The sequence below is a fragment of the Pseudarthrobacter sp. RHLT1-30-1 genome (assembly GCF_059383415.1).
Genome location: NZ_JBWZCG010000021.1, coordinates 1 through 55,117, shown reverse-complemented (window position 1 = coordinate 55,117; position 55,117 = coordinate 1). Strand labels below are relative to the sequence as shown.

General features: G+C 68.0%; 56 protein-coding genes (1 of these 56 cut by a window edge). 31 read left to right on the top strand and 25 right to left on the bottom strand.

The genetic code is table 11. The features are described from left to right. From AC50YM_RS14960 to AC50YM_RS14950, 3 genes are all read left to right on the top strand, one after another. Nucleotides 1-102, top strand: the 3' end of a protein-coding gene (locus AC50YM_RS14960; protein WP_223917407.1) for a non-heme iron oxygenase ferredoxin subunit. It extends 258 nt beyond the left edge of the window; the window shows 102 of its 360 coding nt (coding positions 259-360); the start codon falls outside the window, past its left edge; it ends in the stop codon at nt 100-102. 93 nt (nt 103-195) lie between these two features. Continuing rightward, on the top strand, nt 196-993 hold the full coding sequence (sufC, locus tag AC50YM_RS14955; RefSeq protein ID WP_494957741.1) for a Fe-S cluster assembly ATPase SufC: 798 nt from the start codon (nt 196-198) through the stop codon (nt 991-993). 13 nt (nt 994-1,006) lie between these two features. Next, nucleotides 1,007-1,339, top strand: a complete 333-nt coding sequence (locus AC50YM_RS14950; protein WP_459317961.1) for a metal-sulfur cluster assembly factor — start codon at nt 1,007-1,009, stop codon at nt 1,337-1,339. A 176-nt stretch (nt 1,340-1,515) separates the two neighbouring features. Here the strand turns inward: AC50YM_RS14950 and ypfJ are convergent, their stop codons facing one another. Next, nucleotides 1,516-2,403 (bottom strand): KPN_02809 family neutral zinc metallopeptidase, encoded by an 888-nt coding sequence (gene ypfJ, locus AC50YM_RS14945; protein WP_494957740.1) that lies wholly within the window; start codon nt 2,401-2,403, stop codon nt 1,516-1,518. 58 nt (nt 2,404-2,461) lie between these two features. On the opposite strand from ypfJ, the gene AC50YM_RS14940 reads away from it, so the two are divergent. Both AC50YM_RS14940 and AC50YM_RS14935 read left to right on the top strand, forming a co-directional pair. Then, nucleotides 2,462-3,949 (top strand): AMP-binding protein, encoded by a 1,488-nt coding sequence (locus AC50YM_RS14940; RefSeq protein ID WP_494957739.1) that lies wholly within the window; start codon nt 2,462-2,464, stop codon nt 3,947-3,949. Next, the gene (locus tag AC50YM_RS14935; protein WP_494957738.1) at nt 3,942-5,192 is read left to right on the top strand and encodes a thiolase family protein; all 1,251 of its coding nucleotides are present in this window, start codon (nt 3,942-3,944) and stop codon (nt 5,190-5,192) included. The genes AC50YM_RS14940 and AC50YM_RS14935 overlap by 8 nt, the downstream gene beginning before the upstream one ends. Nucleotides 5,193-5,475: 283 nt before the next feature. Here AC50YM_RS14935 and AC50YM_RS14930 read toward each other — a convergent pair whose 3' ends face one another. Genes AC50YM_RS14930 through AC50YM_RS14920 form a run of 3 tightly spaced genes read right to left on the bottom strand, consistent with a single transcriptional unit; the run spans nt 5,476 to nt 7,651 of the window. Next, nucleotides 5,476-6,162: an energy-coupling factor transporter transmembrane component T family protein gene (locus AC50YM_RS14930; protein WP_494957737.1), complete on the bottom strand. Its 687-nt coding sequence runs from the start codon at nt 6,160-6,162 to the stop codon at nt 5,476-5,478. Then, on the bottom strand, nt 6,159-6,959 hold the full coding sequence (locus AC50YM_RS14925) for an energy-coupling factor ABC transporter ATP-binding protein (RefSeq protein WP_494957736.1): 801 nt from the start codon (nt 6,957-6,959) through the stop codon (nt 6,159-6,161). The genes AC50YM_RS14930 and AC50YM_RS14925 overlap by 4 nt, the downstream gene beginning before the upstream one ends. Further along, a complete protein-coding gene (locus tag AC50YM_RS14920) occupies nt 6,956-7,651 on the bottom strand; it encodes a biotin transporter BioY (protein ID WP_494957735.1) in 696 nt (231 codons plus the stop codon). The genes AC50YM_RS14925 and AC50YM_RS14920 overlap by 4 nt, the downstream gene beginning before the upstream one ends. A 322-nt stretch (nt 7,652-7,973) precedes the next feature. Here AC50YM_RS14920 and AC50YM_RS14915 point away from each other — a divergent pair, with 322 nt between their 5' ends. Continuing rightward, entirely contained in the window at nt 7,974-9,572 is a 1,599-nt protein-coding gene (locus tag AC50YM_RS14915; RefSeq protein WP_494957734.1) for an ABC-F family ATP-binding cassette domain-containing protein, read from the top strand. Nucleotides 9,573-9,643: 71 nt separating this feature from the next. Here AC50YM_RS14915 and AC50YM_RS14910 read toward each other — a convergent pair whose 3' ends face one another. From AC50YM_RS14910 to AC50YM_RS14895, 4 genes are read right to left on the bottom strand one after another with little or no spacing between them, the layout of a single operon-like run. After that, nucleotides 9,644-10,120 carry a YbaK/EbsC family protein gene (locus AC50YM_RS14910; protein WP_494957733.1) on the bottom strand — a complete coding sequence of 159 codons (477 nt, stop codon included), beginning with the start codon at nt 10,118-10,120 and terminating at the stop codon, nt 9,644-9,646. 3 nt (nt 10,121-10,123) lie between these two features. Then, the gene (locus tag AC50YM_RS14905) at nt 10,124-11,008 is read right to left on the bottom strand and encodes an SURF1 family cytochrome oxidase biogenesis protein (RefSeq protein ID WP_494957732.1); all 885 of its coding nucleotides are present in this window, start codon (nt 11,006-11,008) and stop codon (nt 10,124-10,126) included. Then, the gene (locus AC50YM_RS14900) at nt 11,009-11,257 is read right to left on the bottom strand and encodes a hypothetical protein (RefSeq protein WP_494957731.1); all 249 of its coding nucleotides are present in this window, start codon (nt 11,255-11,257) and stop codon (nt 11,009-11,011) included. After that, the gene (locus AC50YM_RS14895; RefSeq protein ID WP_494957730.1) at nt 11,254-11,718 is read right to left on the bottom strand and encodes a DUF3099 domain-containing protein; all 465 of its coding nucleotides are present in this window, start codon (nt 11,716-11,718) and stop codon (nt 11,254-11,256) included. Before AC50YM_RS14895 ends, AC50YM_RS14900 begins: the two co-directional genes overlap by 4 nt. 179 nt (nt 11,719-11,897) lie before the next feature. Here AC50YM_RS14895 and fabG point away from each other — a divergent pair, with 179 nt between their 5' ends. Then, a complete protein-coding gene (fabG, locus tag AC50YM_RS14890; RefSeq protein WP_494957729.1) occupies nt 11,898-12,623 on the top strand; it encodes a 3-oxoacyl-ACP reductase FabG in 726 nt (241 codons plus the stop codon). 380 nt (nt 12,624-13,003) lie between these two features. Continuing rightward, entirely contained in the window at nt 13,004-13,423 is a 420-nt protein-coding gene (locus AC50YM_RS14885; protein ID WP_494957728.1) for an Hsp20/alpha crystallin family protein, read from the top strand. A 101-nt stretch (nt 13,424-13,524) separates the two neighbouring features. On the opposite strand, the gene AC50YM_RS14880 is transcribed toward AC50YM_RS14885, so the two are convergent. Beyond that, a complete protein-coding gene (locus AC50YM_RS14880) occupies nt 13,525-13,890 on the bottom strand; it encodes a DUF5655 domain-containing protein (protein WP_494957727.1) in 366 nt (121 codons plus the stop codon). Between the two features lie 208 nt (nt 13,891-14,098). Here AC50YM_RS14880 and AC50YM_RS14875 point away from each other — a divergent pair, with 208 nt between their 5' ends. Further along, the gene (locus AC50YM_RS14875) at nt 14,099-14,851 is read left to right on the top strand and encodes an SDR family oxidoreductase (protein ID WP_494957726.1); all 753 of its coding nucleotides are present in this window, start codon (nt 14,099-14,101) and stop codon (nt 14,849-14,851) included. Nucleotides 14,852-14,970: 119 nt separating this feature from the next. On the opposite strand, the gene serB is transcribed toward AC50YM_RS14875, so the two are convergent. After that, nucleotides 14,971-15,879, bottom strand: a complete 909-nt coding sequence (gene serB / locus AC50YM_RS14870) for a phosphoserine phosphatase SerB (RefSeq protein ID WP_494957725.1) — start codon at nt 15,877-15,879, stop codon at nt 14,971-14,973. Between the two features lie 144 nt (nt 15,880-16,023). Between serB and AC50YM_RS14865 the strand changes: the two genes are divergently transcribed. The 5 genes from AC50YM_RS14865 to lplAB all read left to right on the top strand — a co-directional run bounded on the left by AC50YM_RS14865 (nt 16,024) and on the right by lplAB (nt 20,227). Beyond that, the gene (locus tag AC50YM_RS14865; RefSeq protein ID WP_494957724.1) at nt 16,024-16,809 is read left to right on the top strand and encodes an ABC transporter ATP-binding protein; all 786 of its coding nucleotides are present in this window, start codon (nt 16,024-16,026) and stop codon (nt 16,807-16,809) included. A 15-nt stretch (nt 16,810-16,824) separates the two neighbouring features. Next, the gene (locus AC50YM_RS14860) at nt 16,825-17,610 is read left to right on the top strand and encodes a sulfite exporter TauE/SafE family protein (RefSeq protein ID WP_494957723.1); all 786 of its coding nucleotides are present in this window, start codon (nt 16,825-16,827) and stop codon (nt 17,608-17,610) included. 101 nt (nt 17,611-17,711) lie between these two features. Next, complete coding sequence (locus AC50YM_RS14855; RefSeq protein ID WP_494957722.1) at nt 17,712-18,521, top strand: TrmH family RNA methyltransferase; 810 nt, start codon at nt 17,712-17,714, stop codon at nt 18,519-18,521. A gap of 188 nt (nt 18,522-18,709) precedes the next feature. Then, nucleotides 18,710-18,967, top strand: coding sequence for a type B 50S ribosomal protein L31 (locus AC50YM_RS14850; protein WP_024365679.1), 258 nt, complete (start codon nt 18,710-18,712; stop codon nt 18,965-18,967). Nucleotides 18,968-19,090: 123 nt separating this feature from the next. Beyond that, the gene (gene lplAB / locus AC50YM_RS14845; protein WP_494957721.1) at nt 19,091-20,227 is read left to right on the top strand and encodes a lipoate-protein ligase LplAB; all 1,137 of its coding nucleotides are present in this window, start codon (nt 19,091-19,093) and stop codon (nt 20,225-20,227) included. A 76-nt stretch (nt 20,228-20,303) separates the two neighbouring features. On the opposite strand, the gene pepN is transcribed toward lplAB, so the two are convergent. Then, nucleotides 20,304-22,913, bottom strand: a complete 2,610-nt coding sequence (pepN, locus tag AC50YM_RS14840) for an aminopeptidase N (RefSeq protein WP_494957720.1) — start codon at nt 22,911-22,913, stop codon at nt 20,304-20,306. Between the two features lie 4 nt (nt 22,914-22,917). Next, nucleotides 22,918-23,937 carry a YeiH family protein gene (locus AC50YM_RS14835; protein ID WP_494957768.1) on the bottom strand — a complete coding sequence of 340 codons (1,020 nt, stop codon included), beginning with the start codon at nt 23,935-23,937 and terminating at the stop codon, nt 22,918-22,920. A 281-nt stretch (nt 23,938-24,218) separates the two neighbouring features. On the opposite strand from AC50YM_RS14835, the gene AC50YM_RS14830 reads away from it, so the two are divergent. The 3 genes from AC50YM_RS14830 to AC50YM_RS14820 all read left to right on the top strand — a co-directional run bounded on the left by AC50YM_RS14830 (nt 24,219) and on the right by AC50YM_RS14820 (nt 27,625). Then, a complete protein-coding gene (locus AC50YM_RS14830; RefSeq protein ID WP_494957719.1) occupies nt 24,219-25,775 on the top strand; it encodes a circularly permuted type 2 ATP-grasp protein in 1,557 nt (518 codons plus the stop codon). A gap of 75 nt (nt 25,776-25,850) precedes the next feature. Further along, a complete protein-coding gene (locus tag AC50YM_RS14825; protein ID WP_494891754.1) occupies nt 25,851-26,777 on the top strand; it encodes an alpha-E domain-containing protein in 927 nt (308 codons plus the stop codon). Then, on the top strand, nt 26,774-27,625 hold the full coding sequence (locus AC50YM_RS14820) for a transglutaminase family protein (RefSeq protein ID WP_494957718.1): 852 nt from the start codon (nt 26,774-26,776) through the stop codon (nt 27,623-27,625). The genes AC50YM_RS14825 and AC50YM_RS14820 overlap by 4 nt, the downstream gene beginning before the upstream one ends. Before the next feature lie 94 nt (nt 27,626-27,719). Here the strand turns inward: AC50YM_RS14820 and AC50YM_RS14815 are convergent, their stop codons facing one another. Beyond that, nucleotides 27,720-28,220, bottom strand: a complete 501-nt coding sequence (locus AC50YM_RS14815; RefSeq protein ID WP_494957717.1) for a pyridoxamine 5'-phosphate oxidase family protein — start codon at nt 28,218-28,220, stop codon at nt 27,720-27,722. A 178-nt stretch (nt 28,221-28,398) separates the two neighbouring features. On the opposite strand from AC50YM_RS14815, the gene AC50YM_RS14810 reads away from it, so the two are divergent. Further along, entirely contained in the window at nt 28,399-30,090 is a 1,692-nt protein-coding gene (locus tag AC50YM_RS14810; RefSeq protein WP_494957716.1) for a GAF domain-containing sensor histidine kinase, read from the top strand. 86 nt (nt 30,091-30,176) lie between these two features. On the opposite strand, the gene AC50YM_RS14805 is transcribed toward AC50YM_RS14810, so the two are convergent. After that, nucleotides 30,177-30,905: a response regulator gene (locus tag AC50YM_RS14805; protein ID WP_494957715.1), complete on the bottom strand. Its 729-nt coding sequence runs from the start codon at nt 30,903-30,905 to the stop codon at nt 30,177-30,179. A gap of 357 nt (nt 30,906-31,262) precedes the next feature. On the opposite strand from AC50YM_RS14805, the gene AC50YM_RS14800 reads away from it, so the two are divergent. After that, nucleotides 31,263-31,718, top strand: coding sequence for a universal stress protein (locus AC50YM_RS14800; RefSeq protein ID WP_494957714.1), 456 nt, complete (start codon nt 31,263-31,265; stop codon nt 31,716-31,718). A gap of 1 nt (nt 31,719) precedes the next feature. Here the strand turns inward: AC50YM_RS14800 and AC50YM_RS14795 are convergent, their stop codons facing one another. From AC50YM_RS14795 to glgC, 3 genes are all read right to left on the bottom strand, one after another. Beyond that, nucleotides 31,720-32,190: a pyridoxamine 5'-phosphate oxidase family protein gene (locus AC50YM_RS14795; RefSeq protein ID WP_494957713.1), complete on the bottom strand. Its 471-nt coding sequence runs from the start codon at nt 32,188-32,190 to the stop codon at nt 31,720-31,722. Between the two features lie 90 nt (nt 32,191-32,280). Beyond that, nucleotides 32,281-33,744, bottom strand: coding sequence for an SDR family NAD(P)-dependent oxidoreductase (locus AC50YM_RS14790; RefSeq protein ID WP_494957712.1), 1,464 nt, complete (start codon nt 33,742-33,744; stop codon nt 32,281-32,283). 72 nt (nt 33,745-33,816) lie between these two features. Beyond that, nucleotides 33,817-35,232: a glucose-1-phosphate adenylyltransferase gene (gene glgC / locus AC50YM_RS14785; protein ID WP_494957767.1), complete on the bottom strand. Its 1,416-nt coding sequence runs from the start codon at nt 35,230-35,232 to the stop codon at nt 33,817-33,819. 96 nt (nt 35,233-35,328) lie between these two features. On the opposite strand from glgC, the gene glgA reads away from it, so the two are divergent. Beyond that, nucleotides 35,329-36,534, top strand: coding sequence for a glycogen synthase (gene glgA, locus AC50YM_RS14780; RefSeq protein WP_494957711.1), 1,206 nt, complete (start codon nt 35,329-35,331; stop codon nt 36,532-36,534). Between the two features lie 123 nt (nt 36,535-36,657). Here the strand turns inward: glgA and AC50YM_RS14775 are convergent, their stop codons facing one another. After that, nucleotides 36,658-38,826 (bottom strand): acyl-CoA dehydrogenase family protein, encoded by a 2,169-nt coding sequence (locus AC50YM_RS14775; protein ID WP_494957710.1) that lies wholly within the window; start codon nt 38,824-38,826, stop codon nt 36,658-36,660. Then, complete coding sequence (locus tag AC50YM_RS14770) at nt 38,823-39,632, bottom strand: TetR family transcriptional regulator (RefSeq protein ID WP_494957766.1); 810 nt, start codon at nt 39,630-39,632, stop codon at nt 38,823-38,825. Before AC50YM_RS14770 ends, AC50YM_RS14775 begins: the two co-directional genes overlap by 4 nt. A 67-nt stretch (nt 39,633-39,699) precedes the next feature. On the opposite strand from AC50YM_RS14770, the gene AC50YM_RS14765 reads away from it, so the two are divergent. The 3 genes from AC50YM_RS14765 to AC50YM_RS14755 are packed head-to-tail and all read left to right on the top strand — an operon-like array spanning nt 39,700 to nt 43,355. Beyond that, nucleotides 39,700-41,094, top strand: coding sequence for an acetyl-CoA C-acetyltransferase (locus AC50YM_RS14765; RefSeq protein WP_494957709.1), 1,395 nt, complete (start codon nt 39,700-39,702; stop codon nt 41,092-41,094). Nucleotides 41,095-41,103: 9 nt separating this feature from the next. Beyond that, nucleotides 41,104-42,444 (top strand): 3-oxoacyl-ACP reductase, encoded by a 1,341-nt coding sequence (locus AC50YM_RS14760; protein WP_494957708.1) that lies wholly within the window; start codon nt 41,104-41,106, stop codon nt 42,442-42,444. After that, entirely contained in the window at nt 42,441-43,355 is a 915-nt protein-coding gene (locus AC50YM_RS14755; RefSeq protein ID WP_494957707.1) for a MaoC/PaaZ C-terminal domain-containing protein, read from the top strand. The genes AC50YM_RS14760 and AC50YM_RS14755 overlap by 4 nt, the downstream gene beginning before the upstream one ends. On the opposite strand, the gene AC50YM_RS14750 is transcribed toward AC50YM_RS14755, so the two are convergent. The 4 genes from AC50YM_RS14750 to AC50YM_RS14735 all read right to left on the bottom strand — a co-directional run bounded on the left by AC50YM_RS14750 (nt 43,352) and on the right by AC50YM_RS14735 (nt 46,795). After that, on the bottom strand, nt 43,352-44,482 hold the full coding sequence (locus AC50YM_RS14750) for an FUSC family protein (RefSeq protein ID WP_494957706.1): 1,131 nt from the start codon (nt 44,480-44,482) through the stop codon (nt 43,352-43,354). The genes AC50YM_RS14755 and AC50YM_RS14750 overlap by 4 nt on opposite strands. 67 nt (nt 44,483-44,549) lie before the next feature. Next, nucleotides 44,550-45,614: a glutathione S-transferase family protein gene (locus tag AC50YM_RS14745; protein WP_494957705.1), complete on the bottom strand. Its 1,065-nt coding sequence runs from the start codon at nt 45,612-45,614 to the stop codon at nt 44,550-44,552. 9 nt (nt 45,615-45,623) lie between these two features. Further along, the gene (locus AC50YM_RS14740; protein WP_494957704.1) at nt 45,624-46,412 is read right to left on the bottom strand and encodes a M50 family metallopeptidase; all 789 of its coding nucleotides are present in this window, start codon (nt 46,410-46,412) and stop codon (nt 45,624-45,626) included. Further along, the gene (locus AC50YM_RS14735; protein ID WP_494957703.1) at nt 46,409-46,795 is read right to left on the bottom strand and encodes a TraR/DksA family transcriptional regulator; all 387 of its coding nucleotides are present in this window, start codon (nt 46,793-46,795) and stop codon (nt 46,409-46,411) included. The genes AC50YM_RS14740 and AC50YM_RS14735 overlap by 4 nt, the downstream gene beginning before the upstream one ends. A 209-nt stretch (nt 46,796-47,004) precedes the next feature. On the opposite strand from AC50YM_RS14735, the gene AC50YM_RS14730 reads away from it, so the two are divergent. From AC50YM_RS14730 to AC50YM_RS14705, 6 genes are all read left to right on the top strand, one after another. Next, nucleotides 47,005-47,541, top strand: a complete 537-nt coding sequence (locus tag AC50YM_RS14730; protein WP_494957702.1) for a hemerythrin domain-containing protein — start codon at nt 47,005-47,007, stop codon at nt 47,539-47,541. A gap of 9 nt (nt 47,542-47,550) precedes the next feature. After that, on the top strand, nt 47,551-49,719 hold the full coding sequence (gene malQ, locus AC50YM_RS14725; protein WP_494957701.1) for a 4-alpha-glucanotransferase: 2,169 nt from the start codon (nt 47,551-47,553) through the stop codon (nt 49,717-49,719). A 73-nt stretch (nt 49,720-49,792) separates the two neighbouring features. Further along, complete coding sequence (locus AC50YM_RS14720; protein ID WP_494957700.1) at nt 49,793-49,978, top strand: alkaline phosphatase family protein; 186 nt, start codon at nt 49,793-49,795, stop codon at nt 49,976-49,978. Further along, entirely contained in the window at nt 49,975-50,529 is a 555-nt protein-coding gene (locus AC50YM_RS14715) for an SRPBCC domain-containing protein (RefSeq protein ID WP_494957699.1), read from the top strand. The genes AC50YM_RS14720 and AC50YM_RS14715 overlap by 4 nt, the downstream gene beginning before the upstream one ends. 200 nt (nt 50,530-50,729) lie before the next feature. Next, a complete protein-coding gene (locus AC50YM_RS14710) occupies nt 50,730-51,224 on the top strand; it encodes a GNAT family N-acetyltransferase (RefSeq protein ID WP_494957698.1) in 495 nt (164 codons plus the stop codon). 183 nt (nt 51,225-51,407) lie between these two features. After that, complete coding sequence (locus AC50YM_RS14705) at nt 51,408-52,250, top strand: hypothetical protein (protein ID WP_494957697.1); 843 nt, start codon at nt 51,408-51,410, stop codon at nt 52,248-52,250. A 261-nt stretch (nt 52,251-52,511) separates the two neighbouring features. Here the strand turns inward: AC50YM_RS14705 and AC50YM_RS14700 are convergent, their stop codons facing one another. Then, nucleotides 52,512-52,667, bottom strand: coding sequence for a hypothetical protein (locus AC50YM_RS14700; RefSeq protein ID WP_494957696.1), 156 nt, complete (start codon nt 52,665-52,667; stop codon nt 52,512-52,514). 81 nt (nt 52,668-52,748) lie between these two features. Then, nucleotides 52,749-53,294: a hypothetical protein gene (locus AC50YM_RS14695; protein WP_494957695.1), complete on the bottom strand. Its 546-nt coding sequence runs from the start codon at nt 53,292-53,294 to the stop codon at nt 52,749-52,751. Nucleotides 53,295-53,430: 136 nt separating this feature from the next. On the opposite strand from AC50YM_RS14695, the gene AC50YM_RS14690 reads away from it, so the two are divergent. Beyond that, nucleotides 53,431-53,667, top strand: a complete 237-nt coding sequence (locus tag AC50YM_RS14690) for a hypothetical protein (protein ID WP_494957694.1) — start codon at nt 53,431-53,433, stop codon at nt 53,665-53,667. A 115-nt stretch (nt 53,668-53,782) separates the two neighbouring features. Next, the gene (locus AC50YM_RS14685) at nt 53,783-54,364 is read left to right on the top strand and encodes a hypothetical protein (protein WP_494957693.1); all 582 of its coding nucleotides are present in this window, start codon (nt 53,783-53,785) and stop codon (nt 54,362-54,364) included. Nucleotides 54,365-55,117 lie beyond the last annotated feature (753 nt).

Here is a 55,117-nt window from a genome sequence, read left to right as displayed (position 1 = left end):
TATGATCCTGTTCCCGTCTTTGCGGTGACCGTCCTGGATGACGAGGTCTACGTGGACTTCACCAACGTCCTGAACGGCGCCGAGGCTCCGAACTTCAGCTGACTGCCCCGGCACTACGCAGCCAGCCCCAAAAAAGACTTATCGACCAGAAACAGCACGGTGCCGGAGGGCACGGTGCAGAGGAGAACACGACACATGTCTACTCTTGAGATCAAGGACCTGCACGTCAGCATTGACACCGAGCAGGGCACCAAAGAAATCCTGAAGGGCGTCAGCCTGACCATCCGGACCGGCGAGACCCACGCCATCATGGGGCCGAACGGTTCCGGCAAGTCCACCCTGGCGTCCACCATCGCGGGGCACCCGCGCTACAACGTCACGTCCGGCACCATCACCCTGGACGGCGAGGACGTCCTCGCGATGACCGTCGACGAGCGCGCCCGCGCCGGCCTGTTCCTGGCCATGCAGTACCCGGTGGAGGTCCCCGGTGTCAGCATGACGAACTTCCTGCGGACCGCCAAGACGGCCATCGACGGCGAAGCCCCCAAGCTGCGCACCTGGACCAAGGACGTCAAGGCCGCGATGGCGCAGCTGCGCATCGACGCCGACTTCACCCAGCGCAACGTCAACGAGGGCTTCTCCGGCGGCGAGAAGAAGCGCGTCGAGATCCTCCAGCTGGAGCTCTTCAAGCCCAAGTTCGCCATCCTGGACGAGACCGACTCCGGCCTCGACGTCGACGCCCTGAAGGTCGTCTCCGAGGGCGTCAACCGCGCCCACGCCGAAGGCAAGATGGGCACCCTGCTCATCACGCACTACACCCGGATCCTGCGCTACATCAAGCCGGAATTCGTGCACGTGTTCGTTGATGGCCAGATTGCTGAAGAGGGCGGCCCGGAGCTCGCCGACCGCCTCGAAGACGAAGGCTATGACCGCTACGCCACCGGCGCCGGGGCAGCCACCATCGCCGCGGCCTCCGCCGCTGCCCAAGCCTAGATAGGACGGCGCCATGACCGAACTCAATGTGGCCCGCACGGGCCTCGAGGATGTCGAAGAGGCACTCAAGGATGTGATCGACCCGGAACTGGGCGTGAACATCGTTGACCTGGGACTGTTGTACGGACTGAAGTACTCCGACGACGACGGCGCCCTGCTGATCGACATGACGCTCACCACGGCTGCCTGCCCCCTCACCGATGTAATCGAGGAGCAGGTCGGAAAGTCCCTCGATGGGGTCGTCGACGAATGGCGGCTGAACTGGGTGTGGATGCCGCCGTGGGGTCCGGAACGGATCACCGAGGACGGCCGCGACCAGATGCGCGCCCTCGGCTTCAACATCTGATCCGCACCACCCCCCGCGGTTAGACGGCGCGGTAAGTAGCTCCTGCGCTGAAACGACGGCGGGCCCACCTTTCACTGGTGGGCCCGCCGTCGTCGTTCCTTCGATTGCTCCGCAACCGCCCTTTAGCCGGCCCATAACGGCAGTTATGGAGCAGCGGACGGGAGTTCCGGACAGGGTTACGGGGTGGCGACGCCGAACGTGTCGCACTGGTTGATGTCACCGGTTGTGTAGCCCTGGTAGAACCACTTCTGCCGCTGCTCACTGGAACCGTGCGTCCAGGACTCGGGCGAGACCCGGCCGGTCGCCGCCTTCTGGATCCGGTCATCGCCAACGGCGGAGGCCGCGGACAGCGCATCCTGCAGGTCCTTCTCGGTGAGCTTATCCAGGTACGGCAGCCCGGTCTTGGGATCCTGCTGGGTGGTGGCGTAGCGGACCCACAACCCGGCGTAGCAGTCAGCCTGGAGCTCCACGCGGACGGCCCCGGATTCCGGTCCCTGCGGATCCTGCTGGGCCTGGTCGAGGTTCCCGAGTACGTTCTGGATGTGGTGGCCGAACTCGTGGGCCACCACGTACTCCTGCGCCAGCGGTCCGCCGGAGGAGCCGAAGCGGTCCACGAGCTCCTGGAAGAAGCCCGGGTCAAAGTACGCGGTGGTGTCCGCGGGGCAGTAGAAAGGACCCACTTCCGACGTCGCGGCGCCGCAGCCGGTGTTGGTGCCGCCCGTGAAGATCACGGTTTCCGGCTGGGGATACTGCCTGTCGTACTGCGCGAGGTAGGCCGGCCAGAACGCGTTGAGGCTGTTCACCGTGCCCACAATCCGGCAGTCCAGCCGGGCGTCCGCGTCGGCGCCGCTGCTGCAGGCCGGGGCCGTGCCCTGGCCCTGCGCGCCGGGATCCTGCGTGGTGCCGCCCAGCCCTTCCAGCAGGCTCGGGTTGATGCCGAAGAGGGCCGCGATCAGCAGGATAATACCGCCGCCGATCCCGCCGCCGACCTTGGCGCCGCGGCCCATGCCGCGCCGGTCCTGAACCTGCGATGGGTCCAGCTGGACGTTGTCATTGAAACTCATGAAGTCACAATATCGCTTACCGGCGCCGCCGCGGCCCCCTGCCGGTAAAGTTGATCTGATGCCTTTCCTCGACAGACTCCAGCGCTGGGCCGATGACCGCCCCGACGCGACCGCCGTCGTCGTGGCCGGGCAACGCCTGAGCTGGGAAGAACTGCGGGACAACGCCGCCGGCCTCGCCTCCGGCGCGCCCGCCGTGACCGTGCTCGCCGGGGAGAATTCGCTGCACTTCGCCGCTGCCTTCGCAGCCGCCGTCGCGGGGGAGGGGCAATGCGCCGTGCTGGACCCGACGTGGCCGCGGGAGCTGCAGGACCGGATCCGGGCCCGGATCCGGGATACGCTACCGGCCGCGGGCCCCGCCACCGGACCTGCCGCGGGCGCCGCCGCCGGACCTGCCGCGGGCGCCGCCGCCGGACCTGCCGCGGGCGCCGCCGCGGCAGGAGGGCCCGGGCCGGAACTCGTCGACGGGCCGCCCGGTTCCCCGTTCCTGGTCGGCCTGACCTCCGGTACCACCGCCGTCCCCAAAGCCTTCACGCGCTCGCGCCGGTCCTGGCGCCAGTCGTTCGATGCCTCCGTCGAATTCTTTGGCCTGCAAACTGACGACCGGACCTTGGCGCCCGGGCCCCTCGCGGCCAGCCTGAACCTCTACGCCCTTGCCGAATGCCTGTACGCCGGTTCGGAATTCCACACCCTGGCCCAGTTCGACGTCGGCGACGCCCATTCCGCGGTCAGCCATGACGGCATCACCCGGCTGGTCCTCGTCCCCACGGCGCTCCGGCTCCTCAGCGAACGGGGATTGAGCGGCGGGATCGACGCCTCGGGCATCCGCAGCATCATCTGCGCCGGCTCCAAACTGGACGCCCGGACACTGGAAGCTGCCCGCCGCTGGGCACCCAACGCCACCATCTACGAGTACTACGGTGCCTCCGAGCTCAGCTTCGTCTCCGGCGCCGGGCTCCCGCCCGGGAAGCCGCCGGAAGAACGCGGAACCGGGATCGGGAAACCGTTCGCCGGCGTCGAGATCCGCATCCTTGATAGTGACGGGGTCCGGCTTCCGGACGGGACCGACGGCAACATCTGCGTGCGCAGTGGCATGGTCAGCGACGGATACCTCTGGGGCGACGACGGGCAGGCGCTGCAAAGCTTCGACGGCTGGCACACCGTGGGGGACCAGGGTTACCTCGATAATGGCACCCTGCACATGCTTGGCCGCCGCTCGGACATGATCATCACCGCGGGCACAAACGTCTACCCGCATGAGATCGAGCTGGCCCTGGCCTCCGTCCCCGGCGTGGCGGCGGCCGTCGCAGCAGGCCTTCAGGACGACCTCCGCGGCCAGAAGGTCGTGGCGGGAATTGTCCCCTCGCACGGCGGCGTAACCGCCACGCAGCTAAAGGCAGGCATCGAGGAGGTGCTGGCCCGCAACAAACGGCCGCTGGAATACTTCGCCTTGGCCGCGCTGCCCCTCACGGACCGCGGCAAGCCCAGCCGGGAACTCCTGCTCGACTGGATCACCCGCAACGACCCCCGGATCCGGCGCCTTGGCTGAGCCGTCGACCCAGCGGCTTCCCGACGACCGGCAGCCGGTCATCATCTCAGCCCGCCGGACACCGATCTGCCGCGCCAACGGGGCGCTGAAGTCCCTGCCCGCGCACGAACTCCTCGCCCCGGTGCTCCGCGCGCTGCTGGGCTCACCGTTTGGCGCACGGCTCAGCGTTGGCGGCGCGCCCCCCAATGGCGCCGGCGTCCCGCCGGCGGCCGTGACCGACGTGGTCATCGGCAACGCCGTCGGCGGCGGCGGGAATGTGGCGCGGCTCGCCGCCCTCGAAGCAGGGCTTCCGGTCACCGTTCCCGGCCTCACCGTAGACCGCCAGTGCGGCTCCGGACTGGACGCGATTGCGCTGGCGTCCCGCCTCGTGGCAGCCGCCGGCGGCGGCCTGTACCTGGCCGGCGGGGTGGAGAGCATCAGCACGGCCCCGCTGCGGGCCCGCCCGAACGCCGACGGTGCTCCGGAGTTCTACGCCCGGGCCCAGTTCGCACCGCTGGGCCTGGGCGATCCGGACATGGGGGCCGCCGCCGAAAACGTGGCCACCCACTTCGGCATCAGCCGGGTGCGGCAGGACGTGCTGGCGCTGCGCAGCCACAGGCGGGCGTTGGCGTCCGCGGCCGCGGGGATATTCGACGCCGAGATCGTGGCCCTCACCGGCGTGTCCGGCCCGGACGGTGCCCGCACCGTCCGCTCTGACAACGGGCCCCGCCGCGGCCTTACCCCGGCTGTCCTCGCGCGCTTCCCGCCGGCGTTCGCCGCGGGCGGCACAGTGACAGCGGGAAACTCCTGCTTCGACGCGGACGGTGCCGCCGCCGTTGTGATCACCTCGGTGGCGTGCGCGCGCGAGCTGGGGGCTAGGGACGGCCTGCTGGTGCGGGGTACGGACACGGCCGGGGTGGACCCGCAGCTGCTCGGCATCGGGGCCGCCGTCGCGGCGGAACACCTGCTGGCACGGTGTGGCGTCTCGCCCGCCGGGCTGGGGCTGGTGGAGTTCAACGAGGCTTTCGCGTCCCAGACCCTCGCCTGCCTGGACCGCCTCGGCATCCCCGCGGACCGCGCCAACCTTGACGGCGGCGCCCTGGCCCTGGGGCACGCCTACGGGGCCTCCGGCGCGGTGCTTGTCACCCGGCTGCTGGCCCAGGCCCGCCGCAGCCCGGTCGAGGGGCAGCTGGCGCTGGCTCTGATCAGTATCGCCGGCGGAATGGGAACCGCCGCGCTGCTGGAATACCGGAGCCTGTCCTAGTACTTAGTACTTAGTACCTAGTACTTAGTACCTAGTACCCAGTCCCTGGCTACGGGTCACCGGGGCCGATCGTGTCCCCCGAGTCCTGCCACCCGGGGGACATGCCCAGTCCTGGGCGCCACCGCTGGACATCGTGGGATTATGTCCCGTGCTGCGGGCCAGGGGAGGGCATGTCCCGCGGGACGCCGGGCCCAGTGTTCCCTGCCGCCCCGAGCCACCGGGGGACATGTCCAGCCCTGGGCGCACCCGGTGTACATAGCGGGCTTATGTCCAGTGCTCCAGGTCAGGGGAGGGCATGTCCCGCGGGGTCGCCGGGCGCTGCGGGGTCGGAAGGCTGGGCCTGCTCCCCGGTTTCGGCCTCACCCAGGCCGCGGGCGGCGAGGGCGTCGCCGGTCTGCCGGGCGAAAGCCACCGTGGTGATGAAGACCGGGAGGATCAGGGCCCGGGGGTTGCGCTCCAGGCCGCGGGCCCGGGCGGAATCCCGGACGTCGCTGTAGGCACCCGCAATAAACGGGATGCTGCGCAGCATGATGGCGATCGTCAGGGCGAAGCGCTCCGGGTCCGCGCCGAAACGCCGGAACGGCTGCGCCAGGGACGCCACGCCGTCCAGCAACCGCTGCACCGGGGTAGTGGCGGTGAGGATCGACGCCGCCACAATACAGACCAGCACGTTAAGCACAATCCGGGCAGCCGTGGGCCCGCCAAGCTGCCACCACTGGAACAGCCCGATCATTGCAAGGACCGGCAGCACCGGCCGGACCGCCCGGAACAGCCGCCGGACGCCCGCCCCGCTGAGCAGGAACAGGACGCACAAAACCGCCAGGACGGCGGCCGCCACGGCCCAGTCCACAACCAGGAACGACGCCATGCCGCAGCCCACGACCAGCAGGAACTTCAGCCAGAGCGGCGCGCGGTGCAGCACGGAGTTGCCCGGCGCATAGTTGGCCAGCAGGAAGCCGTGGCCGCTCACGGCCGCCCCGGTTGCGGCTGCTCAGACCCCGGCCGGGCGAAGGAAGGCGAGAATCGGGCACCGGAAGCCGAGACTCCCTCCCGGGCAGGCGGGAGAACCGCGCCGCACAGCGCCCGGTAGTGGGCGACGGCTGCTGCCGGCGCGCCGTCGAACACCACGGTGCCGGAATCGACCACGAGGACCCGGTCCAGGTCCAGGGCGAGTTCGAGGTCGTGGGTGGAGAGGATGACCTGCTGGCTGAGCCCGGCCAGGGTCCGGCGGAGCAGCTCCCGGTTCCGCAGATCCAGCAGCGTGGACGGCTCGTCCAGGACCAGCACCTCGGGGTCCACCGCGAGGACAGCCGCGAGGGCGAGGAGCTGGCGCTCCCCGCCGGAAAGCTCGTAGATGCTTTGGTCCGCAAGTGGCAGCAGTCCGAAGCGGTCCAGCGTTGCCTCCGCCTGCCGGCGGCGTTCCCCGGCGTTCCGGACCGAGCGCCGAAGGGACAGTTCGACGTCCTCCCGACCGGTCGGCATCACCAGCTGGGACAGCGGATCCGTGAAGACGAAGCCGACCCGCCGGCGGACCTCCCGGACTGCCCGGACAGTGTCCCATCCGTCCACCGTGACGGTCCCGCTGCTTGGCGCCACGAGTCCGTTGAGGAGCCGCAGCAGCGTGGACTTGCCGGAGCCGTTCGCGCCGATGACGCCGATCCGCTGTTCGGTCAGCCGCAGGGTCTGTTCCGCCAGCAGGGTTTTGGGTGCCGGGCGGCCGTCGACCGCCACACGCACCGCAACCCGGTCCAGCACGATGGTGCTCACGGCCGGTGGTCCACCTTGGCGGTGGAAAGCCGCGGGGCGGCCACAGCAGCGACCGTACCGCCGGTCCGGACCCGGCGGATCAGCAGATCCGGGAACGCCTTGTGCAGCGCCAGGGCGATGGTCACCGCGAGGATGTTCTTGATCACATCTCCGGGGTAGTAGGCCAGGTCTGCGATGAAGGCCTTCGGGAAGTCCAGCTTCGCGTTAACCATCATGCCAAGGATGCCAAGGCTGTGTACAAAGATGATGCTGCTCACCATCGCGGCGGCGAAAAGCAGGACAGCGCGCAGCCTGCCGGGACGGCCAGCGGCGCGGCGGAGCACGACGACAGTCAGCCAGCCCACCGCCGTCGCGGCGAAGACAAAACCGATGATGTAGCCCGCCGAGGGTCCGGCGAGGACACCCAGACCGCTGCGTCCGCCGCTGAAGATCGGCAGCCCGGCGAGTCCAAGAAGAACGTAAAGCCCAACGGCGGCGAACGCCCTGCCCGGGCCCAGGGCAAGGCCGGTGAGCATCACGGCGAGGGTCTGGAGGGTGATGGGGACACCCAGCCCGCCCACCGGAATGGCGGCGATCAGGGCTGATCCGGCCACCAGCGCGGCGAAGACCGCGATCAGTCCCAGGTCGGTGGCGTTCCAGCGGTTCCGCGGGCGGGAGGTGATGGCGGCAACGCTGCCGTCGGTCTGCGTCATGGGTAGTTCCTATCGCGAGTGGGTTGAATCTGCATCTGGTTTCGACTTTACGAGCCCGGCGGCGGGGGTTTTTTGTAGGTGGTCTACTAACCGGAGGCCCGCCAGCTGGAGGGCAGCTCCAACGGCGCCCGGCGACGCCCGGCAGCGGAGCCCCGCCACCGCCGTCGCCCGGCATTTGCCGCAAATGGCGGGCCTCCTGTCAATGGACGTGAGCGGGGCCGGTAGACTTGGGGAGGCCGTGCTCTCGGCCGCACTGCCCCGGCCCCCTGCAGATTCCACCGTTGTGCCGCGGCGTTCCCTGTTGTGAAAGGCCTTAGCTGCATTGATTACCGTCCAGGATCTCGAACTGCGCGCCGGCGCCCGCCTCCTTATGGACCAGGTGAGCTTCCGGATCGACAAGGGAGACAAGATCGGCCTTGTGGGCCGTAACGGTGCAGGCAAGACCACGCTGACCCGGGTGCTCGCGGGCGAAGGCCAGCCCGCCGGGGGCAAGGTCATCCGCAGCGGCGAGATCGGCTACCTCCCGCAGGATCCGCGGACCCCGGACATGGAACAGCTGGCCCGTGACCGCATCCTTTCCGCCCGCGGCCTGGACATCGCCGTTAACAAGCTCAAGCAGACCCATGAGGACATGGCCAGCGAGGACGCGGAGGTCCAGCGCAAGGCGATGAACCGCTATGACCGGCTGGAATCCGAGTTCCTGGCCGCCGGCGGCTACGCGGCCGAGGCCGAGGCCGCCGCGATCTGCTCCAACCTGGCCCTTCCGGACCGGCTGCTGAACCAGCCGCTCAAGACCCTGTCCGGCGGCCAGCGCCGTCGTGTGGAGCTCGCCCGGATCCTGTACTCGGACGCCGAGACGATGCTCCTCGATGAGCCCACCAACCACCTCGACGCGGATTCCATCACCTGGCTCCGCGAGTTCCTGAAGAACCACCAGGGCGGCCTGATCGTGATCAGCCACGACACCGAGCTACTTGAAGCCACCGTCAACAAGGTGTTCCTGCTGGATCCGAACCGCGCCAAGGTCGACTTCTACAACATGGACTGGAAGCGCTACCTGCAGCAGCGCGAAACGGACGAGCGCGCCCGCAAGCGTGAGCGCGCCAACGCGGAGAAGAAGGCCCAGGTCCTTTTCGACCAGGCCAACAAGATGCGCGCCAAGGCCACGAAGGCCGTCGCCGCACAGAACATGGCCAAGCGTGCCGAGCGTCTGCTGGGCGGTCTTGAAGCCGTCCGCGCGACCGACCGCGTGGCAGCCCTGCGCTTCCCGGATCCGTCGCCCTGCGGCAAGACCCCGCTCACTGCTGACGGCCTCAGCAAGTCCTTTGGCTCGCTGGAGATCTTCACCGACGTGGACCTAGCCATCGACCGCGGCTCCAAGGTCGTCATCCTGGGCCTCAACGGTGCCGGCAAGACGACCCTGCTGCGCATGCTGGCCGGGGTCGACAAGCCGGACACCGGCGAAGTCGTAGCGGGCCACGGCCTGAAGGTGGGCTACTACGCCCAGGAGCACGAGACGCTCGACGTCGAACGCACCGTCCTGCAGAACATGCGCTCCTCCGCCCCGGACATGAACGACGCCGAGGTCCGAAACATCCTGGGCTCGTTCCTGTTCTCCGGCGACGACGTCGACAAGCCGGCCGGTGTGCTCTCCGGCGGTGAGAAAACCCGGCTTGCCCTGGCCACCATCGTGGCCTCGAGCGCGAACGTGTTGCTCCTCGACGAGCCCACCAACAACCTCGACCCGGCCAGCCGCGCCGAAATCCTCGGGGCGCTGAGCAACTACACCGGCGCCGTTGTGCTGGTGAGCCACGACGAGGGCGCCGTCGCGGCCCTCAACCCCGAGCGTGTTGTGCTGCTGCCAGACGGCATCGAGGACCACTGGAACGAAGACTACCTGGACCTCATTACGCTCGCGTAGTGGGCACCAACTGACTGGCATTTCTGGGCCGTTTTCAGCCCTCAAAACGGCCCTACTGCTAGTCAGTTGGGCTAGCGGACGGGCATGACTTCCGCGGCGGTGATCCTGAGCAGCTCTTCGTAGCTGATGGAGAACATGGAGTGGTGGTCGCCTGCCCCGGCCCAGAGGACTGCATGTTCCTGCAGTGTCTCGTCCAGCAGGGTCCTGATTTTCTCCGGATGTCCGACCGGTGCCACGCCACCGACTTCCTGTCCGGTGTGTTCCAGCACGAACCCTGCGGAGGCGCGGCGGATCTGGCCGCTGCCCAGCCGTGCCGCGACCTTCCGGACATCAACCCTGGCGGCGCCGCTGGCAAGGATCAGCAGCGGCGCGCCGCCGACGTCGAACACGAGGCTGTTGGTGATGGCCGCGACGTCGCAGCCCAGCTCCACGGCCGCGGCGGCCGCGGTCGGGACTTTCGCATCGAACACCGTCACGGTGTCCTCGGCGCCGAGCGCCGCCAGCGCCTGCTTCACCCGGGCCACGGGCTCTGGAATCAGCCGGGCCACCCCTCAGAACCCCTGGGCGTCCAGAATGGCGTCTTCCTCGTCCTCTGCGGTCGCGTTCTTCCGCTTGTGCGCGACGGGACGGCGGCGCGCCACCGGTCCGCTGGAGTGCATCACGACGCACTCAGCCTCCGCGGCCTGGCTTTCGGCGTCCTCGGCGTCAATGGCCGCGTTCCGGGCCTGCTGACGTGCGGCGTACCCGAAACCGATGAACATCAGCACCCCGAAGGCGAACCACTGCAGCGAGTAGGAAAGGTGGGTGCCCTCCTCAGTGGCCGGCTTGGGGAACGGGAAAGGCATCTCGGACACTGACGGGCTCTCGGACGCCAGCTGGCCGTACGCGCCGGTCAGCAGGGGATAGCCCAGCTGGCGGGAATAGGCCGCAAGGTCGATCGAGGCCAACTGGCCGTCGGGGGCACCGCGCTGGAGCTCCGGCTCGGACGGCTTGAGGCGGCCGACGACGGTCACCGGGCCCTGCGGGGGAGCGGGAACCGAGTCCGGCCGACCCGGGTTGTTGTTGCCGATCGGCAGCCAGCCGCGGTCGATCACCACCGTCTCACCGGTTGCCACCTTGAACGGGACCACGACCTCGTAGCCGGGCTGGCCGTTCAGCGGGCGGTTGCGGACGATCCGCTGCCCGGCGACGTCGTAACTGCCCTTCAGTTCCACCTGGGTCCACTCGTTTTCCGCGGCCAGTGAACGGAACTGGTCCTTGACCTCGGCGAAGGGGACGGGCGCGGCGGAATAATTCGAAGTGACGCGGTTGATCTCGGCGAGGGTCTCGGCACGGCGGTCCATCTGCCAGCGGCCCAGCCCGACGCACGCGGCGGCAAAAATCGCGGCCAGCAGCAGATACCCCAGCCACTTGCTGGAGAAAAGAAAACGGTACATTCAGCTTGCCTTGCTTGTCGGGTCCAGTGCCACGGTGTCTTTCCAGAGCCCGCGGGTCTGCAGGTAGTCCTCGAGCCAGGCCCGATGCTCCCCGCAGGCCAGCCAGATCTTGCGCCGTTCCGGGGTGTGGATCTTGGGGTTGTTCCAGAGCAGCTGCCATTCGGCGCCGCTCCGGCACGCCTTGCGGGAGCAGACGGCCTCCGCCGGTCCGGCTTCGCCGCTGTTCCCGGCGAGGTCAAAAATATTCACGATGCCGCCCGTCCGTGGTTGTCGTCGATCTTGGGGTGTCCGCCGGGGGCGCCGCGGCCAGCGTCGGGCGAGTCCTCGTCATCGACAATTTCGCCCTGTAGCAGCGTCAACGACGGGTCGTCCGTCACCGGGCCGGCAGGTTCAGCCGCCGCGCCGGTGCCCGGCGCATCCAGTTGCGCCAGCGGCGCGTAATCCAGGAGCGAGGCGGAATGGACCTCCGCCGTGTCGCCGCCGTTCGCGATGATGACGGCAACCCAGGGCAGGAACACGGCCCCGAGGACCGGGAGGAGCTTGAACCAGCCGTCGACCACAAAAATCAGGATCAGGCAGACCATGCGGATACCCATCGCCACGGCGTACTTGATCATCCGCTGGCGCATCTCCTCAGAGTGTGCGGCGGCGGCGTCCGTAATGCTGTGAACCTCGGATTCACCGGACGGTACACCCGGGTTCCCGGGCACAGGTACACCGGGTCGGTTTTTGAGTGTCAAGGCTGTCAGATCACGCTCCCAAGGCTTACTGCAATTCTCTCACCAACGGCAGTGCCGCCCAAACGGGGCGGCACCGGGCGCTAAGATCGGAGGCAGGAAAATCCCGCCCCCAGCGCGGCGCCCGCCCGCCGCAGAATTCCGGAGTCCCCATGTCTGAAACAGCAACCGCCGGCCGCAGTGTCCTGATCACCGGTGGAAACCGCGGAATCGGCCTCGCCATCGCCGAAGCCTTCCTCGCCAACGGCGACAAGGTGGCGGTGACCTACCGCAGCGAATCAGCCCTTCCCGAGGGCATCCTCGGCGTCAAGGCCGACGTCACGGACGAAGCCTCCGTCGACGCGGCATTCGCTCAAGTCGAGGCCGCCCACGGTGCCGTCGAGGTGCTGGTGGCGAACGCCGGCATCACCAAGGACACGCTCCTGATGCGCATGAGCGAGGACGATTTTACCTCGGTGATCGACACCAACCTCACCGGGGCGTTCCGCGTGATCAAGCGTGCGTCCAAGGGCATGATCCGGGCCCGCAAGGGCCGCGTGGTCCTGATTTCCTCCGTCTCCGGCCTCTATGGGGCGCCCGGCCAGATCAATTACTCGGCGTCCAAGGCCGGCCTCGTGGGCATCGCCCGCTCGTTGACCCGCGAGTTGGGAGCCCGCGGCATCACCGCGAACGTAGTCGCCCCCGGCTTCATCAACACGGACATGACCGCCGAACTGCCCGAGGCAACCCAGAAGGACTACCTGTCCAGGGTTCCCGCCGCCCGCTTCGCCGAGGCCTCCGAGGTCGCCAACGTGGTCCGCTGGATCGCAAGCGACGAGGCCGCCTACATTTCCGGTGCCGTCATCCCCGTCGACGGCGGCCTCGGCATGGGCCACTAGGCGCAAGATTGGGCGGAACCGGTGATGCCGGGGACGCTGGTCATGCCGGTGTTGCCGACCGGGCTCTGATGGCCCGCAACTAGTCCCCGGTCAGCTGGGAATTCAGCTCCGCAATCCGGGCCCCGCACCAGGCCAAGGCCCGCAGGCATTCATCCCTAAGGGCCAGTAGCTCCCGCGGCGGGTCTGCCCCGGCCGCGGCACCCTTGAAGTCCTCCAGCCACCGACAAAATTGCCAACCGGATGTTGGGCCCCACAACATGGTCATTCCCGCCCCGCCACGATAGGACTTTCAGCCCTGAGCACCGGGCGCTGCCGGGTGTCTAATGGGGCTACAGCCCCTGCCCACACCATGGCAGGGGCATGGAATCAGGAGGACAATCGTGGCTGAACTGAACAAGTGGGTCCCGTCGGATGTGCTGGAGCCGATCAAGCGTTTCCTCGACGGTGACCTGGCAATGACGCCGTCCATCAAAGTCGAGCAGTTTGTGGACGGCACCACCCTGGTGGTGCGCGCTGAGGTTCCGGGGATTGATCCCGACAAGGACGTTGACGTCTCCGTCAGCCAAGGAATGCTGCACATCAAGGCGGAGCGGGAGGAGAAGTCCGAGCATAAGGGCAAGGACGGGTACCGCTCGGAGTTCCGCTATGGCTCGTTCTCGCGCAGCATCGCGCTGCCCCGGGGCGCCCGGGAAGAGGACATCACCGCAACGTACAGGGACGGCGTCCTTGAAGTGCGGGCCCCTGCCCCGGTCTCGACGCCCGACGCGGCGGCCAAGAAGATCAGGATCGACCACCCGTAGCACCCGGGACATCGGCTGCCGCGTGGCGGCGGCCCGGGCGGCGGGGCGGGCGGACACCATCGTTCCGCCCGCCCCGGCCTGTGACTAAATATTTGACAGTTTCAGCCGGCAGCGGAGCGGGCCTCCCGCAGCCAGCCCACGACTTCCGCGTCCAGTTCCGCTTCACTGTTCAGCTCCAGGTGGTGCATCCACACCCCGGGCGACGGATGCGCTACCTCCTTGAACCGGGCAGAGTCGACCCGCCGGGGCAGTGCGATCGACAGCACGGCGGGCACCTCCGACGAAACGTACCGGCCGGGCCACCAGAGGTACGCGAAGCCACGATGCTCCCGGAAAGCGACCTGGCTCTTCGTTGCCCGGATGTCGGGCGGGGTGGGCACCGCCAGTATCCGCTCCACGGCACGGTACAGTTCCAGGCCGCGGGGGGAGCCACCGAAGACCTGCTCAGGCGTTGATTCCCCGCTCACGCCACGCGGCATGGAAGCCCCTGGAGTGCTGCTCCCCGGCTGCTGTCGTGCGGTCCTTCCATGCGGGCGAGCCTACGCCTGGGGGCCGCGCCCTCACTAGCCTGCCGCAGCTTCTTTGTGGAACTCAAACAACGGAAAACACCTGCGCCGCTGGCATGATGGACTGCAGACCCACCGTTTTTTGGACGTTTGGAACAAAGGAGCTCATATGGGACTGCTGGACAACAAGACCGCAATAGTGACCGGTTCATCGAGGGGCATCGGCGCTGACGTCGCCAAGTTCCTCGCCGCCGAGGGCGCCGCCGTCGTCGTCAACTACCGCCAGAAGGCGCCGCGCGCCAACAAGGTCGTCGCGGAGATCGAGGCGGCAGGCGGCCGTGCTGCCGCCGTCGGCGCCGACCTCACCACCCAGGAAGGCGTCCAGGCCCTGGCCAGCGCCGCGATGGAGAACTTCGGCTCGCTCGATGTCCTGGTCCTGAACGCCTCCGGGGGGATGGAGTCGGGGATGGCGGAGGACTATGCCCTCAAACTCAACCGCGACGCCCAGCTGAACATGCTCAACGCTGCCGTGCCGCTGATGCCCGAGGGCAGCCGCGTGGTCTTCATCACGAGCCACCAGGCCCACTTCATCAACACCGTGCCCACCATGGCCAACTACGAGCCGGTGGCACGCAGCAAGCGCGCCGGTGAGGACGCCCTCCGCGAACTCGTTCCGGCCCTGGCCGAGAAGGGCATTTCGCTGGTTGTCGTCTCCGGCGACATGATCGAGGGCACCGTCACGGCCACGCTGTTGGACCGCTCCAACCCGGGCGCCATCGAGGCCCGCCGCGCCGAGGCCGGAAAGCTGTATTCGGTCAAGGAGTTCGCCGCGGAGATTGCCAAGATGGTCACGGCCGATGTTCCCAGCGGCCACACCGAATACGTCGGCGGCGCCGACTACTTCGACAAGGGCATCAAGTAACACATCCGGTCTGCGGAAAAATGTTGCCGGCTGCGACAGCCTGAATAGAACACATCGGGATTAAGCACTGAAGGCCGGGGCGGCGTCCGCCCCGGCCTTCAGTGTGTTCCGGTCCAGTCTCAGACGCCGGCAATGTGCCGGACGGCGTCGAGGTACGGTAAGTTCACTGCGGCATCGGCGGCCGCGCGGACAGCCGGCTTCGCGTTGAACGCGACGCCGATCCCCGCTGCACTGAGCATGTCCAGGTCGTTGGCGCCGTCGCCCACGGCAATTGTGTGCTCCAGCGGGATGCCCTCCGTGGCTGCCCATTCGCGCAGATATTTCTCCTTCGCCGCCCGGTCAATGACCTCTCCGATCACCTTTCCGGTCAGCGCACCGTCAATGATTTCGAGTTCGTTGGCGACCCAGTAGTCAAGCCCCAGGCCCTCCGCGATCGGCCGGAGAATCTGGTTGAAGCCGCCGGAGATCACGGCCACCACATGCCCGGCGGCCCGGAAGGCTGCCACCAGCGTCTCCGCCCCGAGGCTCAGGGTGACCTCGGCGCGGACGGAATCCACGACGTCGGCCGGCAGCCCGGCGAGCACCGCCACCCGCGCGTGCAGGCTCTGCGCGAAGTCCAGCTCTCCGCGCATGGCGGCCTCAGTCACGGCCGCGACTTCATCGCGTTTACCGGCATGGGCGGCCAGGAGCTCGATGACTTCCTGCTGGATCAGGGTCGAATCCACGTCCAGGATGAGGAATTTCCGCCGCGCATTGCGCAGGGAGTCGGGGACAATCGCCGTGTCCACGCCGGCCGGGCCGTGATCTGCCGCCGTCCGCCGCAGTTCGGCCAGCGCCGCCGGGCCGTGGACCGGGTCGGCGCCAGGGTCCAGGCTGCCGTCCGCTGTGTAGACCTCGTAGCGCGCGTCTCCCGTCCGGGTTTCGGCGTCCAGCGCCATGCCGGCTCCGGCGAGCAGCGACCGGAGCTGCTGCACCTCGGGCAGGGTCAGTTTCCGGGCATAGCTCACTGCGGTCACGTTCAGGCTCATGCCTGCAATCCTAGCGATTCCGCGGAGCGGGACCCGAATGCGTTGCGGTCCGGTGACGCGGCGGCAGTCGGGGAGCGCTCGCCCGGCCGGGCCTCCGCGTTCCGGTTATCAGTCGTCCGCTGTTTTGTCCTAGTGTCTACTCCTATGAGTGATGTTCTTGAAATGGCCGCCGTCAGCGTTGTACGTGGGGCAAAAACGCTCCTTAACAAGGTCGACTGGCAGGTCAGGGAAGGCGAGCGTTGGGTGATCCTGGGCCCCAACGGTGCCGGCAAGACCACGCTGCTGCAGATCGCCGCCGCACGGATCCACCCCACATCCGGGATGGCGGGCATCCTCGAGGAGATCCTCGGCGCCGTCGACGTCTTTGAACTCCGGCCGCGGATCGGCCTGTCCTCGGCCGCGCTTGCCAACCAGATCCCGGAACACGAGAAGGTCCTCAACGTCGTCGTGACGGCCGCGTACGGTGTCACCGGACGCTGGCGCGAGGGCTATGAGAAGGACGACGAACGCCGCGCCTTCGCCCTGCTGAACGAGTGGGGCATGGGACCGCTGCTCAACCGGCCGTTCGCCTCGCTGTCCGAGGGGGAGCGCAAGCGCGTCCAGATCGCCCGGGCCCTGATGACGGATCCCGAACTGCTGCTCCTCGACGAACCCGGCGCCGGGCTGGACCTGGCCGGCCGCGAGGATCTCGTTTTCCGGCTCAGTGAACTGGCCCGCGATGAGGACGCGCCGGCCATCGTGCTGGTCACCCACCACCTCGAAGAGGTGCCGCCGGGCTTCACGCACGCCATGCTGCTGCGCGACGGCGCTGTCGTGGCCCAGGGCCCGATCGAAGGTGTCCTCACCGCCGGGAACCTGAGCGAGACCTTCGGGCTGCCGCTGGAAGTCAGCGTCAGCGCCGGCCGGTACACTGCCACCGCGCGCCGCTGAGCCCGCTGACCGCGCGTGGAGTTCCTCAATAGCGTCTTCATTTTTTTCGCCGGTCTGTGGGCCGGCACGATCAACAGTGTTGTCGGGTCCGGGACGCTTGTCACCTTTCCGGTGCTGATCGCCCTCGGCTATGCTCCCGTCACCGCGTCCATAAGCAACGCGATGGGCCTGGTCGCCGGGAACGCCGCCGGAGCCTGGGGCTACCGCAAGGAATTGGCGGGACGCGGCAAGCAGCTGCTCAAGCTGCTGCCCGCTTCACTGCTGGGCGGCATCACCGGGGCCTACCTGCTGCTGCACCTGCCCGAGAAGGTCTTCCACTACGCCGCCCCCGCCCTGATCGTGCTCGCACTGCTGATGGTGGTATTCCAGCCCCGGCTGCAGCAGTGGGTCCGGGACCGGGAGCAGAATCCCGAGCATGCCATCCGCGACCGCGGGCACGGCGTCGTCCTCGTGGCCCTGGTCTACCTGGCCGGTGTGTACGGCGGATACTTCGTCGCAGCCCAGGGCATCCTGCTGGTCGGGATCCTGGGGATCTTCATGACCGGAACCATCCAGAACGCCAACGCCATGAAGAACATCCTGGTGCTGGGCGTGAACGTCGTGGCCGCAGCCTCCTATCTGCTTTTCGCCTTCGGCCGGATCGAGTGGGCGGTCGTGGGACTGATCGCGGTGAGCTCGCTGATCGGCGGCTTCGTCGGGTCCAAGGTCGGCCGGCGGCTGTCTCCCGTCGTCCTGCGCGGTGTCATCTTCGTCCTGGGCCTGGTCGCCCTGGGGTTCATGATCGCCAACCTCTTCAAGTGACCCGTTCCCTTGACCACCGACCAACCCGCACCCGAACCCGAACCCGACCGTCCCGAACCTGACCGTCCCGAACCTGACATCCCCGCTGAAATGACCCCGCCATGACCTTCCACCACCTTGACTCCGCGGACGACCCCCGGGTCTCGGACTACACCCGGCTGACCGACGTGCACCTGCGCAAACTCCGGGAACCCGCCGAGGGCATGTACATTGCCGAGTCCTCCCGGGTGCTCCGCCGCGCCCTCGCGGCGGGACACCGGCCGCGCTCCTTCTTCCTCGCCGAGAAATGGCGGGAGGACCTCGCCGACGTCTTCGCGCAGTACCCGGACGTCCCCGCCTATATCGGTTCCGCCGCGCTCCTCGAGGACATCACCGGATTCCACCTGCACCGTGGCGCCATGGCGGCCATGCAGCGGCCGGACCCGGTGCCGCTGCCCGAGCTGCTCGCCGGGGCCCGCCGCGTGGCCGTGCTGGAGGACATCGTGGACCACACCAACGTCGGTGCGATCTTCCGCTCCGCCGCTGCCCTGGGCGTCGACGCCGTCCTGGTCTCGCCGCGCTGCGGGGACCCGCTTTACCGCCGCAGTGTCCGGGTCAGCATGGGCACCGTCTTCCAGGTGCCCTGGGCCCGGCTGGAGGACTGGCCCGCGGGACTGCAACTGCTCCGCGCGCAGGGCTTCACCCTGGCCGCCCTGGAACTCACCGACGACGCCGTGGACCTCGACGAGCTCGCCGCCCGCCAGCCGGAGAAGCTCGCGCTGGTGCTCGGGACCGAGGGCGCCGGGATGAGCGCCGGCACGCTCGCCGCCGTCGACCTCGCCGTGAAGATCCCGATGCGCGCCGGCGTTGACTCGCTCAATGTCGCCGCGGCGTCCGCCGTCGCCTTCTGGGAGTTGCGCCCCCGGGACTGACCTGCCGCACTGATCCGCTGTCCTGACCTGCTGCCCTGACCTGCTGCCCTGAACCCCGCTGCTGGTCAGGCGGCGGTGGCGCAGACTTTCCGCTATGATTGATAGCTGGCCGTCCGGTACATTCCGTTGGCCATCCCATTCATACCTGGCAACTGGCAAAATCCAGTTGTGCGAACAAAGGTCCAATTATGAAGTCTGATACTCACCCGAAGTACGAAGCTGTTGTTTTCAACGACCTGGCTTCCGGCGTCAAGTTCCTGACCAAGTCCACCGTGTCTTCCAAGAAGACCATCGAGTGGGAAGACGGAAACACCTACCCGGTCATCGACGTCGAAATCTCCTCCGAGTCCCACCCGTTCTACACGGGCAAGCAGCGCATCATGGACTCTGCAGGCCGCGTCGAGCGCTTCAACGCTCGCTTCAAGGGCTTCGGCGGCAAGAAGTAACCTTCTTCCTCCAAGGTCTTGTGGAAAGCCCGCACCGGTGACGGTGCGGGCTTTTTTGCGTCCTGCGCGGAACCGCACCGAACGGCCAGTCCGGCACGACCGCCGCGTGGCAGGATTAAGGCCATGACATCCCTTCACCCGATCCCCGGTTCCGGCAGCGCTGACGACGGCGGTGCGAACGACGGCGGTGCCTACCACGGCAGTGCCCGTCACCACGGCGAGTACAAGGTTCCCGGCGGAAAGCTCGTTGTCGCCGATTTCGACGTCGTCGACGGCGTGCTTGCGAATGTCTCGGTGAGCGGGGACTTCTTCCTGGAGCCGGACGAGGCGCTGCCGGAGATCAACCGTGCCCTCACCGGCCTCCCGGCGGACGCCACGGCGGCGGACATGTCCGCCGCCGTGTCAGCGGCCCTGCCTGCCGGCGCCGTCCTGTTCGGCTTTTCCGCCGGCGCCGTGGCGGTCACCGTCCGGCGCGGCCTCGCGAAGGCCACCGGCTGGGCAGACCACCACTGGAACATCATTGCGCCGTCTGTGCTGCCGACCCACGTAAACGTCGCCCTGGATGAGGTTCTGACCGAGGAGGTCGGCGCGGGGCGCCGCAACCCGACGCTGCGGTTCTGGGACTGGGAGGAACCGTCTGTAGTGATCGGCAGCTTCCAGTCGGTCCGCAACGAACTGGATCCCGCCGGCGTCGAACGTCACGGCATCAGCGTGGTCCGCCGGATCAGCGGCGGCGGAGCGATGTTCATGGAGGCCGGGAACTGCATCACCTACTCGCTGTACCTGCCGCAGACCCTGGTGGACGGCATCAGCTTCGCCGACTCCTACGGCTTCCTGGACGCCTGGGTGATGGCAGCCCTCGAGAAGCTCGGGATCAGCGCGTTTTACGTGCCGCTCAACGACATCGCCACGGAGCAAGGCAAGATCGGCGGCGCTGCGCAGAAGCGGCTCGCGAACGGCGGCATGCTGCACCACGTGACCATGAGCTACGACATCGACGCGGACAAGATGGTCCAGGTGCTGCGGATCGGCAAGGAGAAGCTCTCTGACAAGGGCACGCGGAGCGCCAAGAAGCGGGTGGATCCGCTCCGGCGGCAGACCGGCCTGCCCCGGGCCGAGATCGTCGAGGCCATGATGGAGGTCTTCGCGGAACGCTATGCCGCGACGCCGTCGGAGCTGACCGAGGCTGAGCTCGCCGCCGCGCAGCATCGGGTCGAGGCCAAGTTCGGCACCCCGGAGTGGCTGCACCGGGTCCCCTAACATCCTCACACCCCGTCGATTGCTCCGCAACTGCCGTTTAGCGCCGTCAAAAGGGCGGTGACGGAGCAACCGATGGTCAGGTCGCCGGGAGCGTCTGGGCCCTCAGGGCGCGGAGCAGGTGGCTGCGCTGTTCGATGATGATACGGCGCAGCGCCCCCGGTGCCTCCGGGTGCCCGGCCAGCCAGTCATCCGTGCGGACGATCACGGCGTGCGCCTCGGGGCGGCTGCCGTCCAGGTCCTCCCAGTACGGGAACAGGCCCCGCACGATCCGGCTGGCGATTTCGATGCTGCGCCCGGCCCAGACGTCTTCCAGGCAGTCAAAATAGCGGTTGATGAATCCACGCTGCAGCGGTGCCGGGCCGGTGCTGAACCCGGCGATCGTGGCGCTCAGCAGTTCGTTGGAGAGCGAGGCCCCGTGCACCGCCTCGCGCCAGGCAGCCTCCTTGACGGCCGCATCGGGGCGGGCCGCGAGGGCGGTGGCATGCCCGGATTTGCCGGCTGCGGTGTTGTCCCGGGCAAGTTCCCCGTCGAGCTGCCCGGCCCTGGCGTGCCCGTGGGCGGCCAGGGCGTGCCAGAGGTTCCAGCGGAGCTCTTCATCCACGGACAGGCCCGCCAGGACAGTGCTTCCGTCCAGGATGCCGCGGAGCAGGTCCAGCTGGCCCGCGTCGTAACGGCTGGCCGCGGCGACCGTGCGTGCCCACGCCAGCTGCTGGTCGGAGCCCGGGGCGGCACGCTTTAGTTCGTCCGCGGCGAGGGACATGAAGCCGCGGCGGACCGCGTCCCGCGCGGCCGCGGGCACGTAGCGTTCGATCGCCGTGGACGCGTTGCCCAGGACGTTCAGCAGCACACCGATTCCGGTTTCCGCGGCCGCGAACCGCTGCACCGCCTCCACGTAGAGGTTCGACGGCGTCACGGCGTCACGTGCCGAGTCCCAGAGGGCGGTCCAGCACAGTGCCCTGGCCATCGGATCGCTCAGCGCGCCCAGGGAGGTCCGCACGGTGGCCTCGGAGCGCGCGTCCAGCCGCACCTTGGCGTAGCTCAGGTCATCGTCGTTGACCAGCATCAGCTCCGGCCGCGCCTTCCCGGCCAGGGCCGCGATCCCGGTGCGGGCGCCGCTGATGTCGGTCTCGACGCTGTCGGTGCGGACCAGGGCGCCATCAGCGTCGCGTCCGTACAGGCCGATCCGCAGCCGGTGCGGCCGCGGCTCCTGCCGGCCCGTCGTTGGATCCTCGGCGTCCTGGATCACGGTGACGGAGCCGAACACGCCGTCGTGCTCCTCGATCTCGCTGGTCAGCGTCGAGATGCCTGAAGTCTGCAGCCATTGCCGGGCCCATTCCGAGAGGTCCCGGCCGGACGCGGCGCTGAGCGCTGCCAGCAGGTCCGCGAGCGTGGTGTTGCCGTAGGCGTGGTCCTTGAAGTAACGGCGGGAGCCGGCAACGAAGGCCTCGATGCCCACGTATGCGACGAGCTGCTTGAGTACCGAGGCGCCTTTGGCGTAGGTGATGCCGTCGAAGTTCTGCTTGGCCGCCTCCAGATCGGGGATGTCGGCAACGATCGGGTGCGTCGTCGGCAGCTGGTCCTGGACATAGGCCCAGGCTTTGCGGTTGTTGGCGAAGTTCACCCAGGCCGTGGCCCAGTCGGTGGTGCGGTCCACGCCGAGGGTCCCCATGTAGTCCGCGAAGGATTCCTTGAGCCACAGGTCATCCCACCACTGCATCGTGACGAGGTCCCCGAACCACATGTGGGCCATCTCGTGCAGCAGGGTGTTGGCGCGGGCCTGGTACTGCGAGTCGGCTGCCCGTGAGGTGAAGACGTACTTCTCCGTGAAGGTCACCAGTCCCGGGTTTTCCATGGCACCGAGGTTGTACTCGGGCACAAAGGCTTGCTCGTACTTTCCCCACGGGTACGGGAAGTCGAAGAGTTCGTTGAAGAAGTCCAGGCCATTCCGGGTGAGCTTAAACAGCGCCTCGGGGTCGAAGGACGGGGCTATCGAGGCCCGGCAGTAAAGGGCCAGCGGCACTTCGAGCCGGGTGCCGTCGTCGAGCGTCCCGCTCCAGGAGTCCTCCGCCTTGAAGTATGGGCCGGCCAGTACCGTCGTGATGTAGGTGGACATTGCCTTGGTGGCTGCGAAGTCCCACCGGCTGGTGGCCGGATCACCTGTGAGGGGCGTGCGCCCGGCGTCGGTGCCGTTGGAGGACACCTGCCAGTCCGAGGGGGCCGTGATGTGGAAGGTGAATTCGGCCTTGAGGTCGGGCTGTTCGAAGTTGGCGAAGACCCGGCGGGCGTCGGCGGGCTCGTACTGCGTGTAAAGGTAGCACTGGCGGTCGGCCGGGTCGACGAAGCGGTGCATGCCTTCTCCGGACGTGCTGTACAGCGCGGTGCCGGTGACCGTGACCTGGTTCTCCGCCCGGAGCTGGTCCAGCCGGATCCGGGAACCGTCCACGACGTCGGCGACGGCCAGTGCCTTGCCGTTGAGGAGGACGCTGTGCACCTCGCTGCTGATGAAATCCAGGAACGTGGAGGCCCCGGGCTCGCTGGCGGAGAAGCTGATGGTGCTGCGGCTCGTGTAGCCGGCGACGTCCGGATCCGCCGCCTGCCGGACGTCCAGCGAGACATCGTAGCTGTGGGTGGTGATCAGGGCGGAGCGGGTTGCGGCTTCATCACGGCGCAGGTTCTGGTTGGACACCACGCTATCTAATCATGAGGAAAGCGGCGCCCAGCCCCAGCGCGGCGATCAGCAGCCAGGACGCCAGCGCGGCCAGCAGTGCCCGGGCTCCGGTGTGCAACAGCTGCCCCACCCGGACCGCCGAGCCGAGGCCGAAGAGCGCCATCCCCAGCAGGAGGTCCTGGAGTACCGCGGCGGCGTCGAGGACGCCGGGGGCCAACCAGCCCGTCGTGCGCAGGGCTGCCAGCGCAACGAAGCCGAGCACAAACAGGGGCACGATGGGCGGCCGCTTCAGTCCGGCACCGGAGTCGGTGGTGCTGCGGTGGTGCAGCCCGCCGGCGGCGACCAGCGGCGCCAGCAGGATCACCCGGGTGAGCTTGACGACGACGGCGACCGCCAGCGCCGATGCCCCTGCCGTCTGGGCGGTGGCCACCACCTGTCCGACGTCATGCACGGAGGCGCCCGCCCAGGCGCCAAAGACCTCGGGGCTGAGTCCCAGCGGTTTGATGAGCAGCGGCAGCACGCCGATGGCCAGGGTGCCGCACAGGGTCACAAGTGCCACCGGGAGCACGGTGTCGTGCTGCCGGATCCGGCGCACCGCGGCCATCGCCCCGATTGCCGAGGCCCCGCAGATGGAAAATCCGGTGGCAACCAGCAGCGCCACCGGCGGCGGCAGCCGGAACAGCCTGCTGATGGCGTAGGTTCCGGCGAAGGCGGCCAGGACCACGCCCGTGATCAGCAGCAGCGCCGCCCAGCCGAGACCGAGCACATCCGTCAGACTGACCTTCAGGCCCAGCACTACAATCCCCGCGCGCATCAGGTGTTTGCCGGCGAAATCCAGCCCCGCCCGACCCGGCCCGGCGGTCCAGCCGGCCAGCCCCGGGACGTTCGCGGCGAGCAGGCCGGCGGTGACCGCCAGGGTCATGGCGGGGAGCACGGGAACGAGGGAATGGACCGCGAGGGCGAGCACGACGGCGGCAGCTGCCGCCAGCAGGCCCGGCACCAGGCCCGGCACCAGGTCCGGCAGCGGCCGGGCCCGGCGCATCGGTTTGGGAGTAAAAGGAGGCACGCACCTACCTTGCCGCACCAGTCCGGGAAAGCCGTCACCGGCGCGGCGGGACGCGCCCGGGCGCCCGGGCGCACACCGACGCCCACCCGGTTCTGCCGGGACCGCGTCGCTTCGCCCGGCTCTGCCCGGCCGCCGCCGCGTCGCCCGGCTGCGCCGGGGGCCGCCGCCCCACGAATTTGTTGCCGCCAGCCCACCGGCGCCGCGCGCCTGCGGGTTTGGAAATGATCTGGCAACAAAAACGTGATTGTCTAGTGAGCATGTCTGACCTATTCCAGGATTACTCCGTGGCCGCCGGGCGCACCGGCGCCTACGACGAGATGTTCACCCCCGGGCAGCAGGCCCGGAAGTCTTACGGGCAGGTTGCCGATGCGCTGCGTGAGCTCTCGCTTGCTGATGTCACGGCCCGCGCGGATTCGATGGCCCGGACCTTCCTGGACCGCGGTGTCACCTTCGACTTCGCGGGGGAGGAGCGGCCCTTCCCGCTCGACATCGTGCCCCGGGTCATCCCGGCCGACGAGTGGACGGTGCTGGAAAAGGGCGTGGCGCAGCGCGTCCGGGCCCTCGAGGCGTTCCTGAACGATGTCTACGACAAGATGGCCGTGGTCACCGACGGGGTCATCCCGCGCCAGCTCGTCACGACCAGCGCCCACTTCCACCGCCAGGTGCACGGCTTCGAACCGGCCGGCGGCGTCCGCGTCCACATCTCCGGCATCGACGTCGTCCGCGACGCCGCCGGGACCTTCCGGGTCCTGGAGGACAACGTCAGGGTCCCCTCCGGCGTCAGCTACGTCCTGGAAAACCGCCGCGCGATGGCCAAGGGCCTGCCCGAAGCCTTCGGCCAGCAGCTCATCCGGCCGGTCGAGGAGTACCCCCGGCGGCTGCTGTCCGCCCTGCGGAAGACGGCACCGTCCGGCGTCGACGACCCCACCGTGGTGGTCCTCACCCCCGGCGTCTTCAACAGCGCCTACTTCGAGCACACCCTGCTCGCCGGACTGATGGGCGTCGAGCTCGTCGAGGGCCGCGACCTCATCTGCCGCGGCAACCGCGTCTACATGCGCACCACGGCCGGCGAACAGCGCGTGGACGTGATCTACAAACGCATCGACGACGAGTTCCTGGATCCGCTCCAGTTCCGCGCCGACTCCATGCTCGGCTGCCCGGGCCTGGTCAATGCCGCCCGGGCCGGCGGCGTGACCATCGCGAACGCCGTGGGCAACGGCGTCGCCGACGACAAGCTGGTGTACAGCTACGTCCCGGACCTGATCCGCTACTACCTCAGCGAGGAACCCGTGATCGCCAACGTGGACACCTTCCGGCTGGAGGAAAAAGAAGCCCGCGAGGAGGTCCTGGACCGGCTGGCCGAACTCGTGGTCAAGCCCGTGGACGGTTCCGGCGGCAAGGGCCTGGTGATCGGCCCGGATGCCTCGCCGGACGAGCTCGAGGCCCTGCGCAAGCGCGTCATCGCGGACCCCCGCGGCTGGATCGCGCAGCCGGTCCTGCAGCTGTCCACGGTTCCCACGCTCAGCGGCGACAAATTCGGCCCCCGGCACGTGGACCTTCGCCCCTTCGCGGTCAACGACGGCGACGAGGTCTGGGTCCTGCCCGGCGGCCTGACCCGGGTGGCACTCAAGGAAGGTTCCTTGATCGTAAACTCCAGCCAGGGCGGCGGTTCCAAGGACACCTGGGTCCTGGCGGACTCCCCGGAGGTGCCGGTGGAGACCCTGCCACGCCCGGCCATCACAGTCCGCGAACGGGTCTCGGTCTGGCCCGTCGAGAGCAACTGGCGCGACAGCCAGAAGGAGCAGCAGCAATGACCCGCGGCACAACGTCGTCCCATCTCCCGCTGACCTGCGTTTTTCAGATTTCCGATGCCCTGGAGGTAACCGCGAATGCTTAGCCGGATCGCCGAGTCACTGTTTTGGATCGGACGCTACGTGGAACGGGCCGACGGCACCGCCCGGATCCTCGACGTCCACCTGGAGCGGCTCAACCACCTGCCGATGGAGGAACAACGCGCCGTCGCGCAGGAACTCCTCGCCGTGATGGGCGCCCGGGCGCAAAGCGAGGACTTCGGCCTGCCCGAACTGCTCAACGCCCTCGCCTACGACAAGCACAGCGCCACCTCCATCGCCGGCTCGCTCGGCGCGGCCCGGGAGAACGCCCGCCGCGCCCGGGAAACGGTGTCCTCCGGTCTCTGGGAAAGCCTCAACACCACGTACTACGGGCTGAACCAGCACCGCAAGGACGTCGTCGGCACCTATCGTTTCTGCAACTGGGTGCTGGAACGCACCGCCATGGTCAGCGGTCTGGCGGACACCACCGTCAGCCATGACGACAGCTGGCTCTTCCTGGTCCTCGGCCGCTCGCTGGAACGCGCCGACATGACCGCGCGGATGCTCTCCACCCGGGACGTGCTCTCCGCCGGCATGTCCTGGGTGAACATGCTCCGCTGCGCCGGCGCCTACGAATCGTTCCTGCGGACCCGCCGGGCGGCCTTCGGCGACCAGCACGCCGCCGAGTTCCTGCTGCTGGACCGGTTGTTCCCCCGGTCCATCGTGTACGCGCTGCGCGACGCCGACGAGTGCCTCGCCAAGCTGGACCCCTCGGCCCAGCGCGTCGGCTTCATCAACGACGCCCGCCGGATCGTGGGCCAGGCCCGCACCTTCCTCGAGTTCCACCGCACCGACGACCTGATGTCCGAGCTGCCGGAACACATGGAACGCGTGCAGAAAGCCGTCTCGCAGGCCTCGGACGCCATTTCCCGTAAGTACTTCAATCAGGCCGACGAACTGGCCTGGGTGGGAGAAGTTTCATGACCCGGCTGAGTATCGTCCACAAGACGGCGTACAAATACAACAAGCGGGTGACGCTCTCCTACAACGAGGCCCGCATGACGCCGCTGACGGATCCCCAGCAAGTGGTGCTGGAGTCCTCGCTGAAGGTCTCACCGTCCCAGGCGGCGCTGTCCAGCTACCGCGACTACTGGGGCACCCGCGTCACCGGCTTCGACATGCAAATGCCGCACGAACACCTCGAGGTCCTGTCCACGACCACCGTCGAGGTGCACCGTGCGGAGCGGATCCCGGCGGAGGCGGACATCGTCGGCTGGGACGTGCTGGACACCCCGGAGATCCTCAACAAGTTCAGCGACTGGATCCCGCAGTCGCAGCTCACTGGGCCCGGCACCGAAGTGCTTGGGATCATTCCGGGCGTGGTGGAGGGCCGCAATCCGCACGAGGCCGCGCTGGCGGTTTTCGAATGGATGCGCGGGGAGATGGCCTACATGCCCGGCTCCACCGGTGTCACCACCAACGCGGAGCAGGCCTGGAACCAGCGTCAGGGCGTCTGCCAGGACTTAGCGCACCTTGCCATCGGTGCGCTCCGCAGCCGCGGCATCCCGGCCCGCTATGTCTCCGGGTACCTGCACCCGCGGTCGACGGCGGCCCTCGGCGAGACGGTCGCCGGGCAGTCACACGCCTGGCTGGAATGGTGGGACGGCGAATGGCGCAGCTGGGACCCCACCAACCACAAACCTGCCGGGGACTTCCACGTCACCGTGGCGAGGGGCCGCGACTACCGGGACGTGCCCCCGCTGAAGGGCATTCTGTCCGGCGGCGGCGGCTCCGGACTCTGCGTGACCGTGGAGATCACCCGCCTGGCCTGATTCCGCCGCGGGCCTTGCGATGCGCTACCGGTTACGGCTGTTCTGAGGACTCAGGGCAGCCGTAACCGATAGCGCATCGGGGATCCGGCAGCGGCTATTCGAGTCCGGAGCGGGTAGCGTCGTCCAGCGGTGTCCACCAGGTCAGCGGCGGAACCACCTTGAACCGGCGCCCGGTAACGGTGTCCGGAGTGATCCTGACGAAGTGCTCCTTCTTGCCCGCCTGCCAGGGAAACAGCAGGAGCCCCACGGTGTCCAGGACCTCCTGCTGGTTCTGCACCGGCGCGGCCTGGCCCTTGATCACCACACTCCAGGCGATGCCGCTGTCCGCGTCGACGCCGTCGGCCTCCACTGCCACCGGGGTATCGCCGGTGGCGGCCTGGAGTTTGGTGCCGTCAGCCGTGCGGAACACCAGGGAGCCGTGGTCCACCTTGTAGTTGATCGGGAAGATGTCGGGGTGGTTGTCGACCCAGACCGCCAGCCGGCCCACGCTGACGCTGCGTAACAGCCGCCAGCATTCGTGGTGGTCAAGGTTCTCGACCTCATGGGGCCGCTGGTCTTTGCGCTGCTGTGCGCCCGGGTTTGGATCAGTACTCATGCGCGAGAGCCTACGCCAAGCGGGCGGCGGCGGGGTAGGGGAGAAGGTCACAATCCCGGGCCAGCAGTCCGACTTCTAGGGCCTTTGGCGCTGCGGCGGGGTATTCTGGCAACACCATCGTCAGTGTCGACGGTTGTTGTGTTCGTTGTAGTGAATGGGGGCCATCAGCATGCATTCCATGCAGGAACGTCCGGACCAGACTGCCGCTGGGCCCGAGCCCCAGGTTGACAGTGTGCTGAAGGGTTTCGTCTCCAGGGCCGAGGAACTGCTCCAGTCCCAGGAGCGGATGGCCGGGCTGCTGGAAGCCGTGGTCGCCGTCGCCGAGGACCTCAGCCTCGACGCAGTACTGGAACGTGTCGTGCAGTCCGCCTGCCGGCTCCTGCATGCCCGCTATGGTGCCCTGGGCGTTATCGGGGACGACCGCGCGCTCAGCCACTTCATTACCGTCGGCATCGACGAACAACTCGCCCACCGGATCGGGCCGCTGCCTACCGGCCACGGCGTCCTGGGCCTGCTGATAACCGAACCCCGCCCGATGCGGCTCCATGACCTGCGCCGACACCCGGAAGCCTACGGTTTCCCGGCAAACCATCCGCCAATGAAGTCCTTCCTCGGCGTCCCCGTGCGCGTCCGGGACGTGGTCTTCGGCAACCTGTACCTGACGGAGAAGGACGACGGCAGCGACTTCACGGCCGAGGACGAGGGGCTGGCCGTCGCACTGGCGGCCGCCGCGGGGGTTGCGATTGAAAATGCCCGGCTCTACGACGATGCCCGGCGCCGGGCGCGCTGGCTGGAAGCCTGCATGGACGTGTCCGGCCTGATGCTCAGCAGCGACCGCGACTACACCGCCAGCGGGCTGGATCCCATCGCCAACCGTGCAATGCAGGAGTCCGGTTCCCAGCTGGCGCTGCTGGTGGCCCCGGCCGCGGACGGTGAAGGCCACATCATCGCCGGCGTCGCAGGTCCACTCACTCCGCAGTTCACCGGACGCTCGCTGAAGCTGGATTCACCGCTGCTGGCGGGTGTCCTCGACGGCGGGGAGCCGCTGGTTCTCGACGACGCTTCCGCCCTGTTTGGGGAGATCGACGGCGGGATCAGCGGGCCGCTGCTGGCGGTGGCGCTGAGTACACAGGGCGCGCATCACGGGCTCCTGCTGCTGGTCCGGGACCCGGAGTCGCTGCCCTACGCCCGGACGGATATCGAAATGGGGGCGGTGTTTGGATCCCATGTGGCCCTCGCGCTGGAACTGGCCCGGGTCCACCGGCTCCGCGAGGAGCTGCTGGTCTTCACCGACCGGGACAGGATCGCCCGGGATCTCCACGACCTGGTGATCCAGCGGCTGTTCGCGGCCGGGCTGAGCGTCCAGAGCCTGACCCGCTTCACCAAGGATGAAATGGCCACCGAACGGATCCGCAACATCACCGGTGAGCTGGATGAGGCGATCCGCAGCCTGCGGGACACGATCTACTCGCTCAAGAGCAGCAGCGGCGAAACGGAATTGTTGAGCGGCCGGATCCGGCGGGTGACCCGCAGCTCCGCGAAGTCCATGCCGTTCACGCCGCGCCTGACCATCACGGGACCTGTGGACGCGGTCACTCCGGACAAGGCCGACAACGTCGTCGCCGTCGTTTCCGAGGGCCTCAGCAACGCCATCAGGCATTCCGGCGCGGATACCATCTCGGTCTCAGTGGGCGTCGTCAAGGGCAAGGTGACGGTGGTTATCACGGACAACGGTGCCGGCTTCGCCGAACCGGAAAAGCGCAGGGGCCTGGCCAACCTGGAGGACCGCGCACGGATGCTGGACGGGGAATGCACCATTACAAGCGCGCCCGACGCCGGCACCAGCCTCGAGTGGTCGGTGCCCCTTTAGCCCGGCCCCCGTTTAGCCCGGTGCCCCTTTAGCCTGCCGCTCCAGCCGCCGGCGCCGCGCGCGGGGCAGCGCAGGACCGATCCGGGTCAGCGGAGCTTGTGCATCCGGCTGCTGTCGGCGTGGCCTCCGGCCGGCACCGGAGACGTCGGGCCTGCAATGAAGACCGCGGCCTGGGTTCGGCGTTCGAAGCCGAGCTTGGCAAGCAGTGACGAGACGTAGTTCTTGACCGTCTTCTCCGCGAGGAACATTTCCGCAGCTATCTGCCGGTTGGTGAGCCCACCGCCGACCAGCTCCAGCACCCGGCGCTCCTGCGGGGTGAGTGACGACGTCCGGGGGTCCACCTCCTCGGCCTCCACCAGGCTGTCAACGATGCCGGCGGCGACGCCCTCCGCGAACAGTGACTCACCGGCGGCGGCCCGGCGAAGTGCCCCGATCAGGTCGGTGCCGCCGATTTCCTTCAGGACATAGCCGCTCGCGCCCGCCAGTACGGCGCCGCGCAGGGCCTGTTCGTCGTCGAAACTGGTCAGGATGATGCAGTTCAGCGAGGGGTCAACGGAGCGTACGTCGCGGCATACCTCAATGCCCGTGCCGTCCGGGAGCCGGGCATCGAGGACACACACATCAGGGTGAAGAGCGGGAATGCGGCGGGTTGCTTCCACGGCGGAACCCGAACTTCCCACCACGAGGAAGCCCTCACCCTCCAGGAGCTCCTGCAGCCCGCGCCTGACAAGTTCGTGGTCGTCCAGGATGAAGACGCGGATGACAGCTGGCGCCCCGTCTGGAGCCGTGGGACCTGCGTCTGCCCAAGCAATCATAATTCTCCTGTCCGGCGGCTTGCGCTGCCCTGTCTGGTGCGGTGCCCCGGTTGCTCCCCGCTGTTCAAAGGAGCGGGTCGTTCCTTGTGACTCCATTGTCGTCTATTGCCGCTGTCGCAGCTGACTCCCTCGGATTGGTTCCCAGCCTCATTCTCCGGTCCCATTACCCTGTCCCGGAGCTGATGGCCTTCCCCACGACTGCAATATTCCTCCCGGCCACCGCCACCCGGCAAGGGCCCTTGGTCCCATCGGGCGGATCCAGCCGCACCTGTCCGCATGACTTTTGGCCCTAGCCGTGCCGGCCCCCGGGCGGCATTGTAGGCTGGACTCGCCAGCCGTACGACGAAGGGATCTGCCATGACCGAAGCCAGTAACATCCACACCATTGTGGTTGGAGTTGACGGTTCCGAGGCGTCAGTTGAGGCGCTGCGCCAGGCCCAAGCCCTTGCCTTGCCGCTCTCGGCGACGCTGGTGGCGCTGGCCAGCTGGGACGTCCCTCCGGTCTACGACGGCTACGTCGCCATGGGTATCAACGACTTCGACGTACGTGCGAAGGAGATCCTGGAGGAGACGGTACAGAAAGCGTTCGGGGCGGACACCCCGGCCAACGTCGAGTCACGCCTCGTGCAGGGACACCCGCGGTATACGCTGATCGAGGCCAGCCGGGACGCCGACATGGTGGTCGTCGGACGCCGCGGCCACGGGGGCTTCGGGGGAATGCTGATCGGGTCCGTGAGTTCGGCCCTGGTGGCCCACGCCCACTGCCCCGTACTGGTTGTCCACTCCCCGGCCAAGACCAAGGCCGCCAAGTAGCCTATTCGAAGGACGCCCGGCGGGGATCGGAGAGCCGGGTGTTCCACACGTCCGGGTTGTTGACCTTGAACCTCCGCCCGGTCAGTGCCTTGGGTGAGAGCCTCAGGTAGTAGTCCTTGTCGCCGGGCTGCCACGGTTCGAGCAGCAGGGCGTCGACGGCGTCCTTCTCCTGCTGGTTCTCGATGACCTCCGCCTCGCCGCGGGCAACCACGCTCCAGGCCTGCCCTTCGTGGGCGTCATAGCCGTCGATTTCGAAGGCGACAGGTTTGGCCGTCATCGCGGCCCAAAGTTTGGTGCCGCCGGCGGTGCGGAAAACAACCGAGCGGCGCTCCAGCGCGAAGTTCACCGGAAAAATCTCCGGGTGCCCGTCGACGATCAGGGCGATCCGGCCAACGACCTCGGTAGACAGCAGCACCCAGCACTGGTCAAGGGACAGTTCGAAATCGGGCGCAGGGGTCGTCTCTGTATTCATGTGGACCCACGTTACGTACTGTCCCGGCTCCTCATTAGGGCCATAAGGCCCGTAGCCCGCACCGGCAGCGAGAGGTAGGGGCCTGGGCCCCTACCAGGGGCTCGGCTTGTAGTCCTTCAGGAAGACGCCGGACTGGTCCTCGCCCGACTCACCCATCACGATCGGGTCGTAGACGCGGGCGGCCCCGTCGACGAGGTCCAGGGGGGCGTGGAAGCCCTCCTCCATCAGGCGGACCTTGGTGTGGTGCGGGCGCTCATCGGTGATCCAGCCGGTGTCGACGGCGGTCATCAGGATTCCGTCGGCATCCAGCATCTCCTGGGCGCTCGTCCGGGTCATCATGTTCAGCGCCGCTTTGGCCATATTGGTGTGCGGGTGGCCGGGGCCCTTGTAAGCGCGGGAGAACTGGCCTTCCATGGCGCTGACGTTCACGATGTACTTCCGCCGCGCGGTGGACCGCTTCATCGCCCCGCGGAGCCGGCTGACCAGCAGGAACGGCGCGGTCACGTTGCACAACTGGACTTCGAGCATTTCGAGGGGGTCCACTTCGTCCACCACCTGGGTCCAGCTGTTGATGCCGCCCAGGTCCGGGACGAGGCCGCCGGCGTCGATCGCGGTGCCGGCAGCAATGCGCTCCAGCGATGCGGAGCCGGTGGACAGCGCCAGCGAGGTGATCGCGTCCCCGGCCAGCACCGGGTGCTCCAGGACGGTGCCCGCCAGGGCGAGCGGGTGCTTGTCGTGGGCGTGGCCGAAGGTCACGAGTTCCGGGCCGCCGTTGGCGGCCTGGAGGGCGGCGGGGAGGGGCTCGTCCTCGGCGTCGACCAGGGGCTTGTACGCGTTGCCGGAGCGGCGCACAGTCTGGGCGGCGTTGTTGATGATGATGTCCAGCGGGCCCGCGGCGTCCAGGGAGTCGGTCAGGGCCATCACCTGGGATGGATCGCGCAGGTCGATGCCGACGATCCGCAGCCGGTGCAGCCATTCGCTGCTGTCCTCCATGGCGCCGAAGCGCCGCGCCGCGTCCTTGGGGAAGCGGGTGGTGATGGTGGTGTGGGCGCCGTCGCGGAGCAGCCGCAGCGCAATGTACATGCCGATCTTGGCCCGGCCCCCGGTCAGCAGCGCCCGGCGCCCGGTCAGGTCCGTCCGGGCGTCCCGCTTGCTGTGGCTGAAGGCGGCGCAGTCCGGACACAGCTGGTGGTAAAAGGCGTCAACCTGCGTGTAGTGCTGTTTGCAGATATAGCAGGGCCGGGATTTGATCAGGTGCCCGGCGATGCTCCCGGTCGTGGAGGGGGCGAGTTTGTTGCCGCGGGTTTCGTCGTCGATCCGGTCCGGGGCCGCCGTCGCCGTCTGGGACATGACGGCGCGGTCCGCGTCAGCGATCAGATCACGTTTGCTGACCCGCCGGTGCCGTTTGACCGCCTTGAACATCTTGCCGGTGGCGCGGCGCACCAGCACGTAGTCCGGGTGCTCCTCGTCGTACGCGTGGATGCTGTTCAGGACCTTCAGGCAGGCCTGGATTTCCTCGGGGGTCAGATCTGACGGAAAATCGGGGGAGCTCATTGCCCCAATTTTACAGCCTGCGGGGAGCCCGGACCGACGCCGGTGCCGGGCTCCCGCTGCGGTGACGCCGGGTCAGGGGGCTTCGGCTGCCCGCGGGGACGCGACGCCGACGGCGGCTGCCTGGACTTCCGCCACCTTGTCCACGGATTCCCGCAGGGCGGGCCAGTTTTCCGTGGCGGCCTTGACCGCGTTCGGCACCAGGATCAGGTTGGCGGCCGACAGCGCGCGCTCGTCCTCGCTGGGTTCCGGCACGAGCTGTCCCTTCGACAGGACGGTGATGCCGGAGTCGGTGACATTGAAGCCGCGGGCGCGGTCCAGGTCGTGGTCAAGTCCGATAGCGGCGCCGGCCGGTACTTTGACGTTCTTGTCGATGATGGCGCGCTTGACGACGGCACCGGCACCAATGTTGACCTTGTCCATCAGCACCGAGTCGAGGACCCGGCTGGAGGTGCCGACGTAGACGTCGTTGGAGAGCACGGAGCCTTCCACGATGCCGCCGGAAATCACCGTGCCGCTGGCAACGATCGAATCCAAGGCCGTGCCGACAGTGTTTTTCTCGCCACGGACGAACTTGGCCGGCGGGGAGATGCTCTGCCGGGTGTAGATCGGCCATTCCGAGTTGTAGAGATTGAACACCGGGACCGGCGAGATGAGGTCCATGTGCGCGTCGTAGAACGAATCGATGGTGCCGACGTCGCGCCAGTAGGTGCGGTCGCGTTCGGTGGAGCCGGGGATCTCGTTCAGGGTGAAGTCGTAGACGCCTGCTTCGCCCTTGTCGACGAAGTAGGGGATGATGTCCCCTCCCATGTCGTGCTTGGTGTCCAACCGCTCGGCGTCAACGTGCAGGGCCTCGACGAGCGCGTCGGCGTCGAAGACGTAGTTGCCCATGGACGCGAGGAACTGGGAGGGGTCGGCGGCCAGCCCCGGCGTGGAGGACGGCTTCTCGACGAACGCCGCGATCTTCTCCGGGTTGTTTTGGTCCACTTCGATGACCCCGAACTGGTCCGCCATGTGCAACGGCTGGCGGACGGCCGCGACGGTGGCCTTGGCGCCGCTGGCGACGTGCTGGTCAACCATCTGGGCGAAGTCCATCCGGTAGACGTGGTCGGCGCCGACGACGACGACGATGTCGGGGTTGGCGTCGTGGATCAGGTTCAGGGACTGGTAGATGGCATTGGCGCTGCCGAGGAACCAGCTTTTGCCCACGCGCTGCTGCGCCGGGACCGAGGCGATGTAATTGCCCAGCTGGGTGGACATCCGCCAGGTTTCGGAAATATGGCGGTCCAGGCTGTGTGATTTGTACTGCGTCAGGACAACGATCTGCAAATAGCGGGAATTGACCAGGTTGGACAACGCAAAGTCAATGAGCCGGTAACTTCCAGCGAAGGGGACACCGGGTTTGGCCCGGTCCGCCGTCAATGGCATGAGCCGGTTTCCCTCGCCACCTGCGAGGACAATGGCCAAAACTTTCTTATTCGGCATGGTGATCGCTCCTGAACGCCTTTGTACTTCCCCAAAACAGTCCGGCACGCCCGAACGTCTTCACACTAGATCAGTTCCACCGTAACGACTACCTTGGGGTTTGTGCGTATAGACATTGTGACCAAAGAATTCCCGCCCGAAATCTATGGCGGCGCCGGGGTCCACGTGGCCGAGCTCAGCAGGGTGCTGGCCCAACACGTGGATCTGCAGGTGCGCGCCTTCGGCGCGCCCCGTGAGCCGGAATATCACGGTGCGACGGTGACGTCCTACGCCGTGCCCGAGGATCTCGGCGGGGCGAACGCCGCACTGCAGACCCTGGGGGTTGATCTGCGGATCGTCCCCGACATCGCCGGCGCGGACCTGGTGCATTCGCACACCTGGTACGCCAACATGGCGGGGCACATCGCGTCGTTGCTGCACGGTATTCCCCATGTGCTCAGTGCCCACAGCCTGGAACCGCTGCGCCCCTGGAAAGCCGAGCAGCTCGGCGGCGGCTACGCCCTGTCCTCCTGGGTGGAAAAAACCGCGTACGAAGCCGCGGCCGCCATCATCGCCGTGTCCGAGGGGATGCGCCAGGACATCCTCCGCAGCTACCCCGAGGTGGACCCGGCCAAGGTCAAGGTGGTGCACAACGGCATCGACGTGAGCCTCTGGAACCGGGACGAGGGCGACGACATCGTCCGGGCCCTTGGGATTGACCCGGCGCGGCCGAGCGTGGTCTTCGTGGGACGCAACACCCGCCAGAAGGGTGTGCCCTACCTGCTCCGTGCGGCCGCCAAGCTGCCGGCCGAGGTCCAGCTGGTGCTGTGCCTCGGTGCCGCCGACACGCCGGAACTGGCAGCGGAAACTTCCCGACTGATCGAGCAGCTGCAGACCCAGCGCAGCGGCGTGATCCTGGTGGAGCGGATGCTGCCGCGGAACGAACTCATCCAGGTCCTCAGCCACGCGACAGCGTTCGCCTGCCCGTCCATCTACGAGCCGCTCGGCATCGTCAACCTGGAGGCAATGGCCTGCGGTGCCGCCGTCGTGGCGAGCGCCACCGGCGGGATCCCGGAGGTTGTCCGGCACGGCGAGACCGGCCTGCTGGTGGACATTGAGCAGGTCACGGACGGGACCGGCACCCCGCTGGATCCGGAGAAGTTCGTCACCGAATTCGCCGCCGCCCTGACCGAGGTCGTGTCCGATCCGGCCCGGGCCCGTGCGATGGGCCAGGCCGGCCGCCGCCGGGCCGAGGAACATTTCTCCTGGGAATCCATCACCGAAACCACCCTTGAGGTGTACCGCTCGGTTCTGCCGCAGGGTTCCTGACACCGGCAGCGGAAGGGCAGAAGACTAAAGAGCAGACGACGGCGGCGGCGCCCCCGGCTGGGGGCGGCGCCGTCGTCGTCCGTAGGCAGGAGGTCGTCCGGCCGTCGTCGTCTTCCGGCGGGATCAGGCGCCGCGCTTCCTGGCTCCCTGTGCCGTGGTCCCGTGGACCTGGCGGGCCAGCAGGATTTTCTCGTCCACCGGAGCGTCGCCGCTGGCTCGCTGCGCACGGGAGTGCGCGCGGGCCTCGTCCTGGCGGACCTTCTCGGCCCCGGTGGCGATCTCGGCGCGCAGGTGCTCGGGGCCGAAGCCGAACGCGTCGACCAGGTCCAGGGCGTGCGGCCGGATCTTCACCAGCAACCGGTTGATGTAGTCGCCCACGGTGCGGGCACGCTGCATCGAAAGCCGGCCGTTCATCAGGTACCAGGACAGGTTCTCCTCGATCAGGGACAGCCCGAAGAGGTCGCGGAGCCAGGTCAGGACCTTCCGGGTGCCCGGGTCAGTGACCTTGTGCAGGGCCTCGGTGAACGCCTCCCACTGCAGCAGTTCGGCGTGCGCCTGGGCCGCTTCGATGAGCTCGTTCTGGTGGCTGTTGAACAACGCCGCCCCCTGCTGCTGGGGCAGCTTGCCGGCGCCCTTCAGGGCCGAACCGACCTCGGCGACCATGGTCTGCACCCGGTCGGTCAGCAGCGCCCGCTGGCTTGCTTCGTCCTTGATCGCGATGGCAGCCTTCTGCACCGAGCCGGTGTCCGCCATGAACTGCGCGACGCCGCGCAGGCCGGTCCGGTGGAGGGCGGCACCGGTGGCCTGGCCGACCACGTAGCGGGCGAGAACGCCGAAGTTCACGTTCCGGAATTCCTTGGCATAGTCGGCCAGCAGCCGCTTGGCAACCAGCTGCAGCAGGACGGTGTTGTCACCTTCGAAGGTGGCATAGACGTCCAGATCGGCGCGCAGCGAGGCAAAACGGTTCTCGATCAGGAAGCCGGCGCCGCCGCAGGCCTCGCGGCATTCCTGCAGGGTGTCGAGCGCGTGCCAGGTGCTGAGCGGTTTGAGCGCCGCCGCGAGGGTCTCCAGGTCCTGGCGGTCCTCGTCGGTGTCCGAGCGGCCGGAGAAGACGTCGTCGAACTTCTGCAGCAGCTGCTCGCTCGCGAAGCCGGCGGCGTAGGTCCGGGCCAGCCGGGTGAACAGCCGGCGCTGGTGCCGCTGGTAGTCCAGCAGCACTTCCTCGTCCGTCTGCGAGGAGGCGTTGAACTGGCGTCGTTCCGTGGCGTACTGGATGGCTGTTTTCAGCGCCAGCTTGGACGCCGTGACCGCCGCGCCGTCGAGCGAGACGCGGCCCTGGACCAGGGTGCCGAGCATGGTGAAGAAGCGGCGGCCCGGGCTGGCGATGGGGGAGCTGTAGCTGCCGTCGGCGTCGACGTTGCCGTACCGGTTCAGCAGGTTGGTGCGGGGGATCCGGACGTGGGTGAAGTGCAGCCGGCCGTTGTCGATGCCGTTCAGTCCGCCTTTAACACCGTCGTCTTCGCCGCCGATGCCCGGCAGGAAGTCCTTGGTGTCGGGATCGCGGAGGTCCAGGTAGAAGGCGTGGACGCCATGGTTCACATTCTTTGTTACGAGCTGGGCGAAGACGACGGCGGCCAGGCCGTCGACGGCGGCGTTCCCGATGTAGTCCTTCCACGCGGCCCGGAACGGCGTGTGCAGGACGAATTCCTCGGTGGCGGGGTCGTACGTGGCGGTCGTGGCGATGCTGGCGACGTCGGAGCCGTGTCCTGTTTCCGTCATGGCGAAGCAGCCCGGGATGTCCAGGTTCATGATGCCGGGCAGCCATTTCTGGTGGTGCTCCCCGGTGCCCAGGTGGCTGACGGCGGAGCCGAACAGGCCCCACTGCACGCCGGCCTTGATCTGCAGCGACGGGTCGGCGATGACGAGCTCCTGGAAGCCGGCCACGTTGCCGCCGTGCTCGTCGTTCCCGCCGACGGACGCCGGGAAGGCGCGGTGCACGGCGCCGTTGTCCACGAGGATCTTCAGCTGGCCGAAGGCGCGCTGGCGGTGTTCGGTGTGGGTCAGGCCCTCGGTCTTGTGCAGTTCCGGCCGACCGGCAAGGGCCCGTGCGGTGCGGCGGGTGTCGGCCCACTTTCCGAGCAGCAGCTCGCCCAGCGCCTCGACGTCGACGACGGGGGCTGCGGCCCGCGCGCCGGGCGTGCCCGGCTGGCGTTGCTTAAGAGGTGCGGGTGCCGCCTTCGAGGCCGGGGTGTTCCTGGCGGCGCCAGCACGGCGGTCGGCTAGTTCGGTCATGTCGTTTCCTTCGTTGGTTCTGACAAGGAGGTTGGTTCTGACGGGTTCGTTGGTTCTGATGGGGACGGTGGCGAAGCCGGGGCGGGCTGTTGGGCCGGGCCGGGCGCCGCGCGGAGCTCGGGTGCGATGCCGAGGCACAGCCAGTCGGTGATCTGGCGTGCCATCGCCTCCTGGTCCGGCTTGGACGGGGAGGCCGGGCTGGCGAGCCATTGTTCGCCGGCGTTCCGGACCAGGCCGATGGCAGCGTTCGGCCAGTATCCAATCACGGCCTCGCGCCCGGCGGAGTCGCCAAGGTGGTTGCGCATGGGCCGGGCGATCATGTCGCTGATCGATGCAAAGAAATGGCCGAGGGCACCCGCGGTGGCGATGGTTCCGTTCGGGGCCTCCGTCTCGCCCGGGGTGTAGCGGGTCACGAAGGTGTACACGTTGGGACTGGTTTCAGCCATTTGCAGGTAGGCGGAGACCATCGCGAACAGGCCCTCGCGGGGGGTCTGGGCGCTCTGTGCGGCCTCCTGGATGCGGCGCTGCATCTGGCTCAGCACCACTTCGCCCACAGCCTGCTGCAGTCCGGCCTTGTCCCCGAAATACCGGTAGAAGACTGATTTCGAGGTTCCCGCCGCCGCAGCGATGTCCTCCATCGAAGCGTCGCTGCCGAGCGCGTGCACCGCCTTGCGGGCCGACTTGATCAGCTCCCGGCGGCGCTCCTCCCGGTGCGACTGCCAGCGCGAGGTGCGGCCGTCCACACTGCCGGCGCTGTCGGCAACGGGGCCTGACGCGCTTCCGCCGGGAAGGCCAGTATGGGGGATGTTCACGATACCCAGCGTATCAGGTACGCTGGGTATCGGTAACCGCTTTGATCAAAGGAGACAGCCCATGTCCGTCCACGGACAGTCCGCACCCGGACCAAAGGAAACGACCCCCGCTGCGGCTGCGCCAGCAGAAGGCGGCGCCGCCACAAGCATCGGGGCGCCGCGGCTCCGCAAGGCGGTCATTGTCGGCGGCAACCGCATCCCGTTTGCCCGGACCGGCGGTGCCTACACCAAGTCCTCCAACCAGGACATGCTGACCGCGGCGCTGGACGGGCTGATCGCCCGGTTCGGCCTGCAGGACGAGCGGATCGGGGAAGTGGCCGCCGGCGCCGTCCTCAAGCACTCCCGTGACTTCAACCTGACCCGCGAAGCCGTCCTCGGCTCCGCGCTGTCCGCGGAAACCCCTGCCTACGACGTGCAGCAGGCGTGCGCCACCGGGCTGGAAACCGTCCTCGGATTGGCCAACAAGATCAAGCTGGGACAGATCGACTCGGCCATCGCCGGCGGCGTCGACTCGGCCTCGGACGCCCCCATCGCCGTGAGCGAAGGACTGCGCCAGGTGCTGCTTGACCTGAACCGCGCCAAGTCGCTCCCGCAGCGGCTTCAGGTCCTGAGCCGCCTCCGGCCCAAGGACCTCACCCCGGACGCCCCGAACACCGGCGAACCGCGCACCGGCCTGTCCATGGGCGAGCACCAGGCGCTCACCACGTCACAGTGGAAGATCAGCCGCGAGGCGCAGGATGAACTCGCCTACAACAGCCACCAAAACCTGGCCGCCGCCTACGACGCCGGCTTCTTCGACGACCTGCTCACCCCGTACCGCGGACTCAGCCGGGACTCCAACCTGCGCGGCGACACCAGCCTTGAGAAGCTGGCCACGCTCAAACCCGTCTTCGGCAAGAACCTGGGCGCCGCGGCGACCATGACGGCCGGCAACTCCACGCCGTTGACCGACGGCGCCTCCACCGTGCTGCTCGGCTCCGAGGAGTGGGCCGATGCCCACGACCTGCCCAAGCTGGCCACCGTCGTCGACGGCGAGGCGGCGGCCGTCGATTTCGTCCACGGCAAGGACGGCCTCCTGATGGCGCCGGCTTTCGCCGTGCCGCGGCTGTTGGCCCGCAATGGGCTCAGCCTTGATGACATCGACTTCTTCGAGATCCATGAGGCGTTTGCCGGTACCGTGCTGAGTACCCTGGCCGCCTGGGAGGACGAGGAGTTCGGCCGCAGCCGGCTGGGCCTGGACGGGGCCCTCGGCAGCGTTGACCGGTCCAAGCTCAACGTCAACGGGTCCTCGCTGGCGGCCGGCCACCCCTTCGCGGCCACCGGCGGACGGATCGTCGCCTCGCTCGCGAAGATGCTGCACGCCAAGGGCCGCGTGGACGGCCGCCCGGCCCGCGGCCTGATCTCCATCTGCGCCGCCGGCGGCCAGGGTGTCGTCGCCATTCTTGAAGCACACTAGGGGGACCCGATGACAGACAAGTACACCCAACTGGTCAGCAAGGGCCTCGGCAAGGACATCGCCAGGAAACTCGGGCTGCCCCAGCCGGTGGTGCTGCGGCGCCACCAGCCGGGCCAGCCGCTGGTCACCGGCCCGGTCCTGGTCCAGGGCACGGGCAGCGGCGCTGATGAGCTGGCCTCGGCCCTGCTGGGCTGGCAGCTCGATGTGCGCCGCCATGCGGTGCCCCGGGAAAAGCTGGGCGCCATCATCCTGGTGCTGGATGAGCTTAAACACCCGGAGGACCTGGCGAAGCCGGTCCTCACCGCCGCAGCCTCACTCCGTGACCTGGCGCCCAACGCCCGCGTCATCACAGTCTCCCGCAGCCCCGCTGACGCCGCGGACCCGGCAGCCGCAGCCGCCCGCCAGGGTGTGGACGGTCTGCTCCGCTCCCTGGCCAAGGAACTCCGCGCCGGCGCCACCGGCAACGGCATCCTGCTCGCCGGAAGTGCCGGCACCACCAGCCCCAGCACGCTCGGGGCCCTCGGCTTCTTCCTGTCCGGCCGCTCGGCGTTTGTCGACGGGCAGTTCCTCACCGTCAGCTCCACGGACGGGCAATTGCCGGCCGACGCCGGGAAGCCACTGGCGGGCAAGGTCGCCGTCGTGACCGGAGCCGCCCGCGGGATCGGCGCCGCGATCGCCCGCACGCTCTACCGTGACGGCGCCACGCTCGTCGTCGTCGACATCCCCGCGGCCGGGGACCACCTCGCCGCCGTGGCCAACGAGGTGCACGGCACCGCACTGCAGCTGGACATCAGCCGCGGGGACGCCGGACAGCGGATCATCGAGCACGCCGTGGAACGCCATGGCCGGCTGGACATCGTGATCCACAACGCCGGCATCACCCGGGACAGGCTGCTCGCCAACATGGACGAAGGCCGCTGGAACTCGGTCCTCGGGGTCAACATCGCAGCGCAGCTTCGGATCAACGAGGCGCTGCTGGCCTCAGAGCACTTCCGGAACTCGCCGCGGATCGTGTCTGTGGCCTCCACCAGCGGCATCGCCGGCAACCGCGGCCAGACCAACTATGCCGCCTCAAAGGGCGGTGTGATGGGCATGGTCCGGGCCACGGCAACGCTGATCGGCGCGCGCGGCGGGTCGATCAACGCCGTCGCCCCGGGCTTCATCGAGACGGAGATGACCGCGAAGATCCCGTTCGCCATCCGGGAGGTCGCCCGCCGGCTGAACTCCCTGCAGCAGGGCGGACAGCCCGGTGACGTGGCCGAGGCCATCGCGTTCCTGGCCAGCGACGCGGCTGGTGGCATCTCGGGCGAGGTCCTGCGGGTCTGCGGGCAGAACCTGGTCGGGGCATGACCGCTTCGCAGCCCCTCATCCTGGGCGAGCTGCCGTCGCTGTCGAAGCTGTACCTCAACGCGGCAGCCGCCGCGGCCAGGCGCCGGGTCTTTCTGGGCACGAATGCGGGCGCCGGGCTTCCGGCAGCGCGGCACGAGGTCCGCGACGTCAAGGCGCCGGTGGAGAACCTCACGGCGTATCAGCACCTGATCGGCGAGACCGCGAGCGATGTCCTGCCGGCCGGTTTTGTCCACGCGCTGGCGTTCCCGCTGGCCATGAGTGTGATGACCCGGGATGATTTTCCGCTGCCGCTGCTGGGGATGATCCACCTCGAAAACCGGGTGGTGCAGTCCGCACCCATCCGTTTCACCGAGGCACTGGACCTCCGGGCCTGGGCGGAGAACCTGCGCGGGCACCGGTCCGGCAGCCAGCTGGACCTCGTCACGGAGGTGCGCATTGCGGGGGAGGACGAGGTCCGCTGGCGCGGTGTCTCCAGCTATCTGGCGAAGGGCGTGTTCCTGCCAGGAATCGACAAGCCCACAGCTGCCGTGGCTCCGGCGGGGTTTTCGGCGCCGGATCCGACAGCGTTGTGGCAGCTGGGCGTGGACACGGGGCGCGCTTACGCTGCCGTGTCCGGCGACTTCAACCCGATCCACCTGAGTGTTCTTTCGGCGAAGGCCCTGGGGCTTCGCCGCTCGATCGCGCACGGCATGTATCTGGCGTCGAGGGCACTCGCGGACGTGGGGGCCGCCAAGGGCGACGCGTTTCGCTGGGAGGTGTCCTTCGAGGCGCCGGTGTTCCTGCCGGCCCGGGTGGCGCTGGATATCAGCACCGTGCAGGCGGCTGACGGAGCGTGGCAGCGCTCCGATTATGTCGCGTGGAACTCCCGTTCCGGGCGAAAGCACTTCAGCGGGACGGTCGCCGCGCTCTAGCGGGCTGCTGCGGAGGACTTCACCACACGCAGCATCCGGTGCAGGCTCATCAGGATCGATTCGACGGCGCTGGGGGCGTCGGTTGCTGTTGCTCCGGACCCGACCAGCGCCGTCATCGCCTTGACCGCGGCGTCGGCGGCGTCGATCCGCTCCAGCTGCTGTTCCGGATCCTCCTCCTCGACCGAGCGCAGGACGTCGCCCACAGTCGCCATGGCGTCAGCCAGCGGCGCAGCGTATTCATCCGGCACCACAAAGGGTGTGTCCTCGGCCCAGATGACATCCGCGAGTACCTGGGTCACGTCCTGGACGTGGAAGGTCACCCGTTCCAGGTCCCTCAGGTTGCGGTAGTCCAGTTCGATGTCCCGCGGGTGCAGCCGGCGGCGGGGGTTCGCCCGCCGGCTGGCATCCGCCTTCTCCACGGCCAGCCGGACGGACCGCGCGGAGGCTTCGAGCCCATCAGACCGCTTGGACCAGTCCTCGTGCTTTGGCGGCCAGCTCTCCTTCAGCGCCTTGGCCATGTCCCAGAGCTGCTGGGCGAGGGCCAGGCGCAATTCCGCGATGCTGAGTTCGGCCGCACGGAAATGCAGCGGCGGGAAGACGAGCAGGTTCACGAGGATGCCCACCGAAACGCCGACCCCCATTTGCAGGAGATAGCCGAAGGAGAACTGGTCCGGATTGTGGCCGCCGACCAGCAGGACCAGGAGCGCCGCCGTCGGAATCCAGTCCCGGCCGGCGCCGATCTTGGGGAGTCCGGCCAGGATGACGCCGAAACCCATCACGATACCGACCGTTACCGGCGTCGGGCTGCCGAGGATGAACAGCACAAACGCCAGGCCCACCCCGATCGCCAGCCCCGCGAGCGTCTGAACGCCCTGGCGTACAGAGCCTGCGACGTTCTCGTACATCGCCACCAGGGCGCCGAGGGGAGCGTAATAGGGGTAGTCGGCCGCAGAGCCGGGCATGAAGGGGGCAATGGCGAACGCGATGCCCGCGGCGAGTCCGGCCTTCACAGCCAGCTGCAGCCGCGGCCACAGCAGCGCCGCGGCCACGTTCCCGGTCACGATCCGCCAGACCCGGCGGGGCAGTGAGGGGCCTTCGGTGTGCGGTGCCTCGTCAGTTGTAGTCATCCCGGCTCACCCTAGGCCGGGGAGGTTGCTGCGACAAGTGGACGAACCCCCGCAGGCCGGGGTGGGGTCAGCCCGCCCCGTGCCCAGGGGCGACTTCTTCCCCGGCCCGGACCGGCCCGGGAGGTGTGCCGTGGCCGAAAGGCCGTCCGCCCAGGGATTCCCGGCCGTGCGGGGCCAGCCAGTTGCCCAGCTCCGGCCCGGCCGGAACGATCCCGGTGGGGTTGATGTCCTCATGGACGATGTAATAGTGCTGCTTGATCTGCACAAAGTCGACGGTGTCGCCGAAGCCGGGGGTCTGGAAGAGATCGCGGGCGTAGGCCCACAAAGCGGGCATCTCGCTGAGTTTTTGCCGGTTGCACTTGAAATGTCCGTGGTAGACGGCATCGAACCGGACCAGCGTGGTGAAGAGGCGGACGTCGGCCTCGGTGATCGTGTCACCCACCAGGTAGCGCTGGCCGGAGAGGCGATCCTCCAGCCAGTCCAGGGCGGTCCAGAGCCGGTCGTAGGCGGCGTTGTAGGCCTCCTGCGAGCCGGCAAACCCGCACCGGTAGACACCGTTGTTCACCTCGGTGAAGACCCTCTTACTGACCGTGTCGATCTCCGCGCGCAGTTCCTCCGGATAAAGTTCCGGCGCACCGAGGCGGTGGTATTCAGTCCACTCGGTGGAGAAGTCCAGGGTGATCTGGGGGAAGTTGTTGGTTACCACCTGGCCGCTGTCTGTATCGACCACGGCCGGGACGGTGATGCCGCGGGGATAGTCCGGGAAGCGCCGGAAGTACGCCTCCTGGATCCGTTCCATCCCGAGCACCGGGTCCTTGCCGCCGGGATCCAGGTCGAAGGTCCAGGAGCGCGCATCATGCGTGGGGCCGGGTTGGCCGAGGGAGATGACGTCCTCCAGGCCCAGCAGCCGGCGCACGATCACCGTCCGGTTGGCCCACGGGCAGGCGCGGGCCGCGATCAGCCGGTAGCGTCCGGGCTCGACGGGCCAGCCAGGCTCACCGTTACGGCCGGGGGCGCCGTCGCGCGTGATCCGGTCCTCGATGTAGTTGGTGTCCCGGGTGAACTCCTCCCCGCCGGTGACGTAGGAACCCTTTGTGCTGAATCCGGGGTCGTCCGTGTGTGTTTGGCTCATGGTCCCAGCCTATGCCCCGAACCCGCCGGTCAATGTTGCAGCGGGAAGCAGTGCGCCCGGCCACGCTGCGAACACCTGCGACATGGGCTGCCAGGCGAACCACCAGGCGGCACCGACGACGGCCGCGAACAGCACGATCCACACGGCTGCAGGGATCCGGGTGGCGCGTGCGAGCAGGTAGGCGTCCGACGTCGCCAGCCTGTCCCGGCGCCGCAGGTGCACGTTGACCAGCTTGCCCAGGTCCCGGACGGCGGCGACCAGCAGGGCCAGGCCGAGCACAATCATGACATGGCCGTTGAATTCCGGCGCGACGAACAGCACCAGCAGGACGGCGGAGAGCACCGCGCCGGCGGTGATCAGCAGGCCGATGCCGTTGCGGATGAACAGGAAGGAGGCCAGCAGGATGAGGGTACCGGCCGACATCGCCGCCGGTCCCCAGCCGGTGAAGCCACTCCAGACCATCGCGGCGCCGACGACGGCGGGCACCGGGTAGCCCCAGAAGGTTGACCAGACGGCGGCCAGCGGCCGCCGGCTGTAGGTGGTCGTGGTGCCCGAGTGGTCCAGGCCCAGGCGGATGCCGCCGAGGCGCTGCCCGGTCATCAGCGCGGCGAAGGCGTGGCCGAGTTCGTGGGTTACGGTGGCCAGCAGACCGAAGTACCGCCAGGTCGCCCGCGGCAGGGAGAACGCAACGGCGACCAGGATCACCAGCGCCAGTTCGGTGCCGGTGACGTGCGGGACGGGGGACTGGGTAAATCCCGCGACGATCCGGGCCCACCAGGTTTCGGCAGCGTCGGTCATGCTGTCGTTCGCGGCCGGTGTCCCGCGGTGCCCTGCGGGCCTGCACTGTGCCGGATGCAATACGGCGTCCAGGGCCTCGCCTCCAGCCGGCCCTCCGAAATCTCTTCCCCGCAGACTTCGCAGCCGCCGTAGGTTCCGGCCTCGATCCGGGCCAGGGCAGCCTCGATCTGCGCCAGCCCACGGCGGCTCTGCTCCAGCAGGGCCGAGGCCTGGGAGAGCTCAAAGGCAATCGTCGAGCCCTCGGGGTCGTGTTCGTCGTCGACATTGGAGTCCTGCCGGGCGGCATTCACGGAGCTGATGTCCCGGCGAAGCGCAGGAAGGAGGGCAAGTTTCCGGCGGCGCTCCTCGTGGAGGAGAATCCGGAACCGTTCGACGTCGACCATAGGCTGCAAGGCTAGCGCGGGCGCTGGGCCGCGCCTAAATCCGCTGGCGGCACCGCCCTCGACACAGCCGGCGAGAGCGCCCGGCGGCCAGCCAAAGCCGGCGTAAGCAGGAACCGAGGGGCCCAAAGGCCCAAAGGCCCGGGGCCCCGGGGAGCCGCCGCCGTACAGTAAGGATGAAAGCAAGTCCAACAGCACAGCCAGGAGACGCCATGGACCAGCAAGCGGCCGACACCGCAACCGAGGACCCCGACGAGGAAGCCCAGGCCCTGGCGGCGGTGGAGCAGCACCACGCGGAGATGCTCAAGCGGCTCAACGCGCTGGTGGCGACGCTCAGCCACGCCGTCCAGTCCGGGGACGCCGTGGCGGAGCACGACGCCCATGAGGTGCTGGTGGAGTGGTGCGAGAACGATCTGGTCCCGCATGCGCTGGCCGAGGAGGGTCCGCTTTACGGCGGACCACGGACCATGCCGCAGGGAAGGCTGCTCGTGGAGGGGATGCTGGCCGAGCACCAGGTGATCGTGGGCCTGGTCGAGGAATTGCGCGGAGCGGCCGGGGTGGCCGCCGTGGCTGCCGGCTCCATCCGGAACATTTTCGCCCTACACCTTGACAAGGAGAACCGGCTGCTGATGCCATTCATCGTGGCGTCCCCAGAGCTTTCCCTCGCCCGCGCAGTGCAGGGCCTGCACGAACTGGTCGGCGAAACCCACGTCCATCACCACGGCACGGGGCACGGGGACACCGTCTAGAGTTGCCCCATGGCCGATGGGATGATCCAAAACAACGAACCGGGCGCAGCTGCACTGCTGCGCGAACTCGCGGCAGCCCACGGCGTGGGGACCGCTTACTGGGGCTGGGACGGCGTCGAACGTTCCGTCCCGGACAGCACACTTCGAGGCGTCCTCGGCGCGCTGGGCGTACCGGCCGGGGACACGGACGGGATGGGACGGTCCCTGGCGGAAGCCCGGCTGGCACCGTGGCGTCGGCTGCTTCCTCCGGTCGCCGTGGCCCGTGAGGGGCAGGAGCTCCAGATCCATGTGCATGTGCCGCACGGAAGCGCGGTCAGCGTGTGGATCATCGCGGAGGACGGCAGCCGGTACGAGGCGCCACAGCGGGAGAACTGGGACGCGCCGGTCGACGTCGACGGTGTCCTCACCGGCCGTGCGGCCTTCGCTGTCCCGGACACAATGCCCCTGGGCTGGCACACCCTGCTGGCAGACAACGAAGGCAGGGCCGCCCACTGCTCACTCGTTGTCACACCGCAGAAGCTCCGCACCACCGAGGCGCTCGCCGGGCGGCGTTACTGGGGGCTGACCGCGCAGCTCTATTCCGTGCGGTCCTCCCGGTCCTGGGGGATCGGTGACTTCGCCAACCTCACGGACCTCGCGACGGTCTCGGGCCGGGACGGCGCCGGTTTTCTGCTGGTCAACCCGTTGCACGCCGCGGAGCCCCGGCCGCCGGTCGAGGACTCGCCCTACCTGCCCACGACCAGGCGGTTTTTCCACCCGCTCTACCTCCGCGTGGAGGAGATCCCCGAGTACGGCTACCTAGACCCGGCGGGTCGGGCCGAAGTCGAGCGGCTGGCCAGCCAGCAGCACGCGGTGAACGCGTCCACGGCCCTGCTGGACCGGAACGCCAGTTACGGGGCCAAACTGACCGCCCTTGAGCTAATCTTCGAAGTTCCCCGCGACCCTGCCCGGGCGCACGCCTTCGCAGAGTTCTGCACGGATCAGGGGAAGGGCCTCGACGATTTCGCCCTCTGGTGCGCGCTCGCCGAGAAGCTGGACCCGCAGGCCCCGGAGTGGACCGCGGCGGCAGCCTCTCCCGAGTCTGCCTACTGCTCGGAGCAACGCGCCGTCCTTGCCGGCCGGATCAATTTCCACCGCTGGCTGCAGTGGCTGTGCGACCAGCAGCTTGAAGCCGGCCAGCGCTCGGCCCGGCAGGCGGGCATGGAAATCGGGGTCATCCACGATCTTGCGGTGGGCGTCAAACCCGGGGGAGCGGACGATTGGTCACTTTCCGGTGTGCTGGCCCGGGGCGTCACCGTCGGAGCGCCGCCGGACATGTTCAATCAGCAGGGCCAGAACTGGACCCAACCACCCTGGCATCCGGGCCGGCTCGCCGAGTCCGGTTACGCCGCCTACCGGGACATGCTCCGCACGGTGCTGCGCCATGCCGGCGGCATCCGGGTGGACCACATTCTGGGCCTGTTCCGGTTGTGGTGGATCCCGGAGGGGGCTGGGCCGGGGGAGGGCACGTATGTCTATTACGACCACGAGGCCCTGATCGGCATCCTGGCGCTGGAGGCCCAGCGGGCCGGGGCAATCGTGATCGGCGAGGACCTGGGGGTGTTCGAGCCGTGGGTCCGGGAGTATCTTGCCGGGCGCGGGATCTTCGGCACTTCCATCCTCTGGTTTGAGCACGACGACGACGGCCCGATCCCGCCGGAACGGTACCGGCAGCAGTGCCTGACCAGCGTCAACACCCATGACCTGCCTCCCACGGCCGGGTACCTGGCCGGCGAGCACGTGACGATCCGCGAATCCCTGGGACTGCTGCGGCGCCCGGTGGAAACGGAACGCGCGGAGGCCGCCGCGGAGCAGCAGGCGGTGCTCGGACTCCTGCAGGAACGCGGCCTCCTGCCGGAGCAGCAGGACGTACCGGGCGTTCAGGAGGTGCAGGGCACTGTCGAAGCGCTGTACGCCTTCACCGCCCTGACGCCCTCGTCGCTGCTCGGGGTCGCACTGGTGGATGCGGTCGGCGAAACCCGGACCCAAAACCAGCCCGGAACCAGCACAGAGTACCCCAACTGGCGCATACCACTGGCAGGTCCGCGGGGACCTGTCCTGCTCGACACCCTGCAGGACGATCCAGGTTTCCGCTCCCTCGTTGGCACCATGAAGTCCGCCCTGCAACAGCAGGCGTAGTCGCGGTGAGGCGCGCTGCCAGACCCGCCCTGGCCATATTTCTGGCGCCGGCCCTAGCCGGCTGGATCATGTTGTGATCAACGTGATGGAGAGCAAAGCCGCCAGCCGCGCGCTGGGGGCCGATGACGCGCCGTATCTCAACAGCTTGGCGAGGGTCTACGCCCTGGCAGCCAACTATGATGCAATCACCCGGCCCAGCCTGCCGAACTACCTCGCGCTGACCAGTGCTACCACCGCAGACCTGGAGGAGAACCCATGACGGACGAAACACCGGAACCAATTATCGCCGGCGGGCCCGTGATCCACGGAACTTTGGAGACGATCGGAGGCCGACCAGCGCTGCGCTTCGAGCGCCTCCTCGCGCATCCCGTTGAGCGCGTGTGGCGGGCGTGCAGCGTGCCGGAAGAGCTCGGGAGCTGGTTTCCGGCGGCCGTCGACTGGACACCGGTGGCGGGTGAGACCTTCGACGTCGGCGGCGCGACGCTCGAGGTTACGGCGGTCGATCCAGAGCAGCGTCTCGCATGGATCTACGCCGGCCAGCCGCAGAGCTTCGATCTCGCGGTTGAGGGAGCCGGTTGCCGGTTGACGTTTACCCATGTCATCGACGACCCGGCCCTCGCTGCCCAGACGGCAACCGGCTGGGAGACGTACTTCTCGCGGCTCGACCCACATCTCGACGGCACGGACATCACCGAAGAAGTGGCACACGAGCGGTGGGCGGAGATCCACGAACGCTACGCCGAGCTGTTCGGGGTCGACCCGACGCCGGGGCGGCAATTCGCGGCAGCTCTGCGGGCAGGCCGCCAATAGTCAACTCAGCCGGACCCTGTCGCCGCTTCCCCGTGAGACTTCGCAGCTACGGACTTTCGTGGCGGACGTTCCGGACCGTTCCGGCAACTGAACGCGGAACTCCAGAACACTGTCGTGGTGACTGGCCATGCTGTCTTCGGCCTTACCCCCCAAGCCGCTGCTCAGCCCACCCACGGCGGGGACTCTGGCAGGATGTGATCATGTCGTTCACGCTGCGCCAGCCTTCGCTCCCCGACGCACCACAGATCGCTGAACTTCACGTCGCCACTTGGCGGGAGGCATACTCACATCTGCTCCCTCCGGACTTCTTCAGCGACGAGCACGTCCAGAGCCGTCACCAAATGTGGAACCACATCCTCGGGAACCCACGCAGGGACTGGAGCATCAGAATCGCGGAGAGCAGGGGGCAGATCATCGGCTTCGCGTTCTCCGGCCCGAGCTTCGGGCCGGAAGACCAGGACTTTCCGCGCGAGCGTCAGTTGTTCAGCATTTATGTGGCCGCGGCGCGTTATGCCACCGGAGTAGGACAGTCGTTGCTTGACGCCACGGCCGGGGATGGCCCCGCGATGCTGTGGGTCGCAAAGGACAATGCCCGGGCGGTGGCGTTCTATCGTCGCAACAGGTTCGAGTTCGATGGTGCGCAGCAGGCTGACCCTGGTGCGCCAGGGATTGTCGACGCCCGCATGGTGCGATAGGACCACCGTCATAATTGGTCGCCGCGTCCGGTCTGGGGCCCGATCCTACTGCCGCTTCATCGGCCCGCCGCGCGGCATCCCAGTATTCCCGCCGCCAGTTAAACCTTCTACCCTAGGAACACTAAGTATGGTTCCTATTTCGAAGGGTTTAGCCTGATGCGAAAAGTCCCTGCGCTTGGATTGATGGCGGCAACGATGGTTGCCTTGGCCGGTTGCACCGGCGGCGGGGGGACTGCGGGCCCGTCCGCGACGACGGCGACAACGACGGCCACCGCCACTGCGACGGCGGAAGCCAAGTCTTACAGCGGCGATGAACTCAGAGCCCTGATCTCCGGCAGGACCGATGCGGACGGGAACGAACTCAAGCTGTACTCCAAGGCGCAGGTGGACCAGGGCGGGACAATCGCGAACCTGCTTCTGAGCACAGCGAGCGTGGACCCGGCAGACTGCAAGGGCATCGCCACCGCGGGGCTGCTGGACACCGCACAAAGCGGCGAACTGGCCGTGGCCATTTCCGAAGGTGACCAGCCGCGTACGCTGTCCGCACAATCGGGCAGCGAGGGTCCAGACGCCGTAGAAATTCTGCGGCAGATCAGCGGCAAGACGGGCCAATGCGCCACGTTCTCCGTGTCGGTTCTCGGCCAGACGTACCAGGTCTCCAGCCAAGAGCTGCAGGCGACCACGGATGCCCGGGAGACTTTCGCGACGGTGAGCAGCCGCGGTGAGGCAAACCAGCAGATGCTGATGCAGGTCTCCGCTGCCCGGGGCAGGCTGCTGGTTGTGGCCACCAAGGGCGGCGCGAACCTGGGCGACCCCGACCAGAAAGAGCTCGAAGATCTGATCAATCAGGTGCTGCGGACGGCCGGCGGCGGCAGCACCGCCAGCCCGACGTCGGCCAGCACAACGGTTCCCACCGGCAACGCCCCACCCGACGACGAATCAACGTCAGCTGCCGCTACCGAGCCGGGCGACGATTCGGCCTCGCCGGCGGCCACCGAGCCAGACGACGAGACGCCCGCACCTTAAGCCCGCAACCCGGCGGCATCGGGTGGCGCCCATCTGAGGAGCTTTCGATAACCATCCTGAAAATGATGCCCGAGGCCGAGGACTCCGGCTTGGGCTGAGATCTACGAAGCCGAGTGCCGGGCTCGCCTGCTCTGCTGCCGGCGTCGTTGGCGGCTCCCCACGGCGCAGGGGGCGGTGGCCGGTGGCAGAGGACCTACGCCGTACTCTATGGTGGCACCGCACCGCTGCGTCCGCCGAGCGGTTCCTTTCAGTTGCCGGCCCCTACAGTGATCCTGGCCCCGAACCGCCGCCGCCGTTGTTCTTTCGCCGGGTCCAACGCACTGTCCAGAGGACGACGAGCGTCACGGCCACAATGACGATGACAGCGGTAACCAGCATCACCAGAAATACGCCTACGTGCCAACCCTCAAGTCTCATCGGTCCCCAATCCCGTTCGATATTGTGCCGACTCTACCCGTCGGACCGAGAGGCACGTATGGGGCTGCGGACTCGTAGGTCTCACTGAACGGTGATTCTGATTCCGGCGACCGCCCCGGTCCAGGCGCCAGTTGGGTCAGGGCGGGTCAAGTGGGCACTGACGTACCCCTTCTGCAGCTGGACGATCTGCGTCTGGGCACCCGAGCAATCGACTTCGAACACCACGTGCCCGGTTCCGGCCTCCGTGTCCTGGGAGAGGTAGATCTGGGCCCGGGGGATACCCACACACGCCAGGGTGACAGTGTGCGGACCAGCGGACCCCACTGCGGCGACCTTGGTGAAGCCGGCAGCGGGCCCGTCAGCCGGTCCGGCATCGGTAAGGAGCGCAGATCCGGTGGCTCCTGCCAGCCGCTGAAGCAGTTCGTCGTAGTTTCGTGCCTCGACACCAAGAACTCCAGGGTCCTCCGCAGGGACGGCCGGCGCGGATCGGTGGCTCCCCCCGGCCGCCGTCGGCTGGGCATCGCCGTCGGACTCAAAGGCGCAGGCGCCCAGGCCGTGCGTCAGCAGTATGCCACCAATGAGTGCCGCAGTGCAGCGGACCGTTTTCGTTCCCCCATGACCTGCCATGCGCCGAGTCTACGGACCGTGCACCGAATGACAAGCCGGCCGACCGCGGAGCTTGATTCTATCGGGGGAACGCTCGGGTGGGGACACGACGCGGGGGCCATCCAGATTGCGGGCAATTCCGTGAACGGGCCAATCCATGAAAGCGGGATCGACTGGGCCAGTCATCGGGACCGACGGCGGCTACCGGCCCGTGCTGCAGCGCGGGGGCGGCGCGGTCATCAACTTGATCGACGACGCCGCTCTGGCGCTCCATTCCTGCGAAGAGCGCCCGAATCCGGCCCGCGGCGCGTACATGCAGAAAGTCCTGGCCCTGATGCTCACCAGGAGCCGTCCCAGGGCAGAGGCACTGACTCCCTACTCGGAGGTCAGTTAGACCCGGCCGATCCAGCGGCCGTTGTCCGGGACCCCTCAGAGTCACGGAGCCGGTTCGACTGAGTACGGAATGCTGGCTGTAGTCTGACAGCGAACTACTAATCCTTGGGGGACCCATGAACGACAATATTCCGCCGGCGCCGCAGTACCAGGGGAACCCGGTTCCTGAAAGCTCCGGGCCGGCGCAGTACGCGCCCCAGACGCCGGCTGGCGTGCCCTATCCGCAGCAGCTGCAGCAGCCATACTTCCAGCAGCAGCCACCTCCCTATGCCTACCCGCAGCCGCCGTACGGAATGTACGTCAAGGCGCCTCAGGGCTGGGATCCGAACCGTCCCAAGCCGTCCGGTTTTCGGATCGCGGCAGGAATCGTCGGCATCGCGTGCGGTACCTGGTTCCTGGTGCCCTCCATCGCCGGCTTTCAAAACGAAGGCGGAGTCGTCTTCATGGCGTTCCTCATCCTGGTGGCAGCACTGGGAAGCATCACCGCGGGCATCATTCTGCTGGCCAATCAGCGCCAACGCCGCCGGGCGGCTCCCGTAACGTCTCTGAGCTTCGCCGGCCTCACAGTGCTCCTCGGCCTGATCGGTCTGGCGGTGCCTTACTACGGTGCGGCGCTGCTCCTGTCCGCAGTGGTTCTGGCCGGGCCGGTTCTCATCGTCATGGGCCTTGGACTTGCCAGGGAGAAGCGCGGGCTCTGACCCGCCGGCCGATCCGTCACGGAAGACCCTCCGGCCGGCGTCGAAGGCGGCAGGACCGACGTCGATGATCCTGCTGCCATGGTTCGGTCGCATTCGCCTCCGGCTCGCAGAGGGCAACCGACTCGTTTCACCCGAGTGCCTCGGATCCCCACAACGGTCCGAGCGGCGTTTGACGACTCCGGCTGCGGCGTCGAACGCGGCTCCCTGGGAATCTCCAGGAATCAGTCGTGCGGTTCGACGATAAGTATGGCGCTCGATGTCACCTTCCCCTCCCTAAGACGAGATCCCTCGCTGGTGTACCAGACCGCTGAGGGATCCGCATGCGGGTGTTGCGTTGAGGGGATGGACGCTCATCTGGACTCTGCTCGAAGCCTTTTTCGACGTGCCGGCGCGCGACCACAACGCCATGCTCGCCGGGAAAGGAATGCTCCGGGATGCGCTGGACCAGCCGGTGAAGCGGGGGACCCACATTCGGAGGGCGCTAACGGAAAACAGGTTAAGTACTTACCCAAGAACGCACTGGTCCTCAAGACCCTCGATGTCCAGTGCCGCGAGCGTACCCCGGCGGCGGCACCCTTGTTCGAGACCGCAGACATTCCGGTTGTAGCCGGGAAGGCTACACCGCGGGCGGGGCGTGGGTCGCTAGTGTAGCGTGTCGTTGATTCCTTTGGGTCTGATTGTTTGTCAGACTTGATTCATGGTTTATCTGGCGAAGGCATTGGAGTTGCGTGACGGGGACAGAGGCGCCCTGGA

Excerpts from the sequence above, each read along its gene's own strand:
- sufC (WP_494957741.1), top strand. The coding sequence starts at position 196 with ATGTCTACTCTTGAGATCAAGGACCTGCACGTCAGCATTGACACCGAG.
- AC50YM_RS14950 (WP_459317961.1), top strand. The coding sequence starts at position 1,007 with ATGACCGAACTCAATGTGGCCCGCACGGGCCTCGAGGATGTCGAAGAG.
- ypfJ (WP_494957740.1), bottom strand. The coding sequence starts at position 2,403 with ATGAGTTTCAATGACAACGTCCAGCTGGACCCATCGCAGGTTCAGGAC.
- AC50YM_RS14940 (WP_494957739.1), top strand. The coding sequence starts at position 2,462 with ATGCCTTTCCTCGACAGACTCCAGCGCTGGGCCGATGACCGCCCCGAC.
- AC50YM_RS14920 (WP_494957735.1), bottom strand. The coding sequence starts at position 7,651 with ATGACGCAGACCGACGGCAGCGTTGCCGCCATCACCTCCCGCCCGCGG.
- AC50YM_RS14905 (WP_494957732.1), bottom strand. The coding sequence starts at position 11,008 with ATGTACCGTTTTCTTTTCTCCAGCAAGTGGCTGGGGTATCTGCTGCTG.
- fabG (WP_494957729.1), top strand. The coding sequence starts at position 11,898 with ATGTCTGAAACAGCAACCGCCGGCCGCAGTGTCCTGATCACCGGTGGA.
- AC50YM_RS14875 (WP_494957726.1), top strand. The coding sequence starts at position 14,099 with ATGGGACTGCTGGACAACAAGACCGCAATAGTGACCGGTTCATCGAGG.
- serB (WP_494957725.1), bottom strand. The coding sequence starts at position 15,879 with ATGAGCCTGAACGTGACCGCAGTGAGCTATGCCCGGAAACTGACCCTG.
- AC50YM_RS14865 (WP_494957724.1), top strand. The coding sequence starts at position 16,024 with ATGAGTGATGTTCTTGAAATGGCCGCCGTCAGCGTTGTACGTGGGGCA.
- AC50YM_RS14855 (WP_494957722.1), top strand. The coding sequence starts at position 17,712 with ATGACCTTCCACCACCTTGACTCCGCGGACGACCCCCGGGTCTCGGAC.
- AC50YM_RS14850 (WP_024365679.1), top strand. The coding sequence starts at position 18,710 with ATGAAGTCTGATACTCACCCGAAGTACGAAGCTGTTGTTTTCAACGAC.
- lplAB (WP_494957721.1), top strand. The coding sequence starts at position 19,091 with ATGACATCCCTTCACCCGATCCCCGGTTCCGGCAGCGCTGACGACGGC.
- AC50YM_RS14835 (WP_494957768.1), bottom strand. The coding sequence starts at position 23,937 with ATGCGCCGGGCCCGGCCGCTGCCGGACCTGGTGCCGGGCCTGGTGCCG.
- AC50YM_RS14830 (WP_494957719.1), top strand. The coding sequence starts at position 24,219 with ATGTCTGACCTATTCCAGGATTACTCCGTGGCCGCCGGGCGCACCGGC.
- AC50YM_RS14825 (WP_494891754.1), top strand. The coding sequence starts at position 25,851 with ATGCTTAGCCGGATCGCCGAGTCACTGTTTTGGATCGGACGCTACGTG.
- AC50YM_RS14820 (WP_494957718.1), top strand. The coding sequence starts at position 26,774 with ATGACCCGGCTGAGTATCGTCCACAAGACGGCGTACAAATACAACAAG.
- AC50YM_RS14815 (WP_494957717.1), bottom strand. The coding sequence starts at position 28,220 with ATGAGTACTGATCCAAACCCGGGCGCACAGCAGCGCAAAGACCAGCGG.
- AC50YM_RS14810 (WP_494957716.1), top strand. The coding sequence starts at position 28,399 with ATGCAGGAACGTCCGGACCAGACTGCCGCTGGGCCCGAGCCCCAGGTT.
- AC50YM_RS14805 (WP_494957715.1), bottom strand. The coding sequence starts at position 30,905 with ATGATTGCTTGGGCAGACGCAGGTCCCACGGCTCCAGACGGGGCGCCA.
- AC50YM_RS14800 (WP_494957714.1), top strand. The coding sequence starts at position 31,263 with ATGACCGAAGCCAGTAACATCCACACCATTGTGGTTGGAGTTGACGGT.
- AC50YM_RS14795 (WP_494957713.1), bottom strand. The coding sequence starts at position 32,190 with ATGAATACAGAGACGACCCCTGCGCCCGATTTCGAACTGTCCCTTGAC.
- AC50YM_RS14790 (WP_494957712.1), bottom strand. The coding sequence starts at position 33,744 with ATGAGCTCCCCCGATTTTCCGTCAGATCTGACCCCCGAGGAAATCCAG.
- AC50YM_RS14775 (WP_494957710.1), bottom strand. The coding sequence starts at position 38,826 with ATGACCGAACTAGCCGACCGCCGTGCTGGCGCCGCCAGGAACACCCCG.
- AC50YM_RS14765 (WP_494957709.1), top strand. The coding sequence starts at position 39,700 with ATGTCCGTCCACGGACAGTCCGCACCCGGACCAAAGGAAACGACCCCC.
- AC50YM_RS14760 (WP_494957708.1), top strand. The coding sequence starts at position 41,104 with ATGACAGACAAGTACACCCAACTGGTCAGCAAGGGCCTCGGCAAGGAC.
- AC50YM_RS14755 (WP_494957707.1), top strand. The coding sequence starts at position 42,441 with ATGACCGCTTCGCAGCCCCTCATCCTGGGCGAGCTGCCGTCGCTGTCG.
- AC50YM_RS14750 (WP_494957706.1), bottom strand. The coding sequence starts at position 44,482 with ATGACTACAACTGACGAGGCACCGCACACCGAAGGCCCCTCACTGCCC.
- AC50YM_RS14745 (WP_494957705.1), bottom strand. The coding sequence starts at position 45,614 with ATGAGCCAAACACACACGGACGACCCCGGATTCAGCACAAAGGGTTCC.
- AC50YM_RS14740 (WP_494957704.1), bottom strand. The coding sequence starts at position 46,412 with ATGACCGACGCTGCCGAAACCTGGTGGGCCCGGATCGTCGCGGGATTT.
- AC50YM_RS14735 (WP_494957703.1), bottom strand. The coding sequence starts at position 46,795 with ATGGTCGACGTCGAACGGTTCCGGATTCTCCTCCACGAGGAGCGCCGC.
- AC50YM_RS14730 (WP_494957702.1), top strand. The coding sequence starts at position 47,005 with ATGGACCAGCAAGCGGCCGACACCGCAACCGAGGACCCCGACGAGGAA.
- malQ (WP_494957701.1), top strand. The coding sequence starts at position 47,551 with ATGGCCGATGGGATGATCCAAAACAACGAACCGGGCGCAGCTGCACTG.
- AC50YM_RS14715 (WP_494957699.1), top strand. The coding sequence starts at position 49,975 with ATGACGGACGAAACACCGGAACCAATTATCGCCGGCGGGCCCGTGATC.
- AC50YM_RS14710 (WP_494957698.1), top strand. The coding sequence starts at position 50,730 with ATGTCGTTCACGCTGCGCCAGCCTTCGCTCCCCGACGCACCACAGATC.
- AC50YM_RS14705 (WP_494957697.1), top strand. The coding sequence starts at position 51,408 with ATGGCGGCAACGATGGTTGCCTTGGCCGGTTGCACCGGCGGCGGGGGG.
- AC50YM_RS14700 (WP_494957696.1), bottom strand. The coding sequence starts at position 52,667 with ATGAGACTTGAGGGTTGGCACGTAGGCGTATTTCTGGTGATGCTGGTT.
- AC50YM_RS14695 (WP_494957695.1), bottom strand. The coding sequence starts at position 53,294 with ATGGCAGGTCATGGGGGAACGAAAACGGTCCGCTGCACTGCGGCACTC.
- AC50YM_RS14690 (WP_494957694.1), top strand. The coding sequence starts at position 53,431 with ATGAAAGCGGGATCGACTGGGCCAGTCATCGGGACCGACGGCGGCTAC.
- AC50YM_RS14685 (WP_494957693.1), top strand. The coding sequence starts at position 53,783 with ATGAACGACAATATTCCGCCGGCGCCGCAGTACCAGGGGAACCCGGTT.